Source organism: Microcoleus sp. A6-C6, from assembly GCF_036705955.1.
Lineage (GTDB): Bacteria > Cyanobacteriota > Cyanobacteriia > Cyanobacteriales > Microcoleaceae > Microcoleus.
Genome location: NZ_JAUBVR010000010.1, coordinates 57,672 through 114,807, shown reverse-complemented (window position 1 = coordinate 114,807; position 57,136 = coordinate 57,672). Strand labels below are relative to the sequence as shown.

Here is a 57,136-nt window from a genome sequence, read left to right as displayed (position 1 = left end):
TTACGGATATGGGTTGATTTACATTCTGGACATTGCATAAATTATTCCTCCTGTTCATACTATAACTCAGCAACGCCAAAGTTTTACTACTGGATTCAGGAGTTTTAGTCATGTGTCTTTACTTGAACTCGTTCGCTTAATTGTACCCAATTGACTAGCGGATGACGAGAAAAGCAGTTTACCTCTAAAACAAGATTTTCTTTAAAGCTTACAGGGTATAGCTTACAATCGCATTCGTTTCGTAGCCTTCCAAGCTAACTATGCGGGTTCGATTCCCGTTGCCCGCTCTTTAATTAAATTACCTCAAACCTAGGATAAATCAACGGTTTGAGGCTTTTTATTGGCGAAAATACGGGGCTGTAGGGGGTCAGGTTGAATACAAAATGACTACGAAATGACCAAATTGACTATCAAATGACTACGAAATAGTCAAATTGAGTATCAAGTGAGTATCAAATCACTACCCGATCGCCCTTTTTGAATACAATTTGGAGACAAATGAATACAAATTGAATACAAAGCATACCTGTATTGAGTTTGAGCCGTTTAGCTTTGCAAGTATCTCTACAATCACTTCTACATCTCAGCTTGTGGTGAGCTGGGTGCAACAATAATTGGTTAACATAGAGTGCCCTGATTTGGCAAGATTGGCGATCGCCCTCAGCTTGAGTTATGACTGATTCAGAGTCGCATCAGTCACAAGGAGAACCCGTGAAATATTTTTCAGTAGTCATGTATTTGCTGCGGGAACGGCAACAGTTTCTCGAAGAAATTCGCGACGGTGTTAAGCTCAAATCTAAAATTTTCGGTTTGTTAATTTCCAGTACCATATTTTTTGGCATTTACGGAGCAATATTAGGTGCATCTAGTACGTGGATGCAATGTCTGGTTTCCGCAATTAAATTGCCAGCACTTTACTTACTGACGCTGATTATCTGCTTTCCCACACTGTACTTTTTTAATGTCATGTTTGGTTCAAAACGCACTTTTGAACAGTATTTGACATTGTTGATGACATCAATGGCGATGATTAGCGTTTTGCTGTTTGGATTTGCACCTGTCAGCCTATTTTTTCTCATCAGCAGTACAAATTACAATTTTTATCTACTGTTGAATGTTGCAATCATGGCGATCACAGGATTTTTGGGGGTAAATTTCATTTATCAAGGAATGCACTTTATGTCCGAACAAGATGCCGAAGGCAAAGACATCAGGCTAAATATTTTGCGATTCTGGTTGGGACTTTATGCGTTTGTCGGCAGTCAGTTGGGATGGACACTGAGACCGTTTTTTGGCGCGCCCGGACAAGCTTTTCAACTGTTCCGAAGCCGAGACAGCAATTTTTATATGAGTCTGTGGGATTCTATTAGGTCTCTGGGAGGATTTTAATTAATGCCAATTTAAGGAGATTTGCAAGAGTGATACAAGCAGATTTGGATGAGTTGAGAATTCCTGAAAAGGAGTTAGAACATTTGAGCGGAATAGCTTTAAGCGACGGGTTTTCAGGGAATTTTTATCGACCTGCCACACTCCGGGACGGCAAAAAGCTGTTTGCTTTTTTGTTGCATGAGTTGCTGATATTTTGTGTGACCCTTGTTGTGTCGCTCCCTGTGGCTTTGCTGGTCAACAAACATGAAGTTAGTTCAGTTAGCGATGCTGAGATATTGGTTCGGGTTTTACAAATAACTTTGGGTTTATCGCTGGCGATTACTGTTGCTTGGAATGTCTATCAATGGGTGAAAGCAAAGCCTTTAGAAACGTTGGCGGGTCTGCTGGATGAAGTTGAGAAGTATCATGAGGTGATTCAGGCTTTAGATATTATCGATCGCCTAACGGCTGCGGGCAATTTACAAGCCAATTTAATTAATCGACAAGATGCAATTGAGGCCTTACAAATCACTAAAGAAAGTTTGGTTTGTGCTTTAAAAACAGAGAGGATTCTCCGGGAGAATCAGCAATTTATCGGTCGCCGTTACGAGTTATTTGCTAATATTGAAAGTAATTTGGCGGCTTTGATGGCATTGGATGTCAGCGATCGGGCGTCTGAATACGGGCGGTTACTAAATGAGGCTTTGGAGATTGGGATGAGCGTGCACAAAGAGGTAAAAAAGTTGCAGAATGGCAAGTGATACCATTTGAGATTTGAGATTGGAATGGCTGATGAATTAAGTTTTGTAGGGTGCGTCGCCATAAACAATCCCTAAATTCACTCAATAATCTGACGGCGACGCACCTAGACAAATGCTATTAAAACTTTAATCGTCAAAGATATCTAACTGTTCGCCCTCAGACTCTTTTTTGCCATCTTTCTTAACACCTTTCCGCAGCCCGATCGCAATTTTGCTATGTTTCTCAATCTGCTTCATCACCTGTCTCGCCCTGTCAATCACCGACGGCGGTAAACCAGCCAACCTCCCCGCTTCAATTCCGTAGGACTTATCAGCACCGCCGGGGTGAACTTCGTGCAAAAATACGATTTGATCCGGCAATTCCTTCACAGTCACCTGATAATTTGCCACATTATCCAAAATCGAAGCTAACTCGTTCAATTCGTGATAGTGAGTCGCAAAAATCGTCCGCGCCCGAATCTCGCTGGCTAAATATTCTGCTACAGACCAAGCAATCGAAAGCCCGTCAAACGTCGCCGTTCCCCTGCCAATTTCATCCAACAACACCAATGATTGCGGCGTGGCGTGATTGAGAATATTGGCAGTTTCGTTCATTTCCACCATAAACGTAGATTGACCTGTTGCCAAATCATCCACGGCGCCGACACGGGTAAAAATGCGATCGCAAATTCCCAAAGTCGCAGCTTTCGCAGGCACAAAACTGCCCATTTGCGCCATTAACTGAATCAAACCCACCTGCCGCAAATAACAACTTTTCCCGCTAGCATTCGGGCCAGTTAAAATAATTAAATCCGGGCGATTTAGCGCTGCTTCCCGACCCAAAAAAGCCGAATTCGGCACAAAAAATCCCGGTGGTAAAGACTTTGCTACCACCGGATGACAACCTTCAATAATTTTAATTTCCCGACTTTCAACCATAGTCGGGCGACAGTAATCTTGATAAACCGCTACTTCCGCCAAACCACACAAAACATCGGCCGCCGCCACCGCGCGCGAAACGTTGCGAATAATTTCCGCGTGCTCTCCTACCTCCGATCGCAATTTCGCAAAAATATCGTATTCCAACTGATTTAAATCTTCCCGCGCTGTCAGAATTCGCACTTCCCTTTCTTTTAATTCTTCAGTGCTGTAGCGTTCTTCATTGGTGAGAGTTTGCTTGCGGGTGTAGTCGTTCGGTACTTGGTCAATTTTAGATTTTGTAATACTGATGTAATAGCCGAAAGCTTTATTGTAGCCTACTTTTAAATTAGAAATTCCGGTGCGCTTGCGTTCGTTAGCTTCTAAATTGGCAATCCATTCTTGGTCTCCTGATGCAGTTTGGCGCATTTCATCAAGCATTACATTGATTCCCGATCGAATCAAACCTCCTTCTTTTAAATGAATCGGCGGTTCGTCAACTAAATGAGTGTGAATTTGAGTTGCTAATTCTTCGAGAAGTGGCGGGACAATTTGCAGCGCTTTCAAATAGGGCGATCGCCCTTGAGTTGCGATCGAGGCTAATTCCGGCAATTTCGAGAGAGAATCTGCTAAAGCGACCAAATCCCGCGCGCTAGCTGTTCCAGAACCGGCACGGCCAGTCAGTCTTTCGATGTCGTAAATTTGGCGGAGTAACTGCTGCAAATCTTGGCGCAGCGGATTGTTTTCTACTAATTCTTGAATCGTATCGTGGCGGGCGCAAATGCCTTTAATGTTGAGCAAAGGCTGCATCGCCCAGCGGCGCAAAGCCCGGCCTCCCATTGCGGTGCTGGTTTTGTCGATCGCCCACAGCAGCGAACCGTGAAACACCCCATCTCTGACGGTTTGAGTAATTTCGAGATTGCGCCTGGTTTGGTAGTCGAGTGTGAGAAAGTCGGTGAGTGTGTAAGTGTGCAATCTTTGCAGAGCAACTGCTTTTTCCTTTTGGGTTTCTTCGAGATATTGCAGCAAACCGCCCGCAGCGCGCACTGCGAGGGAAAGATGTCCGCATCCCATGCCTTCGAGCGATCGCACTTTGAACTTTTGCAGGATTCTCTGTTTGGCTTCGGACAAACTAAACGGGATTTGCGATCGCAAAGAATAGCAAAACGAAGTCGGCAAACAATCGGGTAAATGCTCGGATTTCTCTCCTGGCCTCAACATCGTCACCAAATCCGGCGCATTAGTTGGTACCAAGACTTCCGAAGGCTGCAATCGCAGCAATTCTAGAGTTAATTGTTCTAAACTGTCCGCTTGAGTAGTGACGAATTCTCCCGTAGAAATATCAGTATAAGCCAATCCCCAATGGACTCCAGCGATGACGACTGCTGCTAAAAAGTTATTTTGCCGGGGTTTGAGCATTCCGTCGTCTGTCAAGGTTCCGGGAGTGAGAATGCGGGTGATTTCGCGCTTGACTTGGCGGCCTTCGCGGGCGGCGATCGAGGCATCTTCAACTTGGTCGCAAATTACCACAGCATAGCCTTTTTCTACTAACTGAGAACTGTAGCGATCGAGGGCGTGGTGTGGCACTCCTGTCATCGGCACTCGACCGATTTCTTTGCCGCTTTCTTTGCTAGTACAAACCAGTTCTAATTCCCGCGAAATTGTCACGGCATCTTGAAAAAAACACTCGAAGAAATCTCCGACTCTAAACAATAAAAGTGCGTGCGGATACTGTTCTTTCACTTCCACATACCGCTGCATCATCGGAGTCAGCTTGGTGAATTCTAGTAGGCGGTGGTCGGCATTGGGGATGTTGGCTTGACTGGGGTCTGTTGGGGTAGATGCAGTGTAAGGCATAAAAGGCGATCGATAAATTTTTATCTTTAACAATTTTACCGCAAGCTCGGCTTTGAGGTATAGCTAATGATACAGTATTTGACAATTAATCTTCCTGAAGCAGGGTGCGTGATGCTCAATTTTTAGGGCGAGTATTGAGCGATCCGAAAGTCAGACACCTACTTAATCATCGCTCAACCCCCTTTTTATTGAAAAATTTTAGGTAATAAATTATCTAATGTGAGCTAATTAACGACATTTCGTGAGAATTAATGGTAGTTTCGTTATTGAATCTGACCATTGTTCTCTTAACTTGCGATCGGCAATTTGCAGAAAATAAGTGTAAAGCTCTGTGTTTTCTGCTTCTCTAAATAAGAATTTTGTTTGCTATGGATAAAACAGCCTAAAGATAGATTTATAAATAATACCTAAGATAGAGACATCTAAGATTCAATCGATTTAAAATGAAAGTTGAATTGGCATTCATTATTCAATAAAAAACAATGCTTTTACAAGAAAAAGAATCCGGCGACTTGGTAGAAATTATCGATATCGAGACTTTAATCAGCCCTGCCAAAAATCATGTATCGGGCAGAATTCAAGCTGGTGAAGAAGAGCAAGACCCGGCAAATTTTGATAAGGATAAATTGGTTTTTCCGTCCGGCGAAGTTCTGCCGCGCTGCTGGATTGACGAAAATTATAAAACTAAAGGTTTGTAGTAGGGACTTCAGTCCTCGATTGACTCATTAAGTAATTCAGGACTCAAGTCCGAACGCTCAAACCTAAGAGAGGACTAAAGTCCTTACTAAAAACCACAGGTTCGTAGTAGGGACTTCAGTCCCTAATTGACTAATTAAGTAATTTAGGACTAAATTCTGAATGCTCAAACCAAACTGAAAGACTAACGATTATATTTGCGGTAAGAATAAAAATGGCGATTAATTGTTAACTATTCGATCGACTTGATGCGCTTCTGTGATGTCTGGAATATCCAGACGCTCGGCTAATTTGCGAATCACGGCTTCTGGTACAGGTGCGTTGCGGGAACTGTTGCGGCGCAATACTTCCTCCAAGGGAACTTCGAGATAAACAATCCGAATTCGCGCGTTGTAAGCAGCAAATAAATCAATTAACTGCTGCCGCATTTGTTTGCTTGTATTGGTGGCATTCCACACAAAAGAAGTTCTCGATCGCAAATATTCCTTAGCTCTTTGTTTTGCTTTGTCTAGAATAGCACTCTGGTTTTTTTCTGGGGATATATTCATCTCCAACCTCAGCGCATCCAAGGAAATTACGGGCAAACTTGGCAGGTTTTCTTTGATCCAATAATCTTTGCCACTTCCGGGCAATCCCGACATCAAAACAACTTCGCATTTGGTATCATCAAACATTTCAGCATCGGGATTGCCGTTATCTTTGCGGAAGTAGATAAATCGGCTGTGTGCTGAGGGGAATTGTCGGGGAGAATTCAAGCAATTATTTTCTTGACAAAACTCCCGAAATAGTTCTATTTTATCCAGGATTTCTTGTCTGTCGCTACACTCGCGGCCGCGCACGTCGGCTTCGGCCAAAAGTGCGAGGAAATCGCAGCGAACAACTTGACTGGCTTTAATTACAGACTGCTGTGGGTTGGGTTTGTCGAGTAGCCAGATGGGTAAACTGCCGAATTGGACGATCGCGCAAACAGTCTCCCGAATGCTAAACTGCACCGGCGGGTCGAATTGAGATAAAATTTGTCTGACCATCCTCGCACCTTGACGGGCGTGACCTTTTGAGCTAATTCTCCCATTTTCTTCTATCTTGGTAAAAGCCGGTTTTGCGACATCGTGCAGCAAAGCCGCAGCAAACAGCATTGAACGTTCTTGGACACCAAGCTGCCGCCAATTCAGGGAAGAGATTAAGGCTTCGCAGACCATTTTGGTGTGAATTAAGACATCTCCTTCAGCGTGATAAATCGGGTCTTGCTGACATCCTTCTAAGTTTTGAATCCAGTCAAAATGATTTTGAATGCTTCCCCAATCTAGGAACCAATCGGGCGGTTCAGGACAAAAGGGAAAAGTCCAAGTTTGGGATTGTGATAATAAAGTAGTCATGGTTTTACCTGTTTGTTAATATTGTAATTTCTTAGTCCGCGGAGGCGGATATTGTTTGTATAGTCGCGGTTTCAACCGCCGACTCTCAACGGACTATTAGGAGTCTTCAACTAAAATTAAATAAATCTGCGCCGGGACACAAAATATTAGGTACAATGGGACGATTCAGCCAATGTCCTTCGGCATTTTTAATAGCAGTCAAAAAGCTAGCGCGCACGTACTTATAACGCGCCTTGACAATTCCATTTTCTTCGATTTTAATATACAAGCCCTCCATAAAATCGCTCTGATCGGTCTCCTTCAAACACCGCTCTTCATCTAATCCTAATTGCCGGCATTGCAAGCGTAACCGATTCAAATGTCCGGGTTCAATAAAATTAGATTTTTCCATAAACTGCATCATTTGCTTGGGCGATTTTAGCACTCCCGAAAACAGCACTGGAACTGACATTAACGGCAGTCCGCTTAACAACTTGCAGCGGGCTTCTGTACTCAAAAATTGACGATTTTCTAAGTCCAGCACATCGTATTCCATAAAATAATGCGGCAAAAAATCATAAAAAACCGTGTGTTTGGCATAAAGCCATTCGCCGTACAGAATATAGCGATTTCCCAGCACTTCTCCCAGCACTCCGCTGAGACTGAAAGCCCACTGTTTGAACAAATTAAAATGTTTTTCTCTGGGCCCGCCGGTGAGATAGTGGCCACGACTTTGCAGCAGCATTTGTCCGTCTGGGGCGAAGCTGATGCCTGTATTTGCGCCGTCTACCTTTTCTTCGATGATTAAAGGGCGATCGGCAATAGCGCTAAACGGCACGCTGTCGAGGTCTTCATCACCCGGCTGGAAACGCGAACCTTCGATGTGATAAGTTCTAGGATATTTCACAATTTCCACCATCAGCTTACCCATCCATTTTATATTTTATATTTTATATTTTATATTTTAGAGGCTATCCAATCCATTTAACCATTATAATTGAATTATCACAAAGGAGCATATATTTTGAAATCTCAAAATTTCCAGAGCATATCATCAGCAATCGCTGGGATTCTATTAGTAGTCGCGATACTCCTCGGCTTTAACTCTTTTGTTGTCATCAATCCGGGTGAAGCAGGGGTGGTCAGCGTTTTGGGGAAAGCCACAGATGGAGCATTGTTAGAGGGATTTCACCTCAGACCCCCGTTGATATCCAAGGTAGATATATACGATGTAACAGTGCAAAAGTTTGAAGTTCCCGCCCAAAGTGCTACTAAAGACCTTCAGGATTTAAATGCTAGTTTTGCGATCAACTTTCGCCTCGATCCTACGAGAATTGTTGATGTCAGAAGGACTCAAGGAACCTTGGAGAATATAGTCTCAAAGATTATTGCTCCTCAGACGCAAGAAGCGTTTAAAACAGCGGCTGCACTGAGAACGGCTGAACAATCTATCACTCAAAGAAGCGAACTGAAAAAAGACTTTGATGCTGCACTGAAGGAACGGCTGTCAAAATATGATGTAATCGTGCTTGATACCAGCGTTGTCAACATTCGATTCTCGACAGATTTTGCCAAAGCAGTTGAAGAGAAACAGGTTGCTGAACAGCGGGCGCAAAGGGCTGTTTATGTTGCTCAGGAAGCAGAACAACAGGCTCAAGCTGACATTAACCGCGCTCAAGGTAGGGCAGAAGCTCAAAGACTTTTGGCGGAAACTTTGAAAGCTCAGGGCGGCGATTTGGTGCTGCAAAAAGAGGCGATTGAAGCTTGGAGAAGCGGCGGTGCTCAGATGCCAAAAGTGCTGGTTATGGGCGCAGGTTCAAGTCGGGTTCCTTTCATTTTTAATATGAATGATATGCAGGAAGAGCCCGCTCGCAAAACAGTGACTAACAATTAAAATCGGACTGACGCCAAGAAACCCGGTTTCTCCGAAAATATTGGCTTTGCTAACGATAAATCCCGCCAGAAACCGGGTTTGCTCAGAAAGCGTACATAAGTTTTATGAGAGTTTGCGGAGTATGCTACACTGCTGAAAGCCAAAAGATAACGACAGCTTGAAACCTGTCGCTATAAAAGCGAAGTCCGCAATTCATATGCAGACAACACACTCATTCTAGAAAGTAAGGAAAAAATCATGACCCGCGCGATTATGGAAACGAACAAAGGCACAATCAATTTGGAATTGTTTGATGCAGATGCGCCTAACACAGTTAATAATTTTGTTGACTTGGCAGAAAAAGGTTTTTACGACGGATTAGCGTTTCACCGAGTCATTCCTAACTTTATGGTTCAAGGTGGCTGTCCAAAAGGTACTGGAACCGGCGGCCCCGGCTACAAAATCAAGTGTGAAATCAACTCCAAAAAACATATTGCAGGAACTTTATCGATGGCTCATGCAGGTAAAGATACGGGCGGCAGCCAATTCTTTATTTGCCATTCTCCCCAGTCGCATTTAGATGGAGTTCACACAACTTTTGGCCAAACAGATGATATGTCTGTCGTGAATGCAATCCGCCAAGGCGATAAGATTATTTCGCTCAAAATCGAGCATTAATCCTCATTAATTACTTTCGTTTGTAATAAGGACTTTAGTCCTTATTACAACAAATTAAATACTAAATATATATATCTAATAAGTTATACTTTGGGATTCAAGAGGATTATGCTATCAATTGGCGATCGACCTTATTTGCTTGCATGACTTTTTTTGTAAATTTTTGCGATCGATATATTGCTCCTGAGATCAGTAATGATATAAAATAAATATAGTTCAGATCGGCAATTAAAAAAGTGAAATTAGTATGCTCAATAGAGGTTTGAGGAAAATAAAAAGAGAAGCTTCTCTGCTTCAATCTAGCTTATCTTATAAGTGGAGACTTTTGCAACACATCAAAAAATTACCTGCACTGAATCCGACGAATCAGTATATTGTCGAGGCTCTTAGAAAGGAAGGGGCTTTTATTACTTCTCTACAAGCTTTGTCATTGCCAATGAATGAACAACTTTTGGATGCAGTGAAGGCGATATTACCTAATAATCCAAAATCTCCTGCTTTTGAAGATCAATACGTTTATCATGTTAATTCAGCAGAAATTATCAAAAATTCAGAAATCTTTTTATGGGGTCTTCAAGAGCGGTTGTTTGACATTGCTGAAAATTATCTTGGGGTTCCCGTTGCTTACCGGGGTTTGTTTTTTCAGAAAGATTTTGCGAACGAACAGCAGGTACATACAAGATTGTGGCATAAAGACCCTGAAGATCATAGACTTCTCAAAATAGCTGTTTACTTGAATGATGTGAATCCTGAAAATGGCCCGTTTGAATATATTCCAAAGCATTTCAATTCTCAGTTAAGCCCTCTCAAACGAAAACTTTTATTTTCTGATGCAGAAGTAGCGCAACATTTAGACCAATCAAATTGGGTTTCATGTACAGGGCTAGCAGGTACTGTTGTTTTTTTCGACTCTCACCATGTTTTTCATCGCGGTAAGATGCCTATCAAGTCACACCGCGACGCAATATTTTTTAATTATCACTCCAGACAACCGATTAAAGTGTTTTCTGATCATTGGAAAGCTCCTTTTTCACCAGATGAGTTACTCGTGCTTTCAAAAACTCTTTCTCCACGCCAGAAAGAATCAGTTTTTTGGTGGGAAAATGGTGCGGAGTCATTCCAGCCAAAGTTGATGGCTAGGTGAAACATTTAATCAAGGAGAGGGGAAGGGAAAGAGGAATGGCAAAGGTAATTCAATACAGTTCATACTTGAGCAAAGTACAGGGAATTGAGCCATTGAAAACTGGAATCCGCTTTGATGTCCTGAGTCCAACTTGTTTCCCCAACTCCTTATTTCCTGTCAAAATAAACGCATTCCAACCTTTAAAACGCTGCTTGAAAATATCGCCTAACATTTTATAAAGTTCCCCTAATTCGCTAGGATCTCCCAGTCGCTCTCCGTAGGGAGGATTGCAAATCAGAACGCCTCTGTCTGTCGGTGCTTCCAACTCGGATAACTCGGTACGAGCAAACTTGATTTTACCGGCAATACCTGCTTGCTGCGCGTTAGTGCGAGCTTGATCTAACATATCAGAATCGCGATCGCACCCGGAAATCATTTCTGGAAGCTCTGACAATTCGCTGTTTTCCGCTTCGGCCCACAATTTATCCCACAAAGGCTCGTCAAAATCCCGCCACGTCATAAATCCAAACTTTTCTCGAAACAATCCCGGTGCAATATTTAAGGCTTTTAAACTCGCTTCCAAAGGCAAAGTTCCCGAACCGCACATCGGGTCTAAAAATGGTAAATCTGGCGTCCATTCTGCCATTTCTAAAAGGGCCGCAGCGAGGGTTTCTTTGAGCGGAGCCAGCCCCATTGCCGGTCGGTATCCCCGCCGGTGCAAACTGCCGCCGGAACTGTCTAAACTCAAAATAGCGCGATCGCGATGAATGTGAATATTAATCAGCAAATCGGGATTCTCGACATCAACACTCGAACGCTTGTTAAATTGGTGGCGCTGTTGGTCGGCGATCGCATTTTTGACCTGCAAAGCTGTAAAGTGAGTATGATTTAACTTGTCGTTCCCACCTGTACAGTTGACTGCTAAGGTATTATCAGGATTTAGATATTCGTCCCAAGGAATTCTCTGGACTGCGCCGTAGAGCATATCTGAGTTATAACACTGAAATTCGGCGATCGGCATTAACACTCGAAAAATTGTTCTTGACCAAAGATTGACGCGGTACAATAAAGCGCGATCGCCCGCAAAGTAAACTCCTGTAAAATCTGGCTTGACATCCTGCGCGCCTAAGCTTTCTAATTCTTGGGCGGCAATTGTTTCTAAACCGCGCGCAACTGTAGCAAAATATTGATTCATTGATGATTACGAAGGAAGAAGGAAGAGGGAAGAAGGAAGAGGGAAAAAGGAAGAGGGAAGAGGGAAGAAACAGGTATGTGTGTATTCGTGACTTCTGGATCGCGAATAAAGGTTGTTGGGGATTGGGAATGGGTTTTTCTCGATCGCCCTTCATTTAGATAGTAGCTCGTTTTCATCCTAACTCTCACAAACAATACTCTACCTTAAGGTAGATGCCGAGAATCAAAAAACTGCTATATTGCAGGAAAGTTTATCAACAGGCGATCGCCCGCCTAGTCCTGTAGTTAAAAGGGCGATCGGGCGATCGCCACACCCGCTCAACCTCCAAAATCTAGCTGCAGAGCGGATTCACGCTTAATTCTCACCAAGGTTGGCAACTGCTGCGAATTATCCTGTCGGCCTGTTTATTGAACAAAATTCTTAACTATTTGCACAGGTTATTAACTTCATGTTACACTTTTAGTCAAAGTTGAGAATTCAAGCCCTAACGTCACAGTCAGGGAAAATTTCAGCTAAATTGGTGTACTACAACAATTAGAGGCCATTATGTCAAAGCAAATCAACGCATCGGCTCTCAAACTGTCCCGCGCTAGCAAAATCCAAGTAGAAGTCAAGGAAATTGCCAAGCACGCCACAGCTAAAAACGTCTCTTCTACCCTCAATGTTGATGCCGATGGTAGCGATGTTACCAACGAGTAATTGCAGGTTTTTCCGTTAGACTTCGCCTCCCCAAACAAGAAGTAATAGATTTTATTTTTTGATGTCGGGAAGTCTGGAGTAATTGAGGACAAGCGCAAAGTGTTGTCCTCAATTATTAAATTGCTAAAATCTTATTGATAATTTTTATCGTTTATTTTTAAAATTTATGCGATCGCTCGCCAATCTCCTCAAACCATACAATCTGGAAGATTTTTTAAATAACAACTGGACAAACAAAGCAGTTGCGATTAAAAGTGAAGGAAAAAAAGACTTTGCACACCTATTTTCCTGGGAAAAACTCAACCACCTGCTCAACTTTTACCAATTAAAATATCCCGACATTCGCTTAGCAGTAGAAGGAAAAGTTCTCGACGAAAGCGAAAATGAAAATCTCATCAAATTGTGCCAATCTGGAGCAACGTTAATTATCAATCAAGTCCACAAACTCATACCAGAAATAGCTGAATTTGCAGCAGAATTTAAAGCAGACTTGGGTTATGGAAACCAAGTAAATGCCTACTGTTCTTGGCCGGAAAAACAGGGTTTTTCCTCCCATTACGACACCCACGAAGTTTTTATCTTGCAGACAGACGGAATCAAACAGTGGTACGTCTTTGCCGACACAATTAAATACCCGCTTACAGACCAAAAATCCTCCACTTTTCCGCCGCCAGAAACCCCACCCTATTTAACCTGCACATTGCACCCTGGCGACGTGCTTTACATACCGCGCGGACATTGGCATTATGCAATTGCTTCCGACGAACCGTCGCTGCATTTAACATTAGGAATTCACTGCAAAACAGGAATTGATTTTTTAGAATGGTTGGTGGGCGAATTGCGACAACAATCAGAGTGGCGGCAAAGTTTACCGCTGCGAATAAATCAAGATTCAATCGATACAAGTGTAAATAATTTAATTGCTGAATTTCACGGCTACACAAACAGTAAAAATCTGGGAGAAGAGTACAGCAGCTACCTCGATAGTTTAGCCAAACCTGTGGCGAAATATTCTCTCCCTTATCAAGCAGGGTTCAACATTTTTCCCTACGGCATTCAAACTAAATATAGAATTCCCAAATTTCAGCGGGTGAGAATTCACGAATTGCCTGACGGGTGCGGATACAAAATCGTTGTTGGAGGCAAAGAATTATCTCTGAAAGGAGTAACGGATAAATTTACAGACAATCTATTCAGTACAGAAGTTTTTACAGGAGAGGATGTGATGGATTGGTTGCCGGATTGTGATTGGGAAATAGATGTAATGCCGCTTTTGTCGAGGCTAGTTGTTGAAGGAATTATTTTTGTTAGTTAAAGCTACATAAGAGTAATAGCTGCGATAAATTGGTTTGTAACATAGTAATTTATGACACACAATGAGGTATAACATGACGAATAGTTTTTTGTGCGCTGATGCTTCTAAATGCGTTCAAGAGGATATTATTGGTAGCGGTACTAATTACCAAACCTATGTATTAATTGAATGCTGTTTGCCTTGGGAATCAGAAGCTTTTAATTCCCCACAAGTTCCCCAGAATCTCAGGGATTTGGTGAAGGAAGTAGAGCATTCAAAGCAAAAAATCAGATTTTTGTTGATAAATAGTGAAGCAACTAAATGTGCTGATCAGCGCAAAATTTTGATTTACGAAAATCAAAGTCAAGATATTTGTGGCGGTTACGAAAAACACGAATTTAATGTTAATAACATTGAAGAAGTGGCGGCAACAGTCAAAAGCTATTTAGCTGGAGAAGTCCCGGATTGCGAAGTTGAAAATAACCCAATTAGAGATATTTTGGTTTGCACTCACGGGAGTCACGATAGATGTTGCGCCAGATACGGCAATCCTTTTTATGCCCAAGCAAAAGCTGTGGTTTCCGAGTTAGAATTGAGTGATGTTCGTGTTTGGAAATCCAGTCACTTTGGCGGACACCGCATGGCACCGACTGCGATTGATTTGCCAGATGGTAGATATTACGGAAATCTCGATCGCACTTCGTTCAAATCTATTCTGACGCGCACTGGCGATATTGAATGTTTGAATAAAGTTTATCGGGGTTGGGGAATTTTGCCAAACGCAATTCAGGTTTTGGAACGAGAATTTATCATGCGCTACGGTTGGGATTGGTTCAACTACAAAGTTGCGGGGCGCATTGTTGAAAAATATCCAGAAAATGATGGTTTTGTTGCTGAATTAACTTTTGAAAAAGTCGATGGGACGTACACCTATCGGGCTAATTTAGTCAAAAATGACAGTAAAACAGTTCGGCTGAAAGGTTCCTGCGGTGCGAAACAAGAATCAGAGTTTGTCAAGTATTTGGTAAAAAATTATTACTTTTACTCGAAGACTGAAGAGTCAAAATTTGTCATCTATCCGGGAAGTCCGCAGCCGATATTGGTAGAGACAATGTGAAATTATAGCCTTTCAAGCTCTCATATCAGGTACGCTTCCGGCATAGGGCATAGGGCATAGGGCATAGGGCATAGGGCATAGGGCATAGGGCATGAGGCTCTCCTCACTTTTTTGAGAACCGCTATAAACAATCACAATCAAATAGGTTCGTAGTGAGGACTTTAGTCCGCATTCAAAATCAGGTTCGTAGTGAGAACTTTGGTCCGCATCCAAAATCAGGTTCGTAGTGAGGACTTTAGTCCGCATCCAAAATCAGAGGACTAAAGTCTTCACTACGAATCTATATTATGACACTAATTAAATTTCTAACTGCATGAATACGTGCGGAATTCCCAGGTAATCAAAAGGACTTTCTTGTGCGGAAAATCCGAGTTTTTGGTAAAATTGAACAGCGTTAATGCGAGACATCAGTCTCAGTGTTTTGAAATTATTTTCCTTAGCTTGTGCGATCAATTTTTCCATCAGTTTAGTGCCAATTCCCTGATTTTGGAATTCAGGAAGCACAGCAACATAAGAGATGCTTCCTAATTCTGGGGATAATTCTCGGAGTCGGCCTGATGCGATAATTTTGCGATCGCCCGTTGCTATGATATGACAAGCACCATTTTCGTGATCGTCCTTTTCGCTACCCCTTTCCATACCCAGGGGCGATCGCAAAACCAACCACCGCTGGTAAAACATCTCTTCTAATTCTTGTGCGTTTTTAACCGGACGTATATCTATATTTGGCATTTTTTTTGATAAATTACTGTAGGTTCGTAGTGAGGACTTTAGTCCTTCTTATGTAAAGGACTAAAATTCTCACTACAAACATCCGCTAACTGGCGGACTCATTGAATAACCACCAATCACAAACTATCAGTAACACTCGTGAAATTAAAAGCTTTCACGCGCACTCCGGGCACGACATTACCGCCGTAACGTTTCACCTCGGTAACTGCATCGACATCGCGCAACATATCAGGTAAAACTTGATTGAAACGCATATTTTTAATCGGGTAAACAATATTACCATTTTCAATCCAGAAAGTACCGTCGCGAGTCATGCCGGTTACTTCCGATGTTTTCGGATTCACGTAATTTACATACCAAGCTCGACTGACAAAAATTCCCCGCTCGGTTTGAGCGATTAAATCTGCTAAACTTTGATCGGAACCTGTCATCACTATCGGGTAATAAGCACCTTTCGTTTCTTTCCCTTTTTGCGCGGCCCAATAGCGGGAATAAGACAAACTTTGAGGGATGCCATTTTTGATGATTTCCAAATAGTTATTTCTCAATCCGTCGCCGAAAAAATTACCCGATCGCAACAAAGGATGACTTGGATCGCGCTGTACCTGCACTAACGGGCTGAAAAGTTGTTCTCCCGCGCGGTTTCCAGCGGGTTTTCCAGACTCATCGGCGATCGACATAAACGATCGCCCTTCATCCGCCGCCCGCGCATCCATACCCCAAATTATCCACGGTAGCAAGTCCGAAAACGCAGCGCCATCAAAGATTACAGGATAAACAGCGGGAGTAATTTCGCGGGGGTTGCGGGAGGCCTTCGCGCGATCGACAACTTGTGCTGCTAATTCGGCCACTTGTAGTTGACTAATACTCCAAGCTGTGGATTCAGTCCAGCTAGAACCGTTGTCAATGCGGGCTGTAAAGCCGAAATTCGCCTCTGTAGATTGGTTGCAGGCGCGGAGTCCGGTTGACGAGGCGATCGCGTACAGCGAAGCCTCAGCGCTCAATGTACCGGAAGCTTCCGCGCCTTCGCCAGATGCGATCGCACAAGCCTGTCGCACCATTTCTGCGCGGGCTAGAGGCGATACAGCGGCCGTTGCTTCATCAAACGCGGGCCTCGGTAAATCGTAGGTTTGAGGGGGCAGCAAGGGCATCCATTCGGGGTCTGCGGGGGCAATTCGGGCGAGTTCTTCCGATCGTTTAATGGTTTGGGCGATCGCATCTTCATCAAATTCAGTAACAGCAGCAGAAGCACTTTTGTTGCCAAAATAGCTAGTAATGTTGAGGCTAAATACAGTCTTGCTAATATTTTGGCTGATTTGATTTTCTGAGAAACGGGAAAGAGATTCTTCGCCAGTAGAGAGACTGACAAATACTGCTTCTGCTGAGGATTGTTTGACTACATTTTCTAGTAAAGATAAGGCTTGGTCTTCACTTAAAATTGCGGGAGATGTTGTAACGGTCATAAGCTATAATGCTAGCATGATTTGTTGGTATTTGAAAACATATTGAGCCGCAATATTACGGTTAACTTGCCTGTACTAAAGAGCGAACTGTTAACACTTCATCAGCTCGTAAAGGTTCCACATCTGAACGGGAGACAGCCACGACTAAAATCGATTCTCCTAACGCATTAAATATTTCTAACACGCAGCCATCTTCGCCTTGGATTGGGTGAGGTACGCGATCGACTAGCATAGCTACATCGCCTTTTTTTAGTTGATATAGAGGCATATCCCGGCACAATGCTACACGCTGATAAAGTTCAAGTTTCACGTCGAGGCTCCTTTTTAGGTTTGAGAGTAATAAAATGAAAACTTCCGTCAATTTGCCACTGCAACCAAATTGTAACAACTGCTAAATTACGTCCATTAACTGCTGGTAACTCACCTTCAGCGCGAAAGAACTTTCCGAATTCATTAGCACCATCTTCTACTGCCTCAGCAGATGCGATTAAAGACTGAATTGCTGCTAGCAAAGCTTCTGGGTTATATTGACTAAAACCACCCTGAGCCAGAAATTTTTATTTGTCATCTTGCGCTTTTAAAATAAGTAGATAGCGCGTTAATTTGGCTTCTGGTATGATAGCATCCGCTGGAATTTTCACGTTAACAACCTACGCTTTAAATTAAGCCCTTCCCCCAATTTGAATATCCCTTACCCGCACCGGCACACAAGCGTGAGTCATTTGAGCAACCTGTATCGGTTCACCTTTGCCGCACATATTCGTACCACATTGTACCCGTTCGGAAGCAGGGCCAATCGCATCTACTTGATTCCAGAAATCAGTGCTCATTGAATGATAGGTTACATCCTTCAACATCCCGACAACTTTACCTTTTTCCACCTTCCAAAACGCATTACCGCCGAATTGAAAATTGCGCCGCTGTTGGTCAATTGAAAAACTACCAATACCATCAATTAAAATCCCATCTTCCGTATCAGCAATCATCTCATCTAAAGTAGCAGTATGACTGCCACCATCCGGGCCTGGTTCCAATCCCAAATTAGGAATTCTCACCATCGGTACACTCGACCAACTGTCAGCGCAGGCAGAACCGTTGCTGCTACCGCGTCCGAGGCGATAAGCTGTTTCTCTGTCAGTGAGATAATCAACTAAAATTCCATCCTTGACAACGTACCAATCCTGTGATTTTACGCCCTCATCGTCGTAACCCATTGTACCGCGGCCGTGGGGTTGAGTGCGATCGCACTTGAAGTTAACCCAAGGTGCAGCGTATTGCAGCTTATTTAACTTATCGGTAGTAGCAAAACTCGTGCCAGCAAAATTAGATTCGTAGCCGTAAACCCGGTCTAATTCTGTTGGGTGTCCGACGGATTCATGGATTGTCAGAAACAAATTTGTCGGCTTGAGAATCAGAGATTTGCAAATACCAGCCGGGACTTTTGGCGCAGCGACTTTCTCAATCGCTTCGGCCGCAACTCGTGCGACTTGACTCAACAAATCATCTGGATTAATGTGTTCGTAACCGATGTTTAGGGGCGGGCGTTCGTAACTGCGACTTTGGGCATCGCCGCCCGCAATTGCCGTACAGCCAAAACCCGGATAGCTGCGGTAGATTGTTTGTTCGATTAGCGAGCCTTCTGTGGACGCAAAAACCTTGTCTTCGCGATTGAATGTCAAAAAAGAATAAGCTTTTTTGATGCCTTGTGATTCGTGTGCTAGCAGGCGCTCGTTGATGGTTAATAAAAGTTCGGCTTTGTCAGCAACGGGTACAGAAAACGGGTCAATTGCGATCGCACTAATGTAAGTATCGACATATTTTTCGACTGGTACTAAGCGCACCGGTGCTTTTTGAGTCAAGCGGCTGCCTTTAGCGATTTCCACGGCCAAAGCGACGATTCTGGCAACCTCTGCGGTGGTTTTGCTGTGACTGGCGGCAAAGCCCCAAGCACCGTCTAGCAGCACTCGCACGCCAAAACCGGAACTTACATTATCGGAGATATTGCTTAAAGAGCGATCGCGCGCATACAAACCTTGCCTCCGGTAACTGCAAAAACGCACATCACCGTATTCGCACCCACTTTTCCGAATCAAATCTACAGCTAAATTTGCCAACTCGTTAGCAGAGATTTTTGCAGTTAACAGTACCATAGTTATTCGTCGTTCGTCGTTCGTTATGAATGATTATAGCGCTGTTTAAGGATTTGAACGAACCGCGAAGACGCAAAGAGCGCGAAGCAGGGAAAGAGAGAGAGATTTTCCCGATCTTCTTCTCTCTCTCTTCCTTCGTGTCCTTAGCGCCTTCGCGGTTTGATTAAATCTCACTCCAATCCCTGCAAAACCCCAGTCAAAATTTCCAAAATGCGATCGATATGTTCCTGTTCAATAATCAACGGAGGCGACAAAGCAATAATATCACCAGTAGTCCGAACCAGCAACCCTTTTTCAAAGCACTGCAAGAAACAATCAAAAGCCCGTTTCCCCGGCTTCCCAGGGATAGATTCCAACTCAATCCCCGCCACAAGTCCGAGATTCCGCACATCAATTACATGGCGCACGCCCTTCAAAGAATGAACCGCATTTTCCCAATAATCAGCCAACTTATTAGCCCGTTCAAACAGCCTTTCTTCCTCATAAATATCCAGCGTCGCCAAAGCAGCAGCGCAGGCTAGCGGATGACCAGAATAAGTATAACCGTGAAAAAGCTCGATCGCATTTTCGGGAGCATTCATAAAAGCATCATAAATTCCCTCCTTCACAAACACCGCCCCCATCGGTACAGTACCATTAGTTATCCCCTTCGCCACCGTCACAATATCGGGAACCACCCCAAAATATTCAGTAGCAAAACTCGAACCCAGCCTGCCAAATCCAGTAATTACCTCATCAAAAATCAGCAGAATCCCGTACTTGTCACAAATCTCCCGCAGCCGCTGCAAATAACCTTGGGGCGGAATCAAAACCCCCGTAGAACCAGCAACAGGTTCGACAATTACCGCCGCAATATTAGACGCATCGTGCAAAGCCACAATCCGTTCCAATTCATCAGCAAAATGCGCGCCCCATTTCGGTTGCTTGCGACTGAAAGCATTGTGTTCTAAATTATGAGTGTGAGGTAAATGATCAACTCCTGTCAGCAAACTGCCAAAAAATTTACGGTTTGTACCAATACCACCGACAGAAATTCCCCCAAAACCAACGCCGTGATAACCGCGTTCCCTACCGATTAATCTTTGACGAGTTCCTTCACCTTTCACCCGGTGATAAGCAATCGCAATTTTCAAAGCAGTTTCCACAGACTCCGAACCCGAATTAGTGAAGAAAACGCGATCGAAATTGCCCGGAATCATCTTCACCAAACGTTCCGCTAATTCAAAAGCGCCGGGGTGTCCCATCTGAAAAGGTGGGGCATAATCTAGGGTCGATACTTGCTTATGAATTGCCTCGATAATTTTCGGGCGACAGTGGCCTGCATTCACGCACCAAAGCCCCGCAATCCCATCTAAAATGGATCGGTTATCATCGGTTGTAAAGTGCATATCTTTTGCCGAAACCAAGATGCGCGGATTTGCCTTAAACTGTCGGTTAGCCGTGAAAGGCATCCAGTAAGCGTCCATATTTGTCATGTTTTTTATCCTTTTATATTCATCTTTCCGTTTTCAGACTATAACTTGTTACCGATTGCCGATCGACCGACACTTATTATAATTTTACAAATATCTATTTAACGAACCGCGAAGACGCAAAGAGCGCGAAGGAAGATAAGAAAGAGCTTTTTCTCATTTTTAAATCAAGTCTTTGCCTAAAAAGATTTACCTATCTTCCTCTTTCTCTTCCTTCTCTTCCTTCGTGCCTTCGCGGTTCGTTAAATAGATATTATTTGCTAATTAACGATCGCACCAACCGACTAATGTTGCAACAAACCCGTCAGCATTTTCACAGGCCGCCCATCGTAGGGCCACGCGAAAGCATGGCGGAAAGCGGCCTCTTGACAGGCTTGTAACTGCCGAAAATCAATGATATCCAGAGTCAACAAATTCTCGTACTCAAAAGGCAGCCGCACGTTGTGCAATCCCGCGTTGTCTGTGCAAATGGCAATATCGACGCCAGCCTCAAAACATCGATCGAACACAACCTTCAATTCCCCCATATCCTGTAACGTCCCCGTCTTGAGATAGGTAGTCGGGCAAACCTCTAAGCATTGACCCCTGCGCGCGACCTCTGGCAGCAGTTCGGGATATTTTAGCGGAATTTGAATCCCGTGGCCGATACGCATCAAATAGGGCAGAAGTTCGGGATAACAGCCAGAGGTAGTTTCGTAGAGATGGCCGGTAGTCTTAATGCCGATCGACCTTGCGTACTGATACAATGCCACAAACTCATCCAGGCGATCGCCAATAGCAGCATCACCGCCCGCAAGATCGATCGCACAAACATATTCTCCCATTTGAGCGGCCAAATCGACGATCGCCCGATTCACCTCATGGGGTAAACGCGAGTGCATACACAAAATTTGGCTAGTCACAATCGGACAATCACCAATTTGACTTGCCTTCCCCACAACCCGTACAATTTCTGCCATCAAATCAATGCGTTTTGACTGTGACAAATGCTCTGGAGTCCGCAAATAAGGCGTATAGCGCAACTCCAAATAAGCCAAATTTTCAAATACATAAGCGCCGCGCATCAACCGATAGATAAAATAAGGCAAAGTCTCCACAGTTTGCACGCTTTCTACCAGCGTGTGCAGTTCCAAATACTCATCGAGAGTATTGCGCGGACGAGTGTAAAAATCCTCAAAAGCAGAGTAGTGTTGAAAGCGATCGACCATTTCGGCATTATGGCGATCGAAATAGCGCCACAGAATCCGAGGAACCACAGAACCGCCTAAATGTCGGTGCAACTCAGCGTGTAAAGTCATGCGATTTTAGATTTTAGATTTTGGATTTTAGATTGAAGAATTGGGAATGACTTACAGGATAATAAAGAAGATTGCAATAGACTATCCCATTCTCCCATTCTCCCCCTCTCCCCCTCTCCCCCTCTCCCATTCTCCCCCTCTCCCATTCTCCCCCTCTCCCCCTCTCCCATTCTCCCATTCTCCTTTCGGAAGTCCCCCGATAGTGCTGGGAGTCTTTGATTGAGAGTAATACAGCCTCACTGCTCTCAATTGTAACAAAAATATATTTGACATCCGCGACACATTCGTACATAATCGGAGTTTGTGTCAACCTGAACTGAACGCGAGAAACCCTTGGCTAACGTAGTTGTAATCGGCGCCCAGTGGGGCGATGAAGGAAAAGGAAAAATTACCGATTTGCTCAGCAAATCCGCAGATATCGTTGTCCGCTACCAAGGGGGCGTCAACGCCGGTCACACCGTGGTAGTCAACGGTCAAACTTTCAAACTGCACTTAATTCCGTCTGGGATTCTCTACCCGGAGACGCAGTGTATCATCGGCTGCGGCACGGTAATCGACCCTAAAGTTTTAATTGCAGAGTTAGATCAGCTAGAAAAACTGAATATTTCGACTGCCTCCCTGATGATTTCAGAGACTGCTCACATCACCATGCCCTATCACCGATTGATTGATGTGGCATCGGAAGAGCAGCGGGGAAATTATAAAATCGGGACAACAGGACGCGGCATCGGCCCTACTTACGCCGACAAGTCGGAACGCACAGGCATTCGGATGCTCGACTTGATGGACTTGGAAGGGTTCCGAGAACAACTGGAATGGACGATTCATCATAAGAATGTCATTCTGGAAAAACTTTACAATTTGCCGCCTCTCAATCCGCAAGATGTTTTTGATGAATATCAAGTTTATGCAGAACGTTTGCGGCCGCACGTAGTAGACAGTTCCCTGAAGATTTATGAGGGACTTCACACGCGGAAAAATATTCTGTTTGAAGGCGCGCAAGGCACTTTATTAGACTTAGACCACGGCACTTATCCTTACGTTACTTCTAGCAATCCCATCGCGGGCGGCGCTTGCGTGGGAACGGGAGTTGGCCCAACAGCGATCGATCGCGTAATTGGCGTAGCAAAAGCCTACACAACCCGCGTCGGAGAAGGCCCCTTCCCTACCGAAATGGTCGATGGAGTTGGCGCAATTTTGGGCGAAAGAGGTGCAGAATTCGGCACCACAACCGGCCGGAAACGCCGCTGCGGTTGGTTCGACGCGGTAATCGGCCGCTACGCAGTCCGCATCAACGGCCTTGACTGTCTGGCAATTACCAAACTAGATGTTTTGGATGAATTAGAAGAAATAAAAGTTTGCGTTGCTTACGAAATTGACGGCGAACGCTGCATCGATTTCCCGAAAAGTTCGCGGATATTTGCTCGATGCAAACCCATTTATGAAACCCTTCCCGGTTGGAAACAGTCCACGGAAGAGTGCCGCAATTTGGAAGATTTGCCGCCGCAAGCTTTGGATTATCTGAAGTTTTTGGCAGATTTGATGGAAGTGCCGATCGCCATTGTATCTCTCGGAGCCAGCCGCGACCAAACTATCATTGTCGAAGACCCAATTCACGGGCCCAAGCGCGCTTTGCTTTCTCATGACGGTACGCCAGCCTAACGTTGCCTTTAAAATACATTTTGGGTATCAACCAATCATACTCAAAGCTGTTGCCAGTCTCGCCGCTACCTACTTAGTTTAAGGTTCCAGCAGATTTAGTGCACTTGACCCACGGCGAGGTCAAGTGTATCTTTATTTACAGGGAGTCAAGTAAATGACTGACGAAGATGAACTGATAGCACGGCTAGAAGTTCACAGAGATATGATTGGATGGCTTATAATGGAATTAAGCAAAGAAGGAATACAAGCCAAAAGAACAACCGGAAACAATCCCAAAGGTGATATTTTGATCGTCAACGATCGGGATGTTCCGCGAGTTAAACAGCTACTCCGCAATTTACAGATCGAATTTAATGGTTAATTTATCAAAATAATAAAAAGTATAAACAATAATGAATGAACCGCATATTGAAATTAAAGCCTGGAAAAACAAAAAACTAGATTCCACAAAAGCTAAGGAAATATGTCAAAAAGGAACTGTAATTGGAGTTATTACCACAGGGGGAATTACTAAACCAGCTAAGGTTGTATTCGACAAAGCAGATGTAGCTTGGGTAGAAAATTTTCCAGAGAGTAAGTTGGTGAATCAGGAAGGTCAGGAGGAAAGCTAATGTTAGACATGATTTTTTATGCCTTCAAAACTAATCAGCCACCCCACTATGTCGGAATGTCTGAAGACGTTTATGAGTGGTTGGCAAAATCAGAATTTTCCAAAATTGGCAAATCTGTCCCCAGAAATATTTTGATAGATGAAGAGGAGGAGAAGCTACCTTTAGTTGAGTTAGATCAAGATATACGCCAGAAGTTTAGAAATTTTTTCCGCGATGCAATCATCTGCGAAAGCGATACCGTCCTTGCTAAGCTGGGTGATTCCCCTCTCAAAGAAGAATACCAAGCAGGAACGTACCGTTTGAGGAAAATGCTGGAATTGCTTAAGTGTCTGGAAAATGAGAATTATCAGTATCTTCAGCGAGTCGTTTAATTAGGTGCGATCGCGATATCACAATTCTGGTAAAATGTGAAAACAATCAACAGAAAGTCATAAAATGGAACTCGCAGTAGAATGTCAAAAGCGGGTAGAAGGCAGCAAGCCTAACGCCCTCCGCCGCTCAGGAATGATTCCCGCCGTCCTCTACGGACACAACGGCTCTGAATCCATTTCCCTTACCATCAAAGCCAAAACAGTTGAACACCTGCTCAAAAAGCACGTAGTCAACAACGCCCTAATTGACCTCAGCATTCCCGAACTCTCTTGGACAGGAAAAACCTTGCTGCGGGAAGTTCAAGTTCATCCTTGGAAAGGCTTTCCTTACCACCTGAGCTTTTTCTCCGTCGCAACTCAAGATAGCCTGGAAGTTGAAGTATCGCTGAGTTTTGTCGGCGAAGCTATCGGTGTCAAGTTAGAATCCGGTATGTTAGAAACTGTGTTGACGCAAATCGCAGTTAAGTGCAAACCTGATAGCATTCCTGATGCAATTGAAGTAGATGTTTCTAACTTAAAGGTAGGGGATGCGCTGCACATTCATGAGTTAGTTTTGCCTCCGGGAGCAGAAGCTCTTGGCGATCCAACTCAGGTGGTTGTTACCGTTCTGGGAACTAAAGCCAGTGCTGAAGAGATAGCAGAAGAAGAAGAAGCAGCAGCAGCAGCAGCTTAATTAGTAATTGCTAATAGTTGTTAAGTAATTCTTGAAAAAAAGGCGATCGCTCGATCCGAAAAGGGCGATCGTTTTTTATTCAATAAGGCTATTCTAGTTTTGGTGCGATCGCACTTACTCTACTCAGCCTTGAATCTGCTGTCGCACCCATTGACGAAAATCAATCTCTGCGGCAACTTCATCTATGAAAGCCACTTCTAGAAACTGGTATAAATCCGTTTTTTCAATAATCCCAAAAGTGGGAGATCGATCGCACTCGACACAAGCCCCATCGACTAATTGCAGAATCCGCCATACCCGCCCGTTAAACCGCCAAAACTCAGGCACGCCCATACTCGCATAGAGTGTATTTTTATTGATATCGGTATGGGTAATATCCACTTCCACGACTAAATCGGGGGCTGGATCGATATTCAAGTTAACCGGGCGATCGGCAACTAAGGCATAATTCTGAATATAATATCCATTGTCTGGCTCGGCGCTCTTGAGTAGGTCTTCGCGATCGAGCGTAGTCGATCCCATCGTCTTAATTTTCATCCCCATCTCAACCACAAGGACTCTCACAAAGAGTTCAATCAAGCGAGCAGAGCGTTCGTGTCCTTCGAGGCCTCTGGTAATTTCTAACGCTCCGTTATCGTAGGTAAAGCGGGCGCGGGTGCGCTCAGTCAGCAAACTTTGAATTTGCTTGAAGGCGCGCCAATCGAGATCGCGAAAGGTGAGGCGCTTTTCTCCGACAAGTTGAGGTGGTGGCTCTAATAACATCAAAATCACCGCGACATTATATAAAGGTTTAATACCAATTTCATAAAGTAGCGCTAGATATTACCCCCCCAACCCCCCCTTATTAAGGGGGGGGGCTAAGACTTCATCCGTAGCACATCTTTAGAAAAATGGTTTAAGTTAACCCTGACTACGATTTTACCGCAGCGATCGGCTGATATTTCCCCACCTTTGGCGATCTCGAATTCGCTCGAACGACCACAATCGTTGTAAGCGCGGGTTCGCCAACAATCTTTAATTCACATTCAGAAGATATATAAACCCGCCCCCACTCGACAAAAATACAAGGAGGAGGTTCGCTCTTGGCGAGCCAAAACTCCAGAGCCAGTAAACCAGCAGCAGCCCGCACCGAGGAGTTCGATCGACCTGACTGTATCATCTTCCTGCTGGGATCGCCCTCTTTACCTTTCTTCAAAAACACCCTAGAGACCGGCCCGATCTATAAAATTTTTAAATTTGGGGAACAAGAGAGCGATCGTTGATGTCAAACCGCTGTAGACTTATTAAGTGTTTTGAATATATACATAAATTGCTATATCTGGAGCCGCCCCTATGCCATCAACAGTAAATACAGAATCAACAGCGGTTCAATTTAACCAACAGGGAGAAATATATTTATCCCAAGGAAAATTGGAAGAAGCGATCGCCTCCTGCGAGCAAGCTTTGAAAATGCACCCTAATTTTGCACCGGCTTACAAGACTTTGGGCAACGCGCTGCAAGCTCAAGGCAGGATGGAAGAGGCGCGGCACTGGTACGCTAAAGCTATTGAAATAGCACCGAATTTTGCGGAAGTATACGCGAATTTGGGCAGCATTAGCGCGCAACAGGAAAAATGGTCGGAGGCGATCGAGTTTTACCAAAAGGCGATCGCGATTAAACCGAATTTCGCGGGAGTATACCGCAATTTGGCGAAAGTATTCGGACAAATTGGCAAAAGGGCAGAAGCTCAGGAATGCTGGTATCGTGCATTCTCTTTGGAACCAGAAAAAGCATCGCCGGCAGAACACTTAGGTATGGGTGATGCTTTTTTCCGGCAAGAAAAGTTTCCCGAAGCTATTTCTTGTTACGATCGCGCCATAAAATTAAATCCTAATCTGGCGCAAGCCTACCAAAATATCGGCGAAGCCCTCAAAAAACAAGGCAAGTTAGAAGAAGCCACAGTATATTATCGCAAAGCTATAGAACTGAACGCAGCTAATGCTAGAAACGGCAGCGAGGGAGAGCAAACTTTGGCTGGTGCAACCGCGACTAATGGTGCTGCTAAGCCGCCACAAGTTCAACAACAAATACCGCAACAAATTCAACAACCACAAGTTCAACAACAAATACCTGAGCAAATATTGCGGAAAATACCGCAAGAAATACTGAAAAAAATACCGCAACAACTTCAACAACAGCTTGGGCGTCAACAAGTTCAGCCACCTGTTAATGCTGGAATTACTACAGAAGATCCAGAAGCATACAAAATACTGGCAGAAGGTTATTTTGCTCAGGGGAAATGGGAACAGGCAATTTCTGCTTGCAAGAAAGCTCTACAAATTAAGCCGGAAGCGCCGCTTTACAAAATGCTCGGCAATGCCCTGCAAGCTGTTGGCAAAATTGATGATGCTAAAACTTGCTATGTCAAAGCAATAGAAATTAATCCGAATTTTGCCGAAGCTTATGCTAATTATGGCAGCATTTGCGCGCAGCAGGAACAGTGGCAGCAAGCGGTTTCTGCTTACGAAAAGGCGATCGCCCTTAAGCCTGATTTTGCCGGCGCTTTCCGCAATTTTGCGAAACTTTTGACTCAGTTAGGTAAGTCGGAAGCTGCGTCAGAAGCTTTGTATCGAGCTTTGGCGATCGACCCCAAGTCTGGCACCGCTGAGGAACACGAGAATTTAGCCAAAACTTTGATCGAGCAAGGTAAGCTTGAGCAAGGAATTGACTGTTACCGGCGCGCTGTTGCAATGAATCCAAATGCAGGGGCAGCTTATCACGAATTGGGCGAACTTCTGAAGGGTCAAGAACAGTGGGAAGCGGCGGTTGATGCTTACACCAATGCGATTAAAACTAATCCCGAACTTTCTTGGTCGCACAACAATTTAGCTGAGTCGCTGGTGAAGTTGGAACGCTGGGAGGAAGCTGTTGAGGCTTACCGCAAGGCGATCGAATTAAATCCTGATTTTAGCTGGTCTCACAACAATTTAGCAGATGTGCTGCTGAAGTTGGAACGCTGGGAGGAAGCTGTAGAAGCTTACACCAAAGCAACTGAATTAAATCCAGATTTTAGTTGGTCGCACAACTATTTAGCCGACGCGCTGATTAAGCTGGAACGGTGGGATGAGGCGATTTCGGCTTACCAAAGGTCGATCGAACTAAATCCCGAACATTTTTGGGCGCACAACAATTTAGCAGAAGCGCTGGTGAATTTGGAACGCTGGGATGAGGCGGTGGTTGCGTACCGGCGCGCTAACGAACTGAATCCGAATTTCTTTTGGTCGCACAGCAAGTTGGGCGACGTGTTGCTAGAAATGGAAAGGTGGGACGAGGCGATCGAGGTTTACCGTCGCGCGGCTGAGTTGAATCGCGATTTTCCGTGGACTTATTACAACATGGGGACGGCTTTTGAGAAGCTGGAACGGTGGGATGAGTCGATCGCTGCTTACCGCCGTGCTGTGGAAATTCAGCCGGATTTGCCGTGGATTTCGCAAAAGTTGGCTGATGCTTTGAGGATGCGATCGCAGTGGGATTTGCAGGAGGCGATGCGCTTGTACCGCAGGGCGATCGAGGAGAATCGTGATGACGTGCAGTTGTATCATAAGGCGCTGGAGATTGCGCCGAATGATGCTGACCTTTATGTGGGTTTGGCTGATGCTTTGGTGCGGCACAGTTGGCCTGATGGGGCGATCGTCTTTTATCAGATGGCGTTGCAGGTAAATCCCCAATGTGGTGAGGCGCACTTGCAGTTGGGACGGATGTTAGCACAAAAGAATGATGTGAATGGGGCGATCGCTTGTTACCGCCGCGCTATTGACGTTCAACCAGATTACAAGTCTCATCAAATGTTAGGGGATGCTTTGGCCACACAGGGCCAGCGGGAAGAGGCGATCGCACTTTACCGCCGCGCCACTGAACTAAACCCAGATTACCCCTATACCTACAACAATTTAGCGGATCTTCTGCGAGATCAAGGAGAGTGGGAAGAGGCGATCGCCGCTTACCGCCACGCCATTGAATTGAAGCCTGATTTTTCTTGGTTCCACTATAATTTAGGGGAAGTCTTGACGAAAAAAGGGCAAATAGATGAAGCAAGTGCTTCTTACCGTCGCGCCCTGGAATTGGAACCCAAAATTTTCTAAACCGACCCTCTAATTTGCCATGTATTTCGCACGTTAACCTAACAACTGTTGCCACCCGCTACAGCCTTGTCAAGCTGGAGGGCTGGGCTGTCCCAACTTTGAGCGCTCTAATTCCCTTTGAGCTTGCAGAGCCGCTTGTTTCCAAGCTTGAGCTTGGGATTCATACCAGCTTTTCTCTTCTATTGTCCTGGTAATATATTCCAGGCGATGTCTAATTTTTTGACCAATAACCTCTGGACTGAATAAAGACCTAATCTCCTTAGCTGCTCTGGCTCCTAATTGCTGTGCTTGCTGCTTATTTTGAAAAACATACTCCATCAGAGAAGCCGCGTGATTGATATCCGGCTCAGCCCAGATACTACCTTTTGGGTAAAGTCCGTAAGCTTCAGTAGTTGCGACTAAATCGTATTTCACCAAAAAACTATTGCCGACATTCATAAAATCAGTATTCGATGAATAGGCGGTTCCGATGACGGGCTTGCCGTAATACATCGCCTCCGCCATAGTCAAACCAAAACCCTCAGCCCGATGTAGCGATACATAGCAGTTACAATTATCTACTAAGGCATGAACCTCTTCCTTGCTCAAATGACCTTCGATCAATTGAATAGATGGCCAGTCTTCTGCCATTGCTTTTAGTTGAGCGTACTCATTTTGATAAGCTGGATGAGGTCTAAATTTAATAATTAGTAAAACATCTTCATTGGACTTCCCAAAAGCTTTTTTAAACGCCTCAATTGTGGCAAAAGGATTTTTGCGTTCAAAGCCGCTACCCATGTCGAACATGAAAAGAAAAATAAATTTATTTTTGGGCAATCCTAAAGCTTCTCTATCCAATGAATTGGGGGGGCAATAAATGCTAGGAGGTAACTTAAGCACCGGAAGAGGCGACACATCAGAAATAGTTTCAGCAGTATAATTGCTGTAAGTCCAAACTTCATCAAATCGCTTAAAAGCCCCCATCCAAATATCAGGAAATACTGGAAGTTCCCAAATCCAAAAACCGATATTATAGCAGTTATGAAAAAAATTAGGAGCGATAGAATTCAACAGTGACTCGTGAGGGTTAGTATGGACGATATTAATGGGATAGGAGCGATCGCTGGAAAAACTTGTATATGTATCATCTAAGTTGCGTTGGGAATCTTCTTTCAAATCCTTGATTGTGAAAGGAATGTTAGCAGCTTCTAGGGCTCTGATAGTGCCTCGCACCCCTCCGCCCAGACCAAACTCTCCACTTACATGACCGATAATATTAACTCCAAAGTTAGACTTGGGATTATTCAACATAGCTAATTTATTTTCCTGATAATAAGTATTTTAGGTAAATTCAACTTTTCAAGTATTAACAAGCCTTTGATGTCGTGCTAGCTCAGATTGAACTTGCTGTGCTGTCTGCTTCCAAACTTGGATTTCTGACTGCGCCAAAGCCGCCTCTTGCTGAAGCTGATGGATGCTGGTTGACCAGTTTGTAGATTGATTCATCCTGTTTCTAATGATTTCCAATCTATTTTTAATTTTGATGCCTTGAAGTTGAGGACTCAGTAAAGACTTTATTTCCTCAGATGCTCTAAATCCTACTTGTTGCGCTTCCTGCGGATTCTCAAAAACATACTTCATTAAGGATGCTGCATGATCGACATCGGGATCAGCCCAGTAATTTCCTTTAAAATAAGGCCCATAATCTTCTCTCAGCGTCACTATGTCATATTTTACTGGAAAACTATTGCCGACATTCATAAATTCCATATTAGATGAGTAGCCCGTCGCGATTACAGGTTTGCCGTAGTACATCGCTTCCGCCATTGTCAAGCCAAATCCTTCTGCCCGATGCAGGGAAACATAGCAGTCGCAATTCGCGACTAAAGCATGAAGTTCGTCTCTTTTTAAATGCCCGTCAATAAAGTGAACAGGCCAGCCCTTTGCTTGCGCTTTGAGTCGATCGCGTTCTTCGGGAAAAAAGCTGCCGTTAGAAAACTTTAGTACAAGTAAAACATCCTGGTTTGATTGAGCAAAAGCTCGCTTAAATGCCTCTAGGGTAGCAAAGGGATTTTTACGCCCTACGGTACTGTGGAAGTCAAACATGAACAGAAAAATACATTTGTTTTCGGGCAATCCCAATGCTTCTCTGTCAAACGATGGTGTGGGAAGGTCAAGGCTGGACATCATCTTAATCACGGGCACGGGCGATACGGGCGCGATCGCTTCTGCACAGTAATTACTATAAGTCCATATCTCGTCAAATAAAGAAAAAGCGTACAGCCACCCAGGAGGAAATATCGGCAGTTCCCAAGCCCAAAAGCCAATGTTGTATCGACCTTTAAAGCATTCGCGATCGATCATGTTGAAAACAATCGGTTCCGGCAGAGTATGGATTAGGTTAATCGAATAGGGATTTTGCTCGGAAAAACTTGTGTAGCTGTTATCTAAGTTGCGATGCCAATCAACCTTAATATCTTTCAGTGCAAAGGGAATGCCAGCAGCTTCAATCGCTCTGAGAGTGGCTCTAGAGCCTTCTCCAAGGCCGTATTCACCGCTGAGGTGTCCTATAAAGTTGATACCGAAATTAGAATCAGGCGTTTGATTGACCATAGTAAGTCTTCTACTTAATAAACATTTAGGAGCGAGGCTTGACAATTCAGCGCTGTTGCAGTTTCAACTGAGAGTGTTTTGCTAAATCTTGCTGTACCTGCAATGCTGTCTGCCTCCAAGCTTGAGCTTGACGAGCCAATAAATCTCTTTCTATCTGAAGCTCGTGGAAACGACTTGACAAGTGGCACTGATTGATATTCCCCATGATAAATTCAAGGCGATTTTTTATTTTTATCCCCACTGTTTGAGGACTCAGCAAAGCTCTAATTTCTTGAGCAGCTTTAGCTCCTACTTGCCGTGCTTCCCGAGCGTTTTCAAAAGTGTACTTCATCAGAGAGGCAGCATGGTCAATATCTGCTTGGGCCCAGACACTGCCTTTGGGGTAAGCTCCATAATCTTCAGTGGTTGTCACCAGATCGTATTTAACTGGAAAACTATTGCCAACATTCATAAATTCCATATTAGATGAATAGGCTGTCGCTATTACTGGTTTCCCGTAGTACATGGCTTCAGACATTGTTAAACCAAAGCCCTCAGCCCGATGTAGAGATACATAACAGTCACAACAGTTAACCAGAGCGTGAATTTCTGCTTTTGGCAAATGCCCGTCTATAAATTGAATCGAGGGCCAGCCCTCTGTCAATTCGGTTAGCTGGTCTCGTAAGTGCGGGAAATAATGGGTATTGGCAAACTTGAGCACGAGTAAAACATCTTGATTGGATTTTCCAAAAGCTTGTTTAAACGCCTCAACGGTGGCAAAAGGATTTTTTCTTTCAAAGGAGCTCGCAAAGTCAAACATGAACAGAAAAATAAACTTATCTTTGGGTAAGTTTAGGTTTTCTCTTGTCAGGGAAGGCTTAGGAAAAGCGAGGCTCACAGGAATTTTGAGCACGGGAACTCGGGAGACAGCCGAAAATGCTTCCGCACAAAAATTGCTGGGAGTCCAGATTTCATCAAATAAATCAAATGCCCACTGCCACTCCTTCGGAAATACGGGCAGTTCCCACAACCACACACCTATATTGTATTTGCCTTGAAAATATTCAGAACCAATACCCGGAAAGTATCCTGCTAAAATCTGCTCGACCCAATTGGGGTTAGTTTGGATAATGTTAATGGGATAGGGATTGTCGTTGGAAAAATTTTTGTAGGTGGAATCTGAGTTAGGTTGCCCGCCTACCTTTAAATCTGTCAGAGCCAAGGGAATTTTAGCTGTTTCCATTGCTCTGATAGTACCTCTGGCGGCTTCTGCTAGCCCAAAGTCACCGGTTATGTGACCGGCAAGATTTACACCCAAAGAATTATTTAATCTATTATTTAACATTTACCTTTCTGTTTGCTGAGTGGAAATCTTTGAATAGGATTTAACAACCATTTAGTCTATGAAGCCTTCTTGATGAGCAGCCCCAAGGATGTTGTGACATATTGCTCTAACTGAAGCTTTAAGTGTATCCCCGACCAGGGCGGTACGTCTATGTGACGGTCGAATGGCCCGCTTCCAGTGTTGTAGTTGAGGACAATTTCGTGACCCTGAGAATGCAGCTCTGCTGCCAGCCGATCGATGTCCTGCCGTCGAAACAGTACAGTCTGCTGGTGGTCGATCGTCGCATCATTAGACAAAACGTTAAATTCGGTGGTGTGGACTGCGATTCCGCCTGGACGCAGGCACTTGAGGCTGTTTTTGACGAATTCGATCCCCAGATCGATCGAGCCTAAGTGCTCGAAAGCGCAAGAGGAATAGACAAAATCGAAGCCGACCAAATCCGCATCTATCTTGTTCATGTCTGCCACGCGGTAAATAACATGGGATGCGAAGCGTGCGGCGGGGCAGATGCCGCGATCGTTAAGCGCCTCCAGCGTTGCTGCATATTCACCGCTACCGGCCCATCCTTGCTTTGTCGCTTCGTCTATATCTAGGTCTGTGGCGACGATATGGCAGCCTCGGGCAGCCATTACAGCTACTAACGGTTCCTTGCCAACACCGAAACCGAGTCCGCGCCTGCCCGGTGACATCATGCCCGTCTCGGACAGACACTGAAGGATATAGGCGTACTCCCACAGTTTTCTATGGAATATCGGCTCGTGTGGCAGACGAGTTTCGTCACACCAATAGTAGAAGGCATCCGATCGGCACTGGGCCTCGGTGGCCATTTGCGAAACAGGATTGGTGAGGCTTGGCTCGTCATTAATAATAGTTAGCTGTCGCTTAACAGTAGTCGTCGGAGCGTTTTGTTCAATCATAATAATACCGGGCATCCCCAAGTTTAATCGAGTTATTAGATTGTTCTCGTTCTGTCTTTTCGTTGCTGTCTCAAGTTTAATGCCGTTTGATAAAATTCTATGTCTTCACTATTGAGAGCTGCTAGCTTAGCCACCAGATTTTTATCAGCCAACACCTTGTTTACATAGGTATGATACCCTGGATATTTATTTTTATTATCCCAACCAATTTCTAACTCAGACCAACCTAGAAGTTCTTTCAAGTTTTTTATGTCATCCTGAAAAAATTCTTGGATACCTATAAAGAAAAAGTCGCCTATTTCTATGCTTCGGAGGTATTCTGATATAACATTTTGGGTTTCAGGCATCTCCGCAAATTCAACCAAATCAGGTTGAGTTTTACTTACCAATTCCTGAAATTCATCCTGACTCGCTTCAACAGGCTTCCCAATACAATCACAATACCAAGAAATTAAACGAGTAATAGGATGCCTCACCCAGGCAATTAGTTTGGGAGAAGAATATAACAAGCATTCTTTGTACCTTGTCGCGGGAAATTGACCGTGAATCACTTTAGTTTGCAGTCTGATTAAACGCTGTTCCAAGATAGAGGCTAATGGTAATTTGCCATTTTCTGAAAAAACTTTGTCTGCACCGTAAACCTGTTGCAGAACTTTGCCAAATGTTATTCCTGCTGTTTTGGGTACATGAATAGAAATAATTTCTACACCCAAAGATGAAGATAATAAATCTTTCTCTACGAGCTTCCACAACGACTCAAATTCAGGTGATTGTCGCAGGATAGTGAGCAAGTCTTTTCGGGTTCTGATGCCGTCCGCTAAATCATGAATGTGGTGATTTTTCCCTTCCCGATCAGGCTTACGTTTGAGATAAGTCTGATAAGCAAATTCTAAAAATAATCCATCGTTCACACTATGAGTTTCTTGCAAAAAAGCTTCGTCTGTTAAGACAGGCAGTTGAACTTTAGCTTGGGCTAATTCTCTCGTAATCTTAATTTTCATGATCTGTTCAAGGCGATTCCTAATTTTACTGCCCACCGCTTGCGGACTCAGCAAAGATTTGATATCTTGAGCAGCTCTATACCCTACTTGCTGTGCTTCCTGATAATTTTGAAAAACATACTGCATTAACGATGCAGCATGATCTATGTCGGGTTCTGCCCAAACATTCCCTTGTGGGTAAGGGCCATAATTTTCCGCAAGTGTTACTAAGTTGTATTTAACAGGAAAACTATTGCCTACATTCATAAATTCCATATTAGATGAGTAGGCTGTCGCTATGACTGGCTTACCGTAATACATTGCTTCTGCCATTGTCAAACCAAAGCCCTCAGCACGGTGCAACGATACATAGCAGTCACAACTTTTAACTAAGCCATAAAGCTCTTCTTTCTTCAAATGCCCATCTATTAAGTGAATGGAGGGCCAGCCCTCCACACACTCTTTCAATTGTTCTCTTTGCTGAGCATGGAAATGTCCGTTAGAAGACTTGATGACGAGCAAGACATCCTCATTGTTTGATTTATCGAAAGCTCGTTTAAAAGCTTCAACAGTCCCCAAGGGATTTTTGCGTGCTAAGGTACTGTGGAAGTCGAACATGAACAGAAAAATAAATTTTCCTTGAGGTAGTCCTAATGCCTTTCTGTCTATAGACGTTGATGGCAGAGCAATACTAGGTGGTAGTTTGAGAACAGGAATTGGTGACTCCCTAGCAATTGTTTCAGCCGTGTAATTACTATAAGTCCAAATCTCATCGAATAAATCAAAAGCATAGTCCCAGACGCGGGGTAATATTTGCAATTCCCAAGCCCAGTAGCCAATATTATATCGCCCCTTAAAATATTCACTACCCAGACCTTCAATCATTCCGTCACCTGGGTTGATATGAATCAGGTTGATGGGATACTGAATATTTTGAGAAACATTTTTGTAGCTATCATCTAAGTTTCTGTGCCAATTTACTTGAATGTCATTAATTGTGAAGGGTATACCTACAGCTTCCAGTGCTCTTAGAGTCCCTCTTGCTCCTTCCCCCAGACCGTATTCCCCGCTCACGTGACCTACGAAATTAATACCTAAAGAAGAAGTCAGTGTATTTTTCAACATACCAATTATTGTCCTACCCTCAACGGCTTTTAGAATAATCTATTTATAGACAAAGTAATTGTCAAGTAACTTGACATTTTTTTTCGCATTTTTCCAGTCAGTAAGTTAATAGTGCTGGCTATTTTTATTTAACGTACTGCTACTGACAGCTTACCATTAAGGCTGCGCCGCATCAATTCTTTCCATTCCGCTGAATTGATTAGCGAGTTGGTATCGAGGTGAACTCCCTTTTCCGCAGAAAATTGGGAAAATGTTTCTAACCAGTTCAAGACCGTTTCAGTTGGTGATAAAGGCGTACAATTCAAAGATTCTTTGAGAAAGTGAGCCGTTCCCTTCAAATCACCTTTGTGATAAGCGTACCATCCCTCCCATAACAGGAGTCTGTACTGAGTCGGGCTTTGTACATCAGCCTGCGTATGGAAGGCTTGCGGAACTTTCAATCTTTCCAATTCTCCCTGAGTCTGGTGCCGTTGAGCCTGAGATTGCTCCAATTCTCCCTCAGTCTGGTGCAGTTGAGAGCGAGACTGTTCCAATTCTCCCTCAGTCTGATGCAGTTGAGCCTGAGATTGCTCCAATTCTCCCTCAGTCTGATGCAGTTGAGCCTGAGCTTGCTCCAATTCACCCTCAGTCTGATGCAGTTGAGCCTGAGATTGCTCCAATTCTCCCTCAGTCTGATGCAGTTGAGCCTGAGATTGCTCCAATTCTCCCTCAGTCTGATGCAGTTGAGCCTGAGCTTGCTCCAATTCTCCCTCAGTCTGATGCAGTTCCAACTGGGATTGCTCCAATTCTCCCTCAGTCTGATGCAGTTCCAACTGGGATTGCTCCAATTCTCCCTCAGTCTGATGCAGTTGAGCCTGAGATTGCTCCAATTCTCCCTCAGTCTGATGCAGTTGAGCCTGAGCTTGCTCCAATTCTCCCTCAGTCTGATGCAGTTCCAACTGGGATTGCTCCAATTCTCCCTCAGTCTGATGCAGTTCCAACTGGGATTGTGCTAGTAATCCTTGAGTCTGGTGCAGTTGAGAGTGAGATTGCTCCAATTCTTCCTCATTCTGGTGCAGTTGAGAGTGAGATTGCTCCAATTCTTCCTGAGTCTGGTGCAGTTGAGAGTGAGATTGCTCCAATTCTTCCTGAGTCTGGTGCAGTTGAGAGTGAGATTGCTCCAATTCTTCCTGAGTCTGGTGCAGTTGAGTCTGAGATTGCTCCAATTCTTCCTGAGTCTGGTGCAGTTGAGTCTGAGATTGCTCCAATTCTTCCTGAGTCTGGTGCAGTTGAGTCTGAGATTGCTCCAATTCTCCCTCAGTCTGGTGCAGTTGAGTCTGAGATTGTGCTAATCCACTTTCAGCCTGGTGCAGCAGTACATGAGATTGCTCTAAGTCTCTCTGAGTTTGGTGCAGTTGTAATTGCAATTGTGCCTGTTCATCCTGAATCTGGTGCAGTTGCGCCTTGTACTGCGACAATTCTATCCGAGTCTCGTATGGCATATGATAATAAAGAGGGGTAGGCTCGACATTTAAGTTTAGATGAAAGTCATTGGAAAGCTTGGAAAGCTCTATAACAGCGATCGCATTAGCGGTTGCAAACGGATAGTTGTACTCTGCATTGCTAACTTCAAAAATATCTACTTCTGTCCACAACATTTTAACGCTATCTTTGGTCTGATCTCTATCTAGTAGTTTTAAAAAGTTTGTCACAACTGCTTCTTTAGGAATTCCGTACTTTCTTAAAAGACTGAGGTACTGACCACTGAACTGAATATACCACTCACCGTCTGTGAGCGTTCCAAAAGGAACAGTAATTAAAGCAGTTCCTCCGACAGCAAGCAGATCGTATATCTTCGCTATAGCCTTGAGGGGAGCTTCTAAATCTCGTTCTTCTGCAACTTCGCCATACGTCCCTAATGGCTTAACCCCCTGTCCTATATGCTCTACTGTAGAGATACAAACTATGCCATCATATTTTTCTTCAGAGCTAAGTAACATTAAATCTTCATTGTCTACACCTAGCTCTATTTCAAATTTATCTACAATTTTTCGGGAAATAACTCCCAGATGGTGGCTCAGAGAATTTTCATAATAATATAGCACGTTGCCCACTTCCAAGACGCGGGCTGATTTGGGTAGAACAGCCAAAAACTCGAACCCGATCGGCACTTCTACTGCTCTTTCCGATGGATTATTATATTCGATGCGATTGTAAGGTAAATCTTTTCCTTTAAAGTTGAAAGTTCTTGGCCACTTACTCATTTTACTTTCTCCATTTCTTACTGAGCCTAACTAACTTTAGAACCGGTATTATACACTTTTATCCTTCCCCCGGTAAACCGAATTGCCTTTAGGAGATTGAGTGTGCCCGTAGCAATGCTTTCCAGGGTTTCGGCTGGTTGCTCGAAGGAAAGTCCAACGGAAGTCTGACCTGCTAGATTGTACACTTCATCTGGCTCTATTTTCTCAAGCACCTGCAAAAAGCTGCGAAAGTCTCTGAGAGACATGGATTCTAGCTTCGCGATGTCGCGGATACGCAAACGCAAGAAATTATGGAATCCTGAGATTGGGGTATCCCGCGATGTGCCGCAGACTGAGTAGCCTTGATCTATGAGCAATTTGGCTAGATCAGCTCCATCTTGGCCCGACGTACCACAAATGAGTGCTTTTTTCATTTAATATACTTCTCGAAACTCTTTGATGATGACCGCCTGCTGGGTGCTAATATATCTACGGACACACTTAAGCCAGGTTTTGCTAGTTGAGTTGACATAGGCTCCAGTGTTCCCTACTATAGTTTAGGCTGTCTGTAAATTTGTTTAATGCCGGAACTTGACCAAAGCGCCTATCGTCTTGTATCACATACAAAGTCTAAAATTAGGAACAACCAAGAATCTAGCAGTTCTTGATTGACTTAGCAAAGAGTTGTATCTTTGTCAATTCGATTGAGAGATTGTGTTAATTTCATGATTTACTGAAATTCAAAAGATAGCCCCAGTCAGGCTGGAAAGAAAATAGTTACTTAGAAATATTATTGAACTTAAATGAATATACCAGAAGTGGCAACACAATATTTTAACGAGGGAAACCAACTTTTAGAGGAAGGGAAACTAGAGGATGCGATCGCAATTTTCCGCCGTGCGATTGAGGTAAGTCCTGATATTTCTTGGTGTCACCAAAATTTAGGGGAAGCTCTAGCAAAACTTGGTCAATTGGAGGAAGCGATCACAGCTTTCCGCCGTGCGATCGAACTAAACCCGGATTTTTCGTGGTCTTATCATCACTTGGGAGATGCCCTCGCTCGACAACAACAGTGGGAAGAAGCGGTGGTTGCTTTCTGCAGGGCCATTGAACTCAATCCTGAACATTTCGGGTCTTACTGCGGGTTGGGGCAAAGCTGGATTGAATTGGGTCAGTTAGATGAAGCGATCGCAGCTTACCGTCAAGCCTGCGATCTTAACCCAGATGTTGATTGGATTCACCATAGCCTAGGGAATGCTCTGAGACAGCGAACTGAGTTGGATTTGAGGGGTGCGATAGCCTCCTACCGTCGGTCTATCGATATCAATCCAGATGATGTGCAAGCATACCGCAAGCTTCTAGAACTCCAACCTGATAATTTTCAAGTTTATTGGGATTTAGGGAATGCTTTGGCAAAACAGGGGGATTTGGATGGGGCGATCACCACATATCAAAAAGCGATCGAGCTTAACTCGCAAGAGGCTTTAGTTCATCAGCATTTAGGGGAAGTGCTAGAACAAGTTGGCAATTTAGAAGCAGCAGTCGTCTCATATAGAAAAGGAATAGAGCTTTACCCGTCTTTCATGTCGGACGAGCAATTAGGGAAAGCTTTGGCTAAGCTTAGTTATCTGGAGCAATTTCCCCCCGACGACGCAACCTTTTTGCAAAAAACTTGCCACCTCAGCGATGCAGACTTCGTACAAGAACTTTTCGATAACTATCTGAAACGCTCTCTCAATGATGAAGGCATTGCATCATTTCTGGATGTTATGCGTTCAAGCGGTCGCACACGCGAGCAGACGATCTCTGAAATCATCCGACCTTCATCGGAATTTCAAAACAAATACAAACATTTTTTCTCAGCTTCATTTGAGGAAGTACACGGGCGCTTAGGAACCTTTTTTGCACAGCAGGGCAACTGGGATGAAGCCCTGGCCTTTTTCCACAGGCTATTTTTGCTAAAAGCAGACATAGCCTTAGCCTACAGTCGGTGGGCAGAAAATCTAGCTTTAGAGAAGAAATATGATGAACAGGTGGCTTGGAGATCCAAATTTTTTACCGCTTTACTAAATCAATCGTACTCTGCAGATTTTTACGCCTGTTTGGGTAAAATTTTAGCACGAAGAGGTCGGTTTGATGAAGCTATACAGGCTTATCAAAAGTCACTATTGATTCAACCGTATTCTACAGAAGCAGGCGAGGTTTATCTTAATCTAGGGCAGCTACTACAACAACAAAGTCAATGGGAAGAAGCGCTAATATACTACAAAAAAGCCATAAAAATTACCCCTGATCGGTGGGAAGTTTACATGAATATTGGGCATATTAGCTCACGGTATAACCAACTGTATACAGCAATAATCTACTACAAAAAAGCCCTTGAAATAATACCTGAAAAGAGTGAATTATACATCTATATTGGACATATTTTATCACAGACAAATCAAATAGATGAGGCTATGAAGTTTTACAAAAAAGCCTTGAGTAAAACAGATGTTCACTACCATGCTTACCACGCATTGGCAAATTGTCTAGACCAACAAAATCGGTTAGATGAAGCTGTATCCTGTTTAGAAGAGTTGATAAATCAAGAAATTCCTGAAACTTACCCAGAAACTCTAAGACATTTGGGAAATATTAAACTTAAACAAGGTAAGCTAGATGAGGCTAATGCTTGTTTTGAAAAAGCACAGCCCGTAGCTCCTCCTCAAGGCTTTTATGCCACAACTAGAGAATGGGTCGTTCAATCTAACTGGGAATCAAGTAACTATGTAGATATACATCCTAGCCATAAAATCCAAATCCCGCTCCCGAAAACACTAGATAAAAATGTCCATACTGGGTTGAAAAATTGGAGTAATTTTGAATCGCCAGCTACGTTTGCGGCCATAGTACCACAAGGACGGTACTGTCAACTTGATGGGACGCAGACTGCTTACATCACGCCTGACAATCAACTATTGCTAGATGTTTCTAGCTTCATAAGCCCAGGAAACTTATCAGAGCTAAACTTTCCTCATATTCACGAAGTTGATGGTACGGTAGCAGTTTTATCAGGCAATACAAGTGCGATATATTACCATTGGATAATTGATACCCTCCCGAAGTTGGGACTGATAGAATTGGCGGGGATAGAACTGGATAGTATAGATAAGTTTGTGGTCACAAATTATACATCTGACTTTCACAAAGAAACACTAAATATATTGGGTATTCCAGCCAACAAAATTATAGATAGCAGTAAGTATCCTCATGTAAAAGCAGAGAGATTGGTTGTTTCGTCTTACCCAGGCATAATTTGTTGCCCAACCAAATGGGCGGTTGATTTTCTCAGGAGTAAATTTTTACCAGCAGCAAAGTCAAAATTAGACAAACCAGAGCGTATATATATTAGCAGGCGTATTGTAGGAAATCGGAGAATTATCAATGAAGCTGAAGTGATAGAAGTCTTGGATAAATTAGGGTTTGTAATTATTACTGCTGAATCAATTTCGATAGCAGAAAAAATTTCGCTTATGTCCAGTGCTAAAGTTGTATTAATTCCCCATAGTGGTGGAGGAACTAATCTGCTATTTTGTAATCCAGGGACTAAAGTTATAGAACTTTTTACACCTAATAATGTAGGGATGTGCTACTATATAATGAGCTACCATTTAGGACTAGAATACTATTATTTGATAGGTGGTGGAGTTTCGTGTACCTATTTACGACATCTGGTTTATGAAATAGATGGATTTGAGGATACAATTATTAATATAAATGCCCTCAAAAACATATTAAAAATGGCTGGAATTAAATGATTTTCAGCGAAATAATTGATAGTTGATAAGTAGAACATATAGTTTCACGGAGGAAGACAAGATGGAAATGCAACAAGATTATGAATCTTTAGCTAAAACGGCAACAGGGTTACTTGAACAAGGTAATTTAGAAGAAGCGATCGCCGTTTACGAACAACTTTTACAAACTCAACCTGAAAATGAATCAATTTACCTGCAAATAGCTGAAACTCTATTATTGAATAATCATCCTGATTTAGCTATTACTTTTTATCAAAAATCCCTGCCACTCAAGCCGACTGATAATTCGCAGGGGGGCGAAATTTATGATTCTATAGCCAGTTTTTTATTCCAACAAAATCAACCAAATTTAGCCATCGCTTATTACAAGAAAGCAACTGAAATTTCTCCCCAAAATTCATACTATTACACTCGTATGGGGCACCTATTACGCCAACAAAATAATATAGATGCAGCCATTAATAGTTACTGCAAAGCTATAGAGAACCCACCCACTCATCCTCACACTTATCTGGCTTTAGCAGATTGTTTTACTGAACAACATAAACTAGATGAAGCAGTTTCTTGGCTACAAGAATTAATGAAGACAGGAATGTATTGGGTTTACGCAGAAGCTCAGCTAAAATTAGGAATTATTCTCATCCAGCAGGGGAAATTGGAAGATGCTATGGCTTTAGCTAGGGAACTTGAGAAAGGAGGGCATGAGAACGAAGCTGTGCCACTATACCTTCAGATACTCAAAGTAATTCCTTTTTATTATAAACAAGAACTTTATGATGTCTTTCAGCGAGTACAATATCGTTCACCTACTTACTGGGAACTAGCCCATTGTCAAATGATGCTAATGAGTGGCATGAATCTTGGACAAATAGAAAAAGAAATATCAGTTCGCTTTGATAACATAGCTAGAGTAATCAGCGCTCGTCGAGTTTTAGTGGATTGTCAAAAATTCAAAATATATGTGATGAGAACCGATCTTATGGTGGGTATAAATATTTGGCAAAAAAAATACTGGGAGCCTCATGTGGAGACTGTTGTGATAAATTTGCTCAAGCCAGAAAGTGTTTTTGTCGATATAGGTGCTAACATTGGCTATTATACCTTGCTTGCATCAAGTCTTCTTCAAAATTCAGGAAAAGTCATAGCATTTGAACCTAATCCGCTGAACTTACAACTAATGTATGCTAGTATTGTAGAAAATCGGTTTAGTAACATTACAGTTTATCCCTTAGCTGTTTCTGATTCTCAACAAATCCTCGGGTTTTCCACAGAGTCATCTAATGGTAATGTGAGTAATATTAATAATGAGATGTTTGTACCTGCAATAAAGGGAGATGATTTACTGGTACAAGAAAAACAAATCAACCTCATTAAATTAGATATTGAAAAACATGAGCCTTGGGCTATAAGGGGTATGGATAAGACTATCAAAAAACATCGTCCTATAATTATTACAGAATTTCATGAAGCCGTGGGCCAAGAATATTTAGAGCAGATTAAAGAGTATGGTTATAATTTAGGAATAATTGATTATGACTCATCTATAATTAAGGCATCTGATACAGACTTTATAATGCAATATGTTAATCCCAGAGGCATACATTTAGATTTAATTGCCACACCCTTTGAGTAGCAATGCTATTTAATTATATATCAATCCTAAATAGGTCATCCATAAGCGGATGGGGATTACATTTTATCGGTCGTAGCTACTGTTGCATAATCCGTCTTTTGTCACTCTCTAGAGATAAAAAGGCTTTCGTCTTGCGCCGTCTGGATTTTAGCTATTCTCAATCATATAGTCATTTCAAATACTCTCCTAACTTAAATGATATTGATCATGATTTTAGTGCATTAAAGAGAGCTAAAATGTATGCGTCTCCTGGCACATCTCTTGATGAAGTTATTCGTGCTTATTGTGCAGTCTAGTGTCTCATACTTATTTGAAATGACTATACGTGGTGTCGTAAGGCAAAAGCCTTACAAATCAATAATTCCCAAAAATTCTCTACCTTGAGTGACAAAAGAGGGATAACTTTGGATAATTGGTATAAGCCTTGCTTATCACCACAGGTACGGGAGATCAATGAATTCTCTAAGAGATATTCTGGAACTTGTAGGAATAAAATAAATTCAATTTAGTTGCTTTTGCCGCCAAATAATGGTTTTATCTAAACCAGTCTCAAAATCGTATTTTGGTAAAAAACTCATTTCTGTTGATAAACGAGAAATATTAGCAGCAAATAGCGGTGGTTCCTCAGCAGAAGCAAGTATAGCACCTAGTTTCACTAAATCAGATTTCCCCAACTTTTTAGCTATTTTTAAGATAATTTCTTTCACTGCCATAGGCTTTCCCGAAGCTATATTAATCTCACCAACAACATTACTTTCTAAAAGTTGTACAAAAGCATTAGCCACATCTTCAACATAAAGATAATCCCGTATTTGATTACCATGAGAACACAAAGCAGGTTCACCACGAAACAGAGAAGCAATAACTGATGAAACTAAACGCTTAGGATGATCGTAAGGGCCATAAACGTTAAAAATACGCCCCCAAGCACTACTAAGGTTAGTGATTTCTGCATAGGCTTTTAACATTTCTTGCAAAGCATTTTTGCAAACCCCGTAAGCTGTATGGGGGTTTCTTGGAGTTAAAACTTCCGAACAGTAACCGTAGTTCCAATCATATTCCAAGGCACTACCAGCCATAACAACTCTTTCCCCGCCTTGCTCTCGAAAATGTCTTAATAATTCTAAACTAGCTTGTACCCAAAGGAAGTTTTCTTCTGCTACTAAGCATTTTCCCGGTATGTTATACCAAGCAAAGTGCAGCAGGTGAGTTGGCTTGACGGTAGACACCACACTTTTAACTTGCATAGGATCTAGTAAATTCATAATATGCCAACAGCATTTCCCATTTACATCTGTTGAATTTACTAAAATTTTAGAGGTGACAGCATGAACCTCAAAACCCGCATTAGTTAAAGGTTCGATCGTATGTCTACCAATGAAACCAGTCGCACCTGTTACTAGCACTTTTTTCATGGTTTATCGGCCTAATTTACAAAGGAAAAGCTAATTCTTCAAACGGAGCGCTTAAATAGCGTTTATAGTTGTCGCGATCGACAATATGCAAGCGTGGCAAGTCAAACACCAATTTTCCGCCTTTCTCCAGATATTCAATCTCATCCTCTATGACTTCGCGGCGGAAATGCCAGATGAAGACAAATATATAGTCGGGTTGATTACGCCGTACCTCTTCTTGGCTAACGATCGGAATGCGCGTACCGGGCGTAACCAGACCGTGTTTCTGGGGTTGCAGGTCACAGATAGCAACCAAATCTTGCGGGGTAATGTCACAAAAATTTAGTACAATATTTCCCTTGGTCGATGCTCCATAACCATAGACTTTTTTTCCAGCAGCGCGCGTTAGATCGAAAAAGTTACGCACTTCATCACGATGTTGAAGGACGCGATTTCGGAAACGATCGAAAGGAGCTATGGTGCTGAGTGGTTCTTCATAATCAAGCAGCTTCTTGATATTTTGATGATTCGGAGTCATCGTACTATCATTCCTGGCGGCAATGATGTCAAAACTGCCACCATTGATATCATTCAAGCTCACATCCAGTATTTTGATACCAGCCCGTTCAGCCATCCAAAAAATTTGGCGCAAACCCATATAAGTTATGTGTTCGTGACAAACTTGATCGTAGGTGAGATTAGTGAACATCATAGGCATATACGACAGCTCAAAACTCCATACCCCGTCTTGAGCAAGTATGGAGTGAATTTGACGCATGAAGCCTACGGGGTCTTCAAGATCGTAAAACATCGCAATTGAAGTTATTATGCGACACTTACTTTCTCCAATGATGCTACGCAAGCGATCCGCAGAAAAGAAATCATAAATAACCTGAATATCAGGATCAAAATTATCAGCGAATTTTTCACTAGATGGGTCCATACCAACCCTAACAAGACCGAGGTTGCGATACAAATTCAATACCGTACCATCATTGCAACCGATGTCTAATACGATGTCGCCATCCTTCGGTTGCACAAGTTCTAGCAGGTGTTTAATCTTTGACTCTAGGTGACTACGCATCGTGCGACTGGTTGACGAACGATAGCCGTAAGTCGTCCCGTACATTTCCGATACATTAGCGGTGTGCTTGAATTGCAGCATCCGACAAATATCAGTTGAATCATCGCCGTCACACAGAACTAAATCGAGAGGGGAAATTGATGGGTTAGGGGAGTCTTGTTCGGGAAAAACACTGCTGAGGCATTGCTCGCCAAGATTTAAAACAGGGGTGAGTTTTTCGTTGCCGCAAATTCGACATTTAGTAATTTCTTTAACTAGGCTGGGGGAAGATTGAGTCATATTTTTCTCCTAAGTGTCAGTATTCAAGCGGTGGATCGAGTTGGTTGATTCAGTTAACACTCTTGTTTGCCAATCAATAGCTTAGCATCATCAGTGCATTGTAATTGTCTGTAGTCTCACATTTGTGTTTTTTAAAAATATCAGACTGACATTGATGAGCAGCTTTTAAAAGCTAATGTCCACAGCAAAAACATATTTACTAGACATAGAGCTGGAAACTATGATTGCAGTTCATCTAGTTCTGGAAATGTTTATTGGGAAATAAAATTAGCTCAGCAAAGTGAAGCTATTCTATTTTTGCATAAGTTATGGCAATGTTTTGCTGTCAGGATTGAGTAATTGCTCGTACCATTGAATCGTCTCCCGCAAGCCTTCTTCAATAGAATACTTTGCGTGCCAATTCAGCAGTTTACGTGCTTTTTCTGCTGACAGATATTGATGTTTTATTTCATTTTTAGTGTGATTCAAAATAATTGGCTTTAAATGAGTCTTATTCATCAATTCCAAAATCTTACACACCATTTCTAAAACCGGGATTTGCAACTCATTACTAAAATTAAACGCTTCTCCCCATATTTCTCGTCTGTCCATTTGCTCCGCCAGGTGTAAATAGGCTAAAACCCCATCTCTAATATAGAAATAGTCTCGGATATAACTGCCATCGCTGCGGAGGGCCACTGGCTTTTCGCGCAAAGCTGACCTAATTGTATCCGGCACTATACGATTAAAGTTTAAGTCTCCACCACCATAAAAGTTGCCACACCGGGTTATGCAAACTGGCATCCCATAGCTGACATAATAAGTCCGACAAATCAAATCAGCACAACTTTTAGAGACATCATAGGGGTGTTCTCCTTGTAGCGGCGTTGTTTCATCGTAAGGTAGCACGGGCTGGTCTCCATAGGCTTTGTCACTAGATGCAACAACAATGCGACTGACCCCCCCAACTTGGCGACAGGCTTCTAGCAGGTTCCAAGTACCTTTAATATTTGTCTCAAAAGTATCTAGTGGATCTCGGTTGCCAACACCCACAATAGATTGAGCTGCCAAGTGAAATACTGTGTCTACTTCATACTCATTTATCGCTCGTTTTAGGATTTGTAAATCTTGTACGCACCCGCGTACTACGTTAATCTGCCGATCCCAGTTTTCTGTGTAAAGTCTGGATTGCGGTACCCAGTCTCGGACTAATCCAGTTACCCTTGCACCTCGTTGTACTAATTCAGCAACTAACCAACTTCCTAGTAATCCTGTACCGCCAGTGACGAAGACGGATCGATCGCGCCAAAATTCACTCATTCCCACACCTTCCAAGGAGCCTCTCCATTATCCCAAAGTTCGTTCAAATATTTATACTCGCGGTAAGTATCCATCGCAAAAAAGAAACCTTCGTGGCGATAAGCCATCAATTGCCCTTCCGCAGCTAACCGCTCTAGAGGCTCTCGCTCTAAGAAACAATCATCCCCGGTCAAATCTTCAAATATGCTGCGGTGGAGTATCAAAAACCCTGCACTTGCCCAGCCATCTATTTGAGGTTTTTCCGTGAATTCCAGAACTTTGCCTTGGTTGTCCACATCTAAAATACCATATCGAGATATCGGGCGCACGGTGCTAACAGTGGCCAGCTTACCATGAGACTTGTGAAAATCCAACAGCGCCCCAATATCGATATCAGCCACTCCATCACCGTATGTCACCATAAAGGTATCCTCGGCAATGTATTTTTCCACCCGCTTCACCCGCCCCCCAGTCATGGTGTCTGGGCCTGTTTCAGCCAGCGTCACTTTAAAATCTTGCTCTTTATGATCCTCGTGATAGGTAATCTGGTTTTGGCGACCCAAGCAAATAGTAAAATCATTATTCATCGCTTCATAATTGAGGAAATACTCCTTAATCATGTTGCCGCGATAGCCCAAACACACAATAAAGTCCCGGAAACCATAGTGGGCATAGGTCTTCATAATATGCCAAATAATCGGCCGCCCGCCCACATCAACTAGGGGCTTAGGACGAAATTCTGTTTCTTCTCGGAGACGAGTCCCTAGACCGCCGGCTAGTATAACTACTTGCATTTTTTCACACTTTGAAATGTCATCAACTAATCTCTAGTTACAGTGGAATCCTGGGAAACGGACAGCAGTTCCAAATTCGCTTTCAAATATGCGACCAAGCACATAACTCAATTTAGGTGTATCAGGGGTAATTCCATCCTTCATTTTGTCATAATCTGAGTCGTGACTAATTACCCCATGATTAGTATACGCAATCCATTCACCTCGATATTTTTTCAACTCTTGGCGATTAGCTTTATACCACTCCTTAGCCGTTGGATATTCTGGTGCCATATTTTTACCCCAGAATTTTACAACATCAAACCATCCTCGCCTCCACCATCATCCGCACCACATCGGGCATCTTGTACTTCGCCTCCCATCCTAACTTTTCCTTCGCCTTACCCGGATTCCCCAAGCCAAGCGCAATCTCCGTCGGTCTGTAGAGACTCGCATCAGTTACCAAATGTTCCCTCCAATCCAAACCCGCAGCCACAAAAGCCGATCGCACAAACTCCTCCAAAGGATAACTTACACCCGTAGCAATGACATAATCATCCGGTTCATCCTGCTGCAACATCAAATACATCGCCTCCACATACTCCGGAGCCCAGCCCCAGTCCCGCTGCACCGAAATGTTGCCCAAATGCAGTTTTTCCGAACTACCCGCAGCAATTCGGCACACCACAGATACAATCTTTTGCGTCACAAACCTCTCCGGCCGCAGCGGCGACTCGTGATTGAATAAAATACCAGAACACGCAAACAAATTGTACGCTTCCCGATAATTTGCTACTTCCCAAAATGCCGTTGCTTTCGCTACAGCGTAAGGACTTCTGGGGCGAAAGGGCGTGTTTTCATCCGCTGCTGTGCCTCCGGTATCCCCAAAACATTCGCTAGAACTAGCATTGTAAAGTTTGATTTCCCCCCCGGTAAACCGGATTGCTTCTAACAGATTTAATGTGCCTGTGGCAATGCTTTCGAGGGTTTCTACGGGTTGTTCAAAAGACAAGCCGACGGAACTTTGACCCGCTAGATTGTACACTTCGTCTGGTGCAATTTTTGCCAATACTTGCAAGACGCTGCGAAAATCGTTGAGAGACATGGATTCTAGTTTTACTCTGTCTCGGATTCCCAAACGAGCCAGGTTTCCGAAACTCGACATTTGGGCGTCTCTGGAGGTGCCGGAAACTTCATAACCTTTATCCAGAAGCAGTTTAGCTAAATAAGCTCCGTCCTGACCGGATATACCGCAAATTAACGCTTTTTTCATATCACATTTTGTTTTTTCAACTCTACCGTAGAAGAACGGGCGGTTGCAACCGCGTCAATACAGACAAAACCCACCTCCGTGGGTTGAAGACCGGGCGGTTGCAATTGGGTTATTCTTCCGTCCGCGGAGGCGGACATCGTTTGTGTAGACGCGGTTTCAACTGTACCTCTGCATCTACAAAAAAATTTCAGGACTTACGCCGGGGACTAAAGAAACCGGGTTTTTTACCGATATTAAGGGTTTGAACCAAATATTGGGGGAAAAACCCGGTTTCTGCTCACCCGTGTGATATCGCGAAATCTCGTTTATATCCGAGGCCTGATCCCCCTAAATCCCCCTTAAGAAGGGGGACTTTGAGAAGACTCCTGTCCCCCCATTTTTTAGAGAAGACTCCTGTCCCCCCCTTTTTAAGGGGGGTTAGGCAGGGTCTGGGCCTAAGAAGACCGGGCGGTTGAAACCGCGTCTATACAGACAAAACCCACCTCCGTGGGTTGAAGACGCGGCACTTACAATTGGGTTATTCTTGAGTCCGCGGAGGCGGACATCGTTTGACAAGACGCGGTTTCCACCTTACGTCCTATCTAGCCTTCCCACCGTTGGGCGACCAATTCAGCCAAGTCAACAACCCGCTGACTGTAGCCCCACTCATTGTCGTACCAAGACAACACCTTTACCAGGTCGCCGTCCATAACTAGCGTCAAGCTGGAATCCAGGATCGAAGAAGCATCATTTCCGCGATAGTCGCAAGAAACCAGAGGCAAATCGTTGTACTCCAAAATCCCCTTCATCGGGCCTTCGGCTGCTTCTTTGAAAACTTGATTTACCTGCTCGGTAAAAGTCTTTTTCTCTACCTGAGCCACAAAATCAACTACCGACACATTCGGAGTCGGCACCCGCATGGCGATCCCATTTAACTTACCCTTCAACTCTGGAATCACCAAAGCCACAGCTTGAGCAGCACCAGTAGAAGTTGGCACAATGTTCATCGCCGCAGCCCGCGCCCGCCGCAAGTCGCGGTGGCTGGCATCCAACAAGCGCTGGTCGCCAGTATAGCTGTGCGTAGTGGTCATCATGCCTTTGATGATGCCAAAATTGTCGTTAAGCACTTTCACTACGGGAGCTAGACAGTTAGTGGTACAGCTAGCATTGCTGATGACTGTGTAGTCACTGTGCTTGTAGTTGTGGTGGTTGACTCCCATCACATAGGTGCCGACTTCAGGCCCTTTGCCCGGAGCTGTAATCAGCACCTTTTTTGCGCCTGCTGTGATATGCTTCGATGCACCAGCTTGGTCAACGAATACACCAGTCGCTTCAATAATCAGATCAATACCCCAATCTTTCCAAGGCAGGTTGAGCGGATTACGATCGCTCACACATTTAACTGTCTTGCCATTGAGAATAATCGAATTTTCATCCGTACTGATGTCCACACCCTTCAACGTTCCCATCATGGAATCGTATCTCAGCAAGTGAGCATTAGTTTTGGGATCGGAAGTGTCATTAATTGCTACCAGCTCAAGCTGGCTATTTTCTCGGCCTAGCAAGCAGCGCGTAAAACTGCGTCCAATACGTCCAAAACCGTTGATCGCGACTCTAATCACCTAGTACCTCCTAATGATGGCAGCCCTTAGCTCAGGCTGAAATTTTGGAAAAATTTAAGAATTGACTTATGAGACAAAATCATATCGCAAAGCTCGATCCTTTCTCACTTTTTGTGTTTATCCAAAAAACCTAAACTTTTTTAGAAGGCAGAAATCCCAACACACAAGGCATTCAGCTTTCGACTGCTGGTTGCTGGTAAAGGCTGTGAGTCGCAATATAACTTCGGACACTTTCCGGTACTAAGTAGCGGAAGTCGCGACTTTCGGCCGAGCAGCGACGGATGTGGCTTGACGAAATCTCGATCGCCCGCATCGCCAAAACCTGCCACCGAAGTTGCACTCCCAAAACAGCCATCTGTTCAGCAACTTTACAGCAAACAGCACTTGTCTCAACCTGCATATTGTCTCCGGCCCAATCATCAATGCTCGACTTTCCCATCTCCGACTCCCCCACTCCGACACTTTCCCGTCCCGCCACCAACCAGTCACACAAACCGGCAATTTCCGCACAGCGGGGCCATTTGGGGAGAGTTTGGAGTGCGTCAGCACCGATAATCCAGTAACGCTGAGCCTCGGTCGCCAAATTTTGTAAATACAGTAGGGTGTCAATAGCAGAAGTTCCAGAGGGATTGGTATCCACTGGCAAAAGTCCAAAATCCGACCGCCCGGCCGTTGCCAGAGCCACCATTTCCCGCCGTTGGTCAAAACTTGCCAAAACACTGTGCGACTTGTGACGAGGCGTGCGATCGATCGCCCAAATGACTCGATCGATCCCAAATTGACTCACCGCCGTCTCGGCTATCAACAAATGCCCGCAGTGAACCGGATCGAAAGTCCCCCCCAAAATTGCTACTTTTTCCATACAAAGTGGTAGTCTTGGTAAATCTTTGTGGGTTTCACCCCACATCGGGCTTAATTCAGTTGACAGTTGACAGTTGACAGTTGACTGCTTGAGGGCGACCTCTACCTAAAAGCAAGAGAATTGGAGTAATGAATAGTTTTCTTTTAATTTCTCCCGATCAGGGTTCCGGCTTTAAACCAATTCTTTCTGATAAAAACATCCCCCGGCTGTGCTGACGTATCCCAGCACAGCCAGGAGATGGAAAAAAATCATACAGGAATATGCGATGCGATCGGCCCAAATCAGTCTGTTGCCCCAGACTGCAAAGCCCATCCTCTCTAACCTGCAATTTTATAGTTGTGACTATTCCGGAAATCGACTCGGTACTAAGTCAAATAGGATACAAGACAAACCTCTCTACAAATCCCCAAATTTAGGGAAGGGCAGAGAATTGTATACAAAAATGTCTAGCGAACTGTATCCTGAAAAAAACAATTCTTGATGTCAGGAACCTCAGCTATCAGGCATGAGGCTTGTAAGATTCTTACGAGCCGTTCTGACCAGCTATAGTCTTAACTGACTACGTTTTTTGAGTCACGACTGAGGATGCGAAGCTAGTCCCCTGAGAGTGTCATTTGCAGTTAAACAGTTCTAAGGTCACTGGAACGGTGCTGCAAGTCTAAAAAGCTCTTAAAACTTTGACCGACAAGCTAACTTTACCCCACAAGGGAGTTTTGGAGACAACCATATCTCCACGGAGAGGCAACCATGCTCCTCCTTCCCGAAAGGGAATATAAAGCCGTCCTATAAGGCTCGCCCTGAGCTTGCCGAAGGGACGGGGTTTCTACCCATTTTTTTGATGATATCGCGTGTTATTGGCGTGGCGTGGTGTGTGAGGAGCGAAGATGCCGAGTTCTGTTGATTTCAGCGGTAGACCATTTCATTTCATCGGCATTGGCGGGATTGGGATGTCAGCCATTGCCTATATTCTAGCTAAACGCAAGTTGCCTGTATACGGCTCCGACATTAAATCGAGTCACATAACCGAGCGCTTGCAAGGAATGGGAGCTCATATTTTTTGGAGTCAAGACGCCAGCAATTTTGAAGTATTTCAAACGGCACTCAACGGTAGCAGTCCTGACAGCGAGATGATTGGGGTCGTATCCTCGGCAGTCGCTGGTACGGTAGGAACTTCCGTCGCGACAGCCGAAGCTCTCAAATTGAACGGCAACGGTTCAAGCGCCCAAGCAATTGGGGGATTGCCTCAAGTAGTCTGTTCGACGGCAATTCACCCGGAAAATGCCGAATATCGAGCTGCTTTAGATTTGGGCTGTCCGATTTTTCATCGATCGGATGTGTTGGCAGCCTTAATTCAAGATTACCAAAGTATCGCCGTAGCCGGGACTCACGGCAAAACTACTACTAGCAGCTTAATTGGCTTCATGCTGATGGCTGCGGGTCTAGATCCGACGATCGTAGTCGGAGGCGAGGTAAATGCCTGGGAAGGTAATGCCCGTGCCGGCGAAGGCCCCTACTTAGTTGCCGAGGCTGATGAATCCGACGGTTCTCTCGTCAAGCTGGTAGCAAAAATTGGCATAGTGACCAATGTGGAACTGGATCATCCAGACCATTACGAGACTCTCGATCAGGTGATAGACATATTTAAGGTGTTTGCCCAAAACTGTCAAACCTTGGTGGGCTGCATAGACGACGAAATCGTCAAAGACTGCCTCGCGCCCAATGTCAGCTACAGCTTGCATCAGGATAGCGGTGCTGACTACACGGCTTCGGGGGTGGAGTACGGTGCCGAAAGCACTAAGGCTCAAATTTGGGAGCGAGGAGCTTTCCTGGGGGAAATGGAGTTGAAGTTGCTGGGGACACACAATCTCAGCAATGCACTAGCTGCGGTAGCAGTGGGTCGATTGTTGGGGTTGGAGTTTTCGGCGATCGCCAAAGCAATTGCTGGCTTTGAAGGAGCTCGTCGCCGTTTTGAGGTGCGGGGTTTTCACAATGACATCTTGTTTGTGGACGACTACGCCCACCACCCTAGCGAAATTCTCGTCACCTTGGCGGCGGCTCGCTTGCGGATCGAAGGTAGCGACAAGACTCCCCAATCCCGAAGAGTAGTTGCTATTTTTCAACCCCACCGTTACAGCAGGACTCTGACATTTTTGCCAGAATTTGCTCAATCTTTTGGGGATGCCGATTTGGTTGTGGCTTGCGATATTTATAGTGCTGGGGAACCGAATTTAGGAGAGATTAGCGGGCAGCAAGTTGCTGATTTGATTGCTAAAGAAGGCCGAGAAGTTGTGTTTGCGCCTTCTCTGGAATCGGTAAGTAAGTTTTTAACCGAAAATCTGCAACCGGGGGATTTGGCTCTGTTTTTGGGTGCTGGTAATCTGAATCAGATTATTCCAGAGGTTATGGCTTTTTATCAAGCAGCCGATCGCCCGGATTAGCTCTCAGATGCGGGATTAGCTCGACATGATGGCGGTGCAGGTTCTACCGACACCGCTGGAAGAGCGGCTCGCTCAAAGCAGCGACATAAGTTGCGTAAATGAATTTTCAACCACCTCTTCAAGCGAATGTATTTTTAAGGATTTTCAAGATGGTGACTATCTCGAATGACTCCTCTGTTAAGGAAAATCGGCGAGTGTATTCTCCTATTTCTTTGCGGGGAACTGACTGTAAGATTAACTCCCAAGTGGCGCTGGCCGGTCTGACTTCCTTCCGAGTGGGCGGCCCGGCCGAGTGGTACGTGGCTCCCCGCAGTTTGGAGGATTTACAAGCGAGTTTTGCCTGGGCACAGGATGAAGGAGTGCCGGTGACTCTGCTGGGCGCGGGTTCTAATCTGTTGGTGAGCGATCGGGGTTTGTCCGGTTTGGTCGTCGGCACTCGCTACCTGAAACAGGTAAATTTTAATGCAGAAACAGGTCAAGTTACAGCCGGGGCGGGGGAGTCAATCCCTCGTCTCGCTTGGTTGGCTGCTAAACGGGGCTGGAAAGGTCTCGAATGGGCGGTTGGTATACCTGGCAGCGTGGGAGGGGCTGTGGTGATGAATGCGGGGGCTCACAGGGGCTGTGCTGCTGATATTCTGGTCAATGCTCGCGTCCTATCCCCCGGTGGTAAGCTGGAAATTCTCACACCGGGAGATTTGGGCTATCGCTACCGGACTTCTCTGTTGCAAGGGGGCGATCGCCTGGTAACAGAAGCGACTTTCCAGTTGCAGCCAGGATTCGATCGATCGCAAGTAATGGCAGAAACTAATCACAATTTTAGCCAGCGGCGGACGAGTCAACCCTACCATCTGCCTAGCTGTGGCTCAGTTTTCCGCAACCCCAGCCCGAAGGCGGCAGGTTGGTTAATCGAACAAGCGGGACTGAAGGGATATCAGATCGGCGGCGCACAAGTAGCTCAGCGCCATGCTAATTTTATACTTAACTGCGGGTCGGCAACGGCCAATGATATTTTTCAAGTGATCCGCCACGTTCAACAGCAAGTCGAGCAGCGGTGGTCGCTGTTGTTGGAGCCAGAAGTTAGAATACTGGGAGAGTTCCCTTTCTAAGGCATCATTGAAGTAATACGAAGGCGGCAAACTGCCAGCCCACACACCATCAGAAACTAGCTGTCAGGAACTCTGGTCTAAAGACACGCTCGCTTGGTCGCGAGCAAGTCTCGAAGCAAGCTATTATGACCAGCTATAGTCTTAACTGACTACGTTATTTAGGTCACGACACCCTGTGGATGCGAAGCTGTCCCCTGCTCTGTCGCTAGTGGTTAAACAGTTCTAAAGTCACGCTTTACAGTGCTGCTAGCCCTGCGCAAGCCCTGATAACATTGACCGACAAGCTAACATCACCCCGCTTTCGTAGGCTCTAATCGAGCAAACATTATGCGTACAGGGTTGTAAGGTTTGAGATGGTAATTGTCCCATCGAAAGTACACTACAAAAGTACACCTGATCGAACAACTCGCCCGGCGGTAATGGAAAGATTCAATGCGGTTAAAACCGCCTGGTCGTTTTTCTCTCAGGTCTAAAGACTCTGAGTTTCCCACTTACCTAGTGTTTTTATGACAAAATCAGGACAAGGATTTGGCTTCGGCCTGGGCAAAATGAAGGAACTGACTGAAGCTTTCAAAAAAGCTCAGCAGGTTCAAGAAGGAGCTAAAAAGCTCCAAGAAGAGTTGGATGTAATGGAAATTGAGGGAACTGCCGGCGGCGGCTTGGTTAAGGTTTTTCTCAGCGGCAACCAAGAACCCCGCCGGGTGGAAATTTCGCCGGATGCGATCGGTGAAGGTGCTGATGTGGTTTCTGAACTCGTCACGGTGGCGATGCTGGATGCTTACACTAAGTCTACGGCAACGATGCGGGAGAAAATGGAAGAACTCACCGGCGGACTGAATCTCCCTGGTTTCTAAGTCAGTTGGCAGTTGACAGTTGACAGTTGACAGTTGACAGTTGACAGTTGACAGTAGTCATTGGACTGTTAGCTGTTGACTGTTGACTAAAATCTTGTAACTACCAACTATTAACTGTTGACTAAAATCTGGTA

The 57,136-nt window shown here is 44.1% G+C and carries 48 protein-coding genes and 2 pseudogenes; 22 read left to right on the top strand and 28 right to left on the bottom strand.

Annotated features, from left to right (window positions below; genetic code table 11):
- The first annotated feature begins 711 nt into the window (after positions 1 to 711).
- Positions 712 to 1,389 (top strand): actin-binding WH2 domain-containing protein, encoded by a 678-nt coding sequence (locus QUB52_RS06825; protein ID WP_332976139.1) that lies wholly within the window; start codon positions 712 to 714, stop codon positions 1,387 to 1,389.
- 29 nt (positions 1,390 to 1,418) lie between these two features.
- A complete protein-coding gene (locus QUB52_RS06820; RefSeq protein WP_332972504.1) occupies positions 1,419 to 2,129 on the top strand; it encodes a hypothetical protein in 711 nt (236 codons plus the stop codon).
- A 126-nt stretch (positions 2,130 to 2,255) separates the two neighbouring features.
- Here QUB52_RS06820 and mutS read toward each other — a convergent pair whose 3' ends face one another.
- The gene (gene mutS, locus QUB52_RS06815; RefSeq protein ID WP_332967282.1) at positions 2,256 to 4,883 is read right to left on the bottom strand and encodes a DNA mismatch repair protein MutS; all 2,628 of its coding nucleotides are present in this window, start codon (positions 4,881 to 4,883) and stop codon (positions 2,256 to 2,258) included.
- 482 nt (positions 4,884 to 5,365) lie between these two features.
- Between mutS and QUB52_RS06810 the strand changes: the two genes are divergently transcribed.
- Complete coding sequence (locus tag QUB52_RS06810; protein WP_265235000.1) at positions 5,366 to 5,581, top strand: acetyltransferase; 216 nt, start codon at positions 5,366 to 5,368, stop codon at positions 5,579 to 5,581.
- A gap of 219 nt (positions 5,582 to 5,800) precedes the next feature.
- Here the strand turns inward: QUB52_RS06810 and QUB52_RS06805 are convergent, their stop codons facing one another.
- Positions 5,801 to 6,955 carry an AAA family ATPase gene (locus QUB52_RS06805; RefSeq protein ID WP_332967277.1) on the bottom strand — a complete coding sequence of 385 codons (1,155 nt, stop codon included), beginning with the start codon at positions 6,953 to 6,955 and terminating at the stop codon, positions 5,801 to 5,803.
- Between the two features lie 106 nt (positions 6,956 to 7,061).
- Complete coding sequence (locus QUB52_RS06800) at positions 7,062 to 7,865, bottom strand: RNA ligase family protein (RefSeq protein WP_265235002.1); 804 nt, start codon at positions 7,863 to 7,865, stop codon at positions 7,062 to 7,064.
- 93 nt (positions 7,866 to 7,958) lie between these two features.
- On the opposite strand from QUB52_RS06800, the gene QUB52_RS06795 reads away from it, so the two are divergent.
- From QUB52_RS06795 to QUB52_RS06785, 3 genes are all read left to right on the top strand, one after another.
- On the top strand, positions 7,959 to 8,828 hold the full coding sequence (locus QUB52_RS06795; RefSeq protein ID WP_265235003.1) for a prohibitin family protein: 870 nt from the start codon (positions 7,959 to 7,961) through the stop codon (positions 8,826 to 8,828).
- Positions 8,829 to 9,065: 237 nt separating this feature from the next.
- Complete coding sequence (locus QUB52_RS06790; RefSeq protein ID WP_265235004.1) at positions 9,066 to 9,485, top strand: peptidylprolyl isomerase; 420 nt, start codon at positions 9,066 to 9,068, stop codon at positions 9,483 to 9,485.
- A 247-nt stretch (positions 9,486 to 9,732) separates the two neighbouring features.
- Entirely contained in the window at positions 9,733 to 10,629 is an 897-nt protein-coding gene (locus QUB52_RS06785) for a phytanoyl-CoA dioxygenase family protein (RefSeq protein ID WP_332972505.1), read from the top strand.
- 49 nt (positions 10,630 to 10,678) lie between these two features.
- Here the strand turns inward: QUB52_RS06785 and QUB52_RS06780 are convergent, their stop codons facing one another.
- Entirely contained in the window at positions 10,679 to 11,803 is a 1,125-nt protein-coding gene (locus QUB52_RS06780; RefSeq protein ID WP_332972506.1) for a THUMP domain-containing class I SAM-dependent RNA methyltransferase, read from the bottom strand.
- Between QUB52_RS06780 and QUB52_RS06775 the strand changes: the two genes are divergently transcribed.
- The 4 genes from QUB52_RS06775 (at position 11,803) to QUB52_RS06760 (ending at position 14,913) form a co-directional block, all read left to right on the top strand.
- Positions 11,803 to 11,961, top strand: coding sequence for a hypothetical protein (locus QUB52_RS06775; RefSeq protein WP_265235009.1), 159 nt, complete (start codon positions 11,803 to 11,805; stop codon positions 11,959 to 11,961). The genes QUB52_RS06780 and QUB52_RS06775 overlap by 1 nt on opposite strands.
- Positions 11,962 to 12,349: 388 nt before the next feature.
- Positions 12,350 to 12,502 carry a hypothetical protein gene (locus QUB52_RS06770; RefSeq protein ID WP_332972507.1) on the top strand — a complete coding sequence of 51 codons (153 nt, stop codon included), beginning with the start codon at positions 12,350 to 12,352 and terminating at the stop codon, positions 12,500 to 12,502.
- Positions 12,503 to 12,668: 166 nt separating this feature from the next.
- Positions 12,669 to 13,817, top strand: a complete 1,149-nt coding sequence (locus QUB52_RS06765) for a cupin domain-containing protein (protein ID WP_332972508.1) — start codon at positions 12,669 to 12,671, stop codon at positions 13,815 to 13,817.
- Between the two features lie 73 nt (positions 13,818 to 13,890).
- Positions 13,891 to 14,913 carry a sucrase ferredoxin gene (locus tag QUB52_RS06760; protein WP_332972509.1) on the top strand — a complete coding sequence of 341 codons (1,023 nt, stop codon included), beginning with the start codon at positions 13,891 to 13,893 and terminating at the stop codon, positions 14,911 to 14,913.
- Positions 14,914 to 15,210: 297 nt separating this feature from the next.
- Here QUB52_RS06760 and QUB52_RS06755 read toward each other — a convergent pair whose 3' ends face one another.
- The 7 genes from QUB52_RS06755 to QUB52_RS06725 all read right to left on the bottom strand — a co-directional run bounded on the left by QUB52_RS06755 (position 15,211) and on the right by QUB52_RS06725 (position 22,028).
- Complete coding sequence (locus QUB52_RS06755; RefSeq protein WP_265235013.1) at positions 15,211 to 15,645, bottom strand: GNAT family N-acetyltransferase; 435 nt, start codon at positions 15,643 to 15,645, stop codon at positions 15,211 to 15,213.
- A 116-nt stretch (positions 15,646 to 15,761) separates the two neighbouring features.
- Positions 15,762 to 17,108, bottom strand: coding sequence for a TldD/PmbA family protein (locus QUB52_RS06750; protein ID WP_332967265.1), 1,347 nt, complete (start codon positions 17,106 to 17,108; stop codon positions 15,762 to 15,764).
- A gap of 61 nt (positions 17,109 to 17,169) precedes the next feature.
- A complete protein-coding gene (locus QUB52_RS06745; protein WP_265235015.1) occupies positions 17,170 to 17,418 on the bottom strand; it encodes a DUF4926 domain-containing protein in 249 nt (82 codons plus the stop codon).
- On the bottom strand, positions 17,408 to 17,659 hold the full coding sequence (locus QUB52_RS06740) for a DUF6883 domain-containing protein (protein WP_332967280.1): 252 nt from the start codon (positions 17,657 to 17,659) through the stop codon (positions 17,408 to 17,410). The genes QUB52_RS06745 and QUB52_RS06740 overlap by 11 nt, the downstream gene beginning before the upstream one ends.
- Before the next feature lie 111 nt (positions 17,660 to 17,770).
- Positions 17,771 to 19,258: a TldD/PmbA family protein gene (locus QUB52_RS06735; RefSeq protein WP_332972510.1), complete on the bottom strand. Its 1,488-nt coding sequence runs from the start codon at positions 19,256 to 19,258 to the stop codon at positions 17,771 to 17,773.
- A gap of 170 nt (positions 19,259 to 19,428) precedes the next feature.
- A complete protein-coding gene (locus QUB52_RS06730) occupies positions 19,429 to 20,733 on the bottom strand; it encodes an aspartate aminotransferase family protein (RefSeq protein ID WP_332972511.1) in 1,305 nt (434 codons plus the stop codon).
- Between the two features lie 281 nt (positions 20,734 to 21,014).
- Positions 21,015 to 22,028, bottom strand: coding sequence for an adenosine deaminase (locus QUB52_RS06725; RefSeq protein WP_332972512.1), 1,014 nt, complete (start codon positions 22,026 to 22,028; stop codon positions 21,015 to 21,017).
- A gap of 333 nt (positions 22,029 to 22,361) precedes the next feature.
- On the opposite strand from QUB52_RS06725, the gene QUB52_RS06720 reads away from it, so the two are divergent.
- The 5 genes from QUB52_RS06720 to QUB52_RS06700 all read left to right on the top strand — a co-directional run bounded on the left by QUB52_RS06720 (position 22,362) and on the right by QUB52_RS06700 (position 25,345).
- Positions 22,362 to 23,690 (top strand): adenylosuccinate synthase, encoded by a 1,329-nt coding sequence (locus QUB52_RS06720; protein WP_332972513.1) that lies wholly within the window; start codon positions 22,362 to 22,364, stop codon positions 23,688 to 23,690.
- Positions 23,691 to 23,844: 154 nt separating this feature from the next.
- Positions 23,845 to 24,051, top strand: a complete 207-nt coding sequence (locus QUB52_RS06715) for a hypothetical protein (protein WP_265235021.1) — start codon at positions 23,845 to 23,847, stop codon at positions 24,049 to 24,051.
- 31 nt (positions 24,052 to 24,082) lie between these two features.
- Positions 24,083 to 24,301, top strand: coding sequence for a hypothetical protein (locus tag QUB52_RS06710; RefSeq protein ID WP_265235022.1), 219 nt, complete (start codon positions 24,083 to 24,085; stop codon positions 24,299 to 24,301).
- On the top strand, positions 24,301 to 24,672 hold the full coding sequence (locus tag QUB52_RS06705; RefSeq protein WP_265235023.1) for a hypothetical protein: 372 nt from the start codon (positions 24,301 to 24,303) through the stop codon (positions 24,670 to 24,672). Before QUB52_RS06710 ends, QUB52_RS06705 begins: the two co-directional genes overlap by 1 nt.
- A 64-nt stretch (positions 24,673 to 24,736) precedes the next feature.
- Positions 24,737 to 25,345, top strand: coding sequence for a 50S ribosomal protein L25/general stress protein Ctc (locus tag QUB52_RS06700; RefSeq protein ID WP_265235024.1), 609 nt, complete (start codon positions 24,737 to 24,739; stop codon positions 25,343 to 25,345).
- Between the two features lie 123 nt (positions 25,346 to 25,468).
- On the opposite strand, the gene QUB52_RS06695 is transcribed toward QUB52_RS06700, so the two are convergent.
- Both QUB52_RS06695 and QUB52_RS06690 read right to left on the bottom strand, forming a co-directional pair.
- Entirely contained in the window at positions 25,469 to 26,107 is a 639-nt protein-coding gene (locus QUB52_RS06695) for a Uma2 family endonuclease (RefSeq protein ID WP_332972514.1), read from the bottom strand.
- A gap of 148 nt (positions 26,108 to 26,255) precedes the next feature.
- Positions 26,256 to 26,540, bottom strand: a complete 285-nt coding sequence (locus QUB52_RS06690; protein WP_332976138.1) for a hypothetical protein — start codon at positions 26,538 to 26,540, stop codon at positions 26,256 to 26,258.
- Positions 26,541 to 26,677: 137 nt separating this feature from the next.
- Here QUB52_RS06690 and QUB52_RS06685 point away from each other — a divergent pair, with 137 nt between their 5' ends.
- The gene (locus QUB52_RS06685; RefSeq protein ID WP_332972516.1) at positions 26,678 to 29,467 is read left to right on the top strand and encodes a tetratricopeptide repeat protein; all 2,790 of its coding nucleotides are present in this window, start codon (positions 26,678 to 26,680) and stop codon (positions 29,465 to 29,467) included.
- A 69-nt stretch (positions 29,468 to 29,536) separates the two neighbouring features.
- Here the strand turns inward: QUB52_RS06685 and QUB52_RS06680 are convergent, their stop codons facing one another.
- The 7 genes and pseudogenes from QUB52_RS06680 to QUB52_RS06650 form a co-directional block, all read right to left on the bottom strand.
- Positions 29,537 to 30,757, bottom strand: a complete 1,221-nt coding sequence (locus QUB52_RS06680; protein ID WP_332972517.1) for a glycosyltransferase family 4 protein — start codon at positions 30,755 to 30,757, stop codon at positions 29,537 to 29,539.
- A 48-nt stretch (positions 30,758 to 30,805) separates the two neighbouring features.
- A complete protein-coding gene (locus QUB52_RS06675) occupies positions 30,806 to 32,059 on the bottom strand; it encodes a glycosyltransferase (protein WP_332972518.1) in 1,254 nt (417 codons plus the stop codon).
- A 46-nt stretch (positions 32,060 to 32,105) separates the two neighbouring features.
- Positions 32,106 to 33,383 carry a glycosyltransferase family 4 protein gene (locus QUB52_RS06670; RefSeq protein WP_332972519.1) on the bottom strand — a complete coding sequence of 426 codons (1,278 nt, stop codon included), beginning with the start codon at positions 33,381 to 33,383 and terminating at the stop codon, positions 32,106 to 32,108.
- Between the two features lie 56 nt (positions 33,384 to 33,439).
- On the bottom strand, positions 33,440 to 34,300 hold the full coding sequence (locus QUB52_RS06665) for a class I SAM-dependent methyltransferase (RefSeq protein WP_332972520.1): 861 nt from the start codon (positions 34,298 to 34,300) through the stop codon (positions 33,440 to 33,442).
- Between the two features lie 35 nt (positions 34,301 to 34,335).
- Complete coding sequence (locus QUB52_RS06660; protein ID WP_332972521.1) at positions 34,336 to 36,405, bottom strand: glycosyltransferase; 2,070 nt, start codon at positions 36,403 to 36,405, stop codon at positions 34,336 to 34,338.
- Between the two features lie 128 nt (positions 36,406 to 36,533).
- Positions 36,534 to 38,648: a hypothetical protein gene (locus QUB52_RS06655; RefSeq protein WP_332976137.1), complete on the bottom strand. Its 2,115-nt coding sequence runs from the start codon at positions 38,646 to 38,648 to the stop codon at positions 36,534 to 36,536.
- Positions 38,649 to 38,686: 38 nt separating this feature from the next.
- A pseudogene (locus tag QUB52_RS06650) lies at positions 38,687 to 39,061 on the bottom strand (GDP-mannose 4,6-dehydratase); the annotation flags it as partial.
- A gap of 369 nt (positions 39,062 to 39,430) precedes the next feature.
- Between QUB52_RS06650 and QUB52_RS06645 the strand changes: the two are divergent.
- The 3 genes and pseudogenes from QUB52_RS06645 to QUB52_RS06635 all read left to right on the top strand — a co-directional run.
- Positions 39,431 to 42,427: a tetratricopeptide repeat protein gene (locus QUB52_RS06645; RefSeq protein WP_332972523.1), complete on the top strand. Its 2,997-nt coding sequence runs from the start codon at positions 39,431 to 39,433 to the stop codon at positions 42,425 to 42,427.
- Positions 42,428 to 42,488: 61 nt separating this feature from the next.
- Positions 42,489 to 44,060, top strand: coding sequence for an FkbM family methyltransferase (locus QUB52_RS06640; RefSeq protein ID WP_332972524.1), 1,572 nt, complete (start codon positions 42,489 to 42,491; stop codon positions 44,058 to 44,060).
- A gap of 176 nt (positions 44,061 to 44,236) precedes the next feature.
- Positions 44,237 to 44,356: pseudogene (locus QUB52_RS06635) on the top strand (IS630 family transposase); the annotation flags it as partial.
- 204 nt (positions 44,357 to 44,560) lie between these two features.
- Here the strand turns inward: QUB52_RS06635 and QUB52_RS06630 are convergent.
- The 8 genes from QUB52_RS06630 to nadD all read right to left on the bottom strand — a co-directional run bounded on the left by QUB52_RS06630 (position 44,561) and on the right by nadD (position 52,649).
- Positions 44,561 to 45,475 (bottom strand): NAD-dependent epimerase/dehydratase family protein, encoded by a 915-nt coding sequence (locus QUB52_RS06630; RefSeq protein ID WP_332972525.1) that lies wholly within the window; start codon positions 45,473 to 45,475, stop codon positions 44,561 to 44,563.
- Between the two features lie 16 nt (positions 45,476 to 45,491).
- Positions 45,492 to 46,817, bottom strand: coding sequence for a class I SAM-dependent methyltransferase (locus tag QUB52_RS06625; RefSeq protein WP_332972526.1), 1,326 nt, complete (start codon positions 46,815 to 46,817; stop codon positions 45,492 to 45,494).
- A 306-nt stretch (positions 46,818 to 47,123) separates the two neighbouring features.
- Positions 47,124 to 48,116 carry a GDP-mannose 4,6-dehydratase gene (locus tag QUB52_RS06620; protein ID WP_332972528.1) on the bottom strand — a complete coding sequence of 331 codons (993 nt, stop codon included), beginning with the start codon at positions 48,114 to 48,116 and terminating at the stop codon, positions 47,124 to 47,126.
- Complete coding sequence (rfbF, locus tag QUB52_RS06615) at positions 48,113 to 48,889, bottom strand: glucose-1-phosphate cytidylyltransferase (protein ID WP_332972529.1); 777 nt, start codon at positions 48,887 to 48,889, stop codon at positions 48,113 to 48,115. The genes QUB52_RS06620 and rfbF overlap by 4 nt, the downstream gene beginning before the upstream one ends.
- A gap of 33 nt (positions 48,890 to 48,922) precedes the next feature.
- Positions 48,923 to 49,162, bottom strand: a complete 240-nt coding sequence (locus QUB52_RS06610) for a DUF5678 domain-containing protein (RefSeq protein WP_332972530.1) — start codon at positions 49,160 to 49,162, stop codon at positions 48,923 to 48,925.
- A gap of 25 nt (positions 49,163 to 49,187) precedes the next feature.
- Complete coding sequence (locus tag QUB52_RS06605) at positions 49,188 to 50,141, bottom strand: GDP-mannose 4,6-dehydratase (protein ID WP_332972531.1); 954 nt, start codon at positions 50,139 to 50,141, stop codon at positions 49,188 to 49,190.
- 581 nt (positions 50,142 to 50,722) lie between these two features.
- A complete protein-coding gene (locus tag QUB52_RS06600) occupies positions 50,723 to 51,742 on the bottom strand; it encodes a type I glyceraldehyde-3-phosphate dehydrogenase (protein WP_265235040.1) in 1,020 nt (339 codons plus the stop codon).
- A gap of 172 nt (positions 51,743 to 51,914) precedes the next feature.
- Positions 51,915 to 52,649 carry a nicotinate (nicotinamide) nucleotide adenylyltransferase gene (nadD, locus tag QUB52_RS06595; RefSeq protein ID WP_332972532.1) on the bottom strand — a complete coding sequence of 245 codons (735 nt, stop codon included), beginning with the start codon at positions 52,647 to 52,649 and terminating at the stop codon, positions 51,915 to 51,917.
- An 839-nt stretch (positions 52,650 to 53,488) separates the two neighbouring features.
- Here nadD and murC point away from each other — a divergent pair.
- From murC to QUB52_RS06580, 3 genes are all read left to right on the top strand, one after another.
- Complete coding sequence (gene murC, locus QUB52_RS06590; RefSeq protein WP_332972533.1) at positions 53,489 to 55,042, top strand: UDP-N-acetylmuramate--L-alanine ligase; 1,554 nt, start codon at positions 53,489 to 53,491, stop codon at positions 55,040 to 55,042.
- A gap of 149 nt (positions 55,043 to 55,191) precedes the next feature.
- Entirely contained in the window at positions 55,192 to 56,148 is a 957-nt protein-coding gene (gene murB / locus QUB52_RS06585; protein ID WP_332972561.1) for a UDP-N-acetylmuramate dehydrogenase, read from the top strand.
- A 506-nt stretch (positions 56,149 to 56,654) separates the two neighbouring features.
- Complete coding sequence (locus tag QUB52_RS06580; RefSeq protein WP_265235045.1) at positions 56,655 to 57,002, top strand: YbaB/EbfC family nucleoid-associated protein; 348 nt, start codon at positions 56,655 to 56,657, stop codon at positions 57,000 to 57,002.
- Positions 57,003 to 57,136 lie beyond the last annotated feature (134 nt).

Bases quoted from the DNA above. Each gene is read 5' to 3' on its own strand.
- murC (WP_332972533.1), top strand. From the start codon at position 53,489: ATGCCGAGTTCTGTTGATTTCAGCGGTAGACCATTTCATTTCATCGGC.
- QUB52_RS06610 (WP_332972530.1), bottom strand. From the start codon at position 49,162: ATGGCACCAGAATATCCAACGGCTAAGGAGTGGTATAAAGCTAATCGC.
- QUB52_RS06710 (WP_265235022.1), top strand. From the start codon at position 24,083: ATGAATGAACCGCATATTGAAATTAAAGCCTGGAAAAACAAAAAACTA.
- QUB52_RS06580 (WP_265235045.1), top strand. From the start codon at position 56,655: ATGACAAAATCAGGACAAGGATTTGGCTTCGGCCTGGGCAAAATGAAG.
- rfbF (WP_332972529.1), bottom strand. From the start codon at position 48,889: ATGCAAGTAGTTATACTAGCCGGCGGTCTAGGGACTCGTCTCCGAGAA.
- QUB52_RS06680 (WP_332972517.1), bottom strand. From the start codon at position 30,757: ATGTTGAATAATCCCAAGTCTAACTTTGGAGTTAATATTATCGGTCAT.
- QUB52_RS06620 (WP_332972528.1), bottom strand. From the start codon at position 48,116: ATGAGTGAATTTTGGCGCGATCGATCCGTCTTCGTCACTGGCGGTACA.
- QUB52_RS06695 (WP_332972514.1), bottom strand. From the start codon at position 26,107: ATGTTATTAGAGCCACCACCTCAACTTGTCGGAGAAAAGCGCCTCACC.
- QUB52_RS06715 (WP_265235021.1), top strand. From the start codon at position 23,845: ATGACTGACGAAGATGAACTGATAGCACGGCTAGAAGTTCACAGAGAT.
- QUB52_RS06675 (WP_332972518.1), bottom strand. From the start codon at position 32,059: ATGGTCAATCAAACGCCTGATTCTAATTTCGGTATCAACTTTATAGGA.
- QUB52_RS06700 (WP_265235024.1), top strand. From the start codon at position 24,737: ATGGAACTCGCAGTAGAATGTCAAAAGCGGGTAGAAGGCAGCAAGCCT.
- QUB52_RS06640 (WP_332972524.1), top strand. From the start codon at position 42,489: ATGGAAATGCAACAAGATTATGAATCTTTAGCTAAAACGGCAACAGGG.
- QUB52_RS06800 (WP_265235002.1), bottom strand. From the start codon at position 7,865: ATGGGTAAGCTGATGGTGGAAATTGTGAAATATCCTAGAACTTATCAC.
- QUB52_RS06770 (WP_332972507.1), top strand. From the start codon at position 12,350: ATGTCAAAGCAAATCAACGCATCGGCTCTCAAACTGTCCCGCGCTAGC.
- QUB52_RS06660 (WP_332972521.1), bottom strand. From the start codon at position 36,405: ATGTTGAAAAATACACTGACTTCTTCTTTAGGTATTAATTTCGTAGGT.
- QUB52_RS06810 (WP_265235000.1), top strand. From the start codon at position 5,366: ATGCTTTTACAAGAAAAAGAATCCGGCGACTTGGTAGAAATTATCGAT.
- QUB52_RS06785 (WP_332972505.1), top strand. From the start codon at position 9,733: ATGCTCAATAGAGGTTTGAGGAAAATAAAAAGAGAAGCTTCTCTGCTT.
- QUB52_RS06655 (WP_332976137.1), bottom strand. From the start codon at position 38,648: ATGAGTAAGTGGCCAAGAACTTTCAACTTTAAAGGAAAAGATTTACCT.
- QUB52_RS06625 (WP_332972526.1), bottom strand. From the start codon at position 46,817: ATGACTCAATCTTCCCCCAGCCTAGTTAAAGAAATTACTAAATGTCGA.
- mutS (WP_332967282.1), bottom strand. From the start codon at position 4,883: ATGCCTTACACTGCATCTACCCCAACAGACCCCAGTCAAGCCAACATC.
- QUB52_RS06670 (WP_332972519.1), bottom strand. From the start codon at position 33,383: ATGTTAAATAATAGATTAAATAATTCTTTGGGTGTAAATCTTGCCGGT.
- QUB52_RS06765 (WP_332972508.1), top strand. From the start codon at position 12,669: ATGCGATCGCTCGCCAATCTCCTCAAACCATACAATCTGGAAGATTTT.
- QUB52_RS06730 (WP_332972511.1), bottom strand. From the start codon at position 20,733: ATGACAAATATGGACGCTTACTGGATGCCTTTCACGGCTAACCGACAG.
- QUB52_RS06735 (WP_332972510.1), bottom strand. From the start codon at position 19,258: ATGGTACTGTTAACTGCAAAAATCTCTGCTAACGAGTTGGCAAATTTA.
- QUB52_RS06805 (WP_332967277.1), bottom strand. From the start codon at position 6,955: ATGACTACTTTATTATCACAATCCCAAACTTGGACTTTTCCCTTTTGT.
- murB (WP_332972561.1), top strand. From the start codon at position 55,192: ATGGTGACTATCTCGAATGACTCCTCTGTTAAGGAAAATCGGCGAGTG.
- QUB52_RS06755 (WP_265235013.1), bottom strand. From the start codon at position 15,645: ATGCCAAATATAGATATACGTCCGGTTAAAAACGCACAAGAATTAGAA.
- QUB52_RS06605 (WP_332972531.1), bottom strand. From the start codon at position 50,141: ATGAAAAAAGCGTTAATTTGCGGTATATCCGGTCAGGACGGAGCTTAT.
- QUB52_RS06645 (WP_332972523.1), top strand. From the start codon at position 39,431: ATGAATATACCAGAAGTGGCAACACAATATTTTAACGAGGGAAACCAA.
- QUB52_RS06780 (WP_332972506.1), bottom strand. From the start codon at position 11,803: ATGAATCAATATTTTGCTACAGTTGCGCGCGGTTTAGAAACAATTGCC.
- QUB52_RS06685 (WP_332972516.1), top strand. From the start codon at position 26,678: ATGCCATCAACAGTAAATACAGAATCAACAGCGGTTCAATTTAACCAA.
- QUB52_RS06750 (WP_332967265.1), bottom strand. From the start codon at position 17,108: ATGACCGTTACAACATCTCCCGCAATTTTAAGTGAAGACCAAGCCTTA.
- QUB52_RS06790 (WP_265235004.1), top strand. From the start codon at position 9,066: ATGACCCGCGCGATTATGGAAACGAACAAAGGCACAATCAATTTGGAA.
- QUB52_RS06760 (WP_332972509.1), top strand. From the start codon at position 13,891: ATGACGAATAGTTTTTTGTGCGCTGATGCTTCTAAATGCGTTCAAGAG.
- QUB52_RS06630 (WP_332972525.1), bottom strand. From the start codon at position 45,475: ATGAAAAAAGTGCTAGTAACAGGTGCGACTGGTTTCATTGGTAGACAT.
- QUB52_RS06725 (WP_332972512.1), bottom strand. From the start codon at position 22,028: ATGACTTTACACGCTGAGTTGCACCGACATTTAGGCGGTTCTGTGGTT.
- QUB52_RS06705 (WP_265235023.1), top strand. From the start codon at position 24,301: ATGTTAGACATGATTTTTTATGCCTTCAAAACTAATCAGCCACCCCAC.
- QUB52_RS06665 (WP_332972520.1), bottom strand. From the start codon at position 34,300: ATGATTGAACAAAACGCTCCGACGACTACTGTTAAGCGACAGCTAACT.
- nadD (WP_332972532.1), bottom strand. From the start codon at position 52,649: ATGTGGGGTGAAACCCACAAAGATTTACCAAGACTACCACTTTGTATG.